The organism is Thioprofundum lithotrophicum (assembly GCF_055387065.1).
Genome location: NZ_AP042379.1, coordinates 2,881,247 through 2,938,917 on the forward strand (window position 1 = coordinate 2,881,247; position 57,671 = coordinate 2,938,917).

The following is a 57,671-nucleotide window of genomic DNA, read 5'->3' on the forward strand; positions in this document are numbered from 1 at the left end:
ATGATGGCAATGCTCGCCTCGCTGGTGCGTGGCAGCTTGGCCATGATGCGGCCCAGTCCAAAGCGCCGCTTGGCCTGTCCAAATTTCCCCTCAATCGGGATGCGGGCCACTTCGTCCGCATGCCGTTGCCGGGCCTGTTCGCGCAATTCGGCTTCATTGGCCTCCGACGGTTTGGGTCGTCGACCCAGCGGTGGCCCGCTCAGACGGATACCCCGCTCCTTGCAATACGCCCGGTTGGCCCGGGTACGATACAGCTTGTCAACGTGCACCGATTCCGGGTAATGACCAAAGCGCCTGCTGTAGGCTTCCACCTGCGCAATCAGGTCGCCCGATTCATTGTAGGCGTTCCAGTCCAGGCGGTCGAGAAAGGCGAATCCGTCCACCTGACTCACCGACAGCTTGCTTCCGAATTCGGTCGGCGAGGCCGCCTTGCCGCGCACGATCGGCCGAATGTGCGGCTGGCTGATACTGACGATGCGGTCGGCAATCCGCCGGCTGCCATGGTCGTACATCCATTGCTGCTGACGATACAGCTCCCGTATCACCAGCAGGTTTCGATACTGATGGGGGCTCAGCAGCGTCAGCGATGCCTCTTCGCTCAGCGCGTCAATAATCGACAGATTCCGGTTCAGATAGCCCAGTTGACGCCGCAGCGCCTTGCGCCGTGCGCGTCCATTGCGGCGCCCCGATTTGATGAAGGCCACATACGCACGACGCGCTTGGCGACGGTAGGTCCGCGGCTTGCGACGGGTGCCCCTCAGGGGCTCGAACAGCGTATCAATGATTGCTTCGGTCTTCTTCCGCGCTTCGTTGAGCAGGTCAATGTCGGTCGGATAACGAATGTCCGCCGGGGCGCAGGTGGCATCCAGCAGCAGCTTGCCGCGGTTGCCCGGGTGGGATGACGAAGACCTGCCTTGCGAACCGTCTTCGCCTGACGAACCCCCTGTGTCGTCGTCTCCACCCTCATCATCCGCAGCGGTTTCCTCCAGGCTCAGGCCGCCGCTCGCGATGATTTCGTTGAGCCGGTTCAAGTCTTCCAGGGAAAAGCGTCTGCGAAAGTACACGAACATGGAGGGGTCGAACGGCGGCTCGTCGCGGAAACCGTGAAAACCCAGAAAGTATTGCAGGTACGGGTTCTCCCGGATCTGCTCCACCGTCTCTTCGTCGCCAAGTCCCAGTCGCTCCTTGATCAGCAAGGCCCCAAAGGCCATGCGGGCCGGCTTGGCCGGTGCGCCCGCCTTTTCCGAAAACTGTTTCGCGTAAACGGCCTCGACCTCTTCCCACGGCACCAGCTCCGCCAGGCGGACCCACCGGTTTTCTCCGTTCAGCTTGCCGCCAAACGGCAGGTCAAAGTTTTCTAACGTGAGCTGATTGGCAGGGGGCTTGCGGTACATGGCGCTTCTTCCAGGTGCAAGGGTTTTGGCAGGATTCGGTGGGTTTCCTTGCACATTTTAGCGGAAAATTCGTGGTTTCTCTATTCAGATCAATCGGTTAGGTTTTTTCAGGAAGCCCTAACTATGGATTGTTCTTCATGCCTTCCCGGCGCCACTGCACATATTTAAAGCTCCACCGGTAGTTTTGATTGAAAATCTTGCTGCTCCAGCCAATGGCTGCCAGTTTCACCCCACCAACCCAGATACGATCGGCGATATCCCGATACTTTACATCATGATAGTGTTTGTATAGCCAGGCATACATTGGCGCAATCAACAGATTCAAATCCGGTGCCGGCATGGCACCCTTGATATCCTCGTATCGAAACGCGCCAACACCCCGGCCACCAAAATCGTTCCAGTTGCCAGGGGAACCACCGAGATCGCTTACCCATAGCCGTTTTCCCTTGTTGACACCATTTCTTACAGTTGCCTTGTACCACAGATGATCCGCGATTTTTTTAATGGCAAGGGGTATTCTTGGGTCTGGATTTCGCTGATTTTCAAGATCCCATTCATAAAGATCAATCAATGCTTCTGCTGTAAGACCGACCATGAAAGGGGAAAGACGGTTCTCTCCGGTGTTTGGATTGGCATACTGCCCTGTCACCCATTCATCGATATGCCGGAGTGACATATCGAGATATTTCAGTACCTTGTCGGAATTTCTTGGATATCCAGCGCGTTCGGCGGATGTTTGCGATTGAAGGGCATAGGCGATTTCTCGTGAATATTTTTGCCAATACCACATCGTGTTGGCATATTGGTACGTTAGAGGATTCGAGAATGCCGGCCGATCACGGATTAACGCCAGGTATCGATAATACTTTCTGTCCCGAGTTTTTATGTAATCGTTGAGTATGCCCGTTGAGAATCGCCAATACCCGGGTATGCGAAAATCGTTACTATTGCAGTAATTATCCTGGTAGGTAATGGACGCGATCCTAGCATACTGCAACCATGGTTCAGATTGACCAAGATATTCCGAAATTTGATGGAAGACTCTTGTGGAATCATAATACGTTGCTGCCAGGCGTTCTTCTTCGGAATGCTTGTTGCTTGCGAGATACTCACCCCATTTTTGGCCATATTGGATCATGTGCCGTTCCCATAAATTCAACAATGGAATTCCGCTTGGATCATTCCGGGCAGCGGCGTATTGATTCATCACTAGCAACACAGCAAACAGCGCGAACTTGCATTTCAATTTTTTATCCATTTTTGTGGCACCGGTATATTTCATGAATCATCCAGTTCGCTCGCACACCCCAGCTATGCTGGTTCATGGTTGATGATATCTCTTTCTTGACACTGTCTCTGTCAACCCCGAAGAGATTTTGGATTTTCGTTTCAAATTCGCTTGGTGTTGTGGCGAATTCAATACGCCCGGGGACTTCTTCAACCTCATCATGCGGTGTCATAACCACCATTCTCCCTGCAGCGAGGTACTCTTTCAATTTTGTAGGATTCGCGTATTTATTGCGCTTGTTGACCAAATACGGGTTGATGCATACATCGAAGAAAGCAAGATATTCCGGCAAAACGTTTCGTTTTCTGGCCCCCAGGTAAAATACATTCTCTCGCTTCGGTAGCGGCACACCCGATTCATAATTTCCGATCAAAACGATCGCACAATCATCAAATTTTCTGGCCAGGTGCTCGATTACGGAATAATCGATGTGTTCACCGAGCAGTCCGACAAAACCAATAATCTTTCTATAATCATCTGGCAGATCTGCCGGCCTGGAAACGTTCCGGGTCAACGCTCGTGAAAAGAGTTCCACATCGACCCCGTGGGGCAAATATTTCACGACAGGGTGATACGCCGACTTGCTTTTCACCAGCGCCCTGGATACAGCAAAGACCATGTCGACGCAGGACAGTAATTGCTTCTCCAGACGGACCACCAAATCGGGATCCAGGCCTGAAATTAACGAGTACTCATCCGCGCAGTAGTAGACAAGGCAATTATCACTGATATCCTTGATGACCTGTGATGACGCAACGCAAGTCGTAATTACAAGAGGATTGACAATCCCATGGCGTGCATATTGTTTTTTGATAAAGCGCTTCAGGTAAAAGCGATTCCACCATCGAACAACGGCAAATCGCCAAAAAGGAATTGTCAACGGCGTAGCCGGGTAGATATTGGTCTGACGCTTGGTCAGCATTCTCTCGTTGCTACCTCGGGTTAGGACAGCGTTTTTGAGCTTTCTCAATATCCGAAGAATGTCATGAGAATTGACTTCAGGTTCCCTCAGACCCAGAGAATCAATCCAGAGTATCTTGAACCGATGTTGCATCTCCAGCGCCAAAAATTGACCTGTGCTTGGGTGCTCGCCCCAGTCTTCGCCAAAAAAGACGATCCAGTCAACGCGTGATTTCTCGGAAGGATTTTTTGGCATGTTTTCTGGTTCACTAACCGTGGGCGAGCAAATCGTGATATATTGTCAGTATGGTTTGTGCGCGCGCATCGGGACAGAACTTTGGCATCAGGCTGGGTTTTGTGTTTTTCTTTACGCGTTCAAAAGCGCTCCTGTCATCCAACAATCGTCGCAGAGCCCGCTCCAGCTCTGTGACCGATCCCGCTTCAACCAACCACCCGTTCACGTCATGCTCAATGATTTCCGAGACTCCGCCAACCTTTGTTGCGAGCACCGGCTTACCCAGCACCATCGCCTCTAAAACCACGTTTGGCAAGCCTTCACTCAACGAAGGCAGAACCACCAGATCGACAGACGCGTAATAATCACCGACAAGTTGCTGATAACCGCAAAATATGATGTGATTTTCAAGGCCTTTGTCCAGAACAATATTATGCAATCTCTCGCGCTCCTGACCTTCCCCAACCAGCAGCAATCGGATCCCCGGATATTGTTCAGTCAACCTTGACAAGGCATATAGTATGTTTTCGTGGCCCTTCTCTGGACTGAAACGCCCAAATACTCCAATCACAAAATCATCATTCGAAAGGCGGTATCGTTCACGAACGTCATGCCTAACCGATGAGAATGGAATCTCTTTTTCGTCAACAGCATTGAGAACCAGCTGCAGTTTCCTGTTCTTGCTTCGTTGACTTTCGAGCGTGGAATAAAGTGACGGTGAAACAGCGACCGCATAATCCGGAAACTTGAGCAACCACCGCTCAAGGAGATTGTATGCGCGGATCTTCAGGTTTTCCCTGGTCCACCCATGTGCCATGGCAAGCCATTTGCACCCGGTAAGGCGGGAAATGAACAAGGCGATGACATGGCCTTTGTAGCCGTGACTTTGAATGATGTTGTACCCTCCTTCACGGAACATTCTCAATGCCCTTGCGAGCGTAAGGGGGTTGAACCGATGCCTTTCCTCGATCAACTCGACTCTGTGGCCGCGATTGCGAGCAATCTCGACAAATTCAAACCGATCACTATCGCCCTGCGTGAAATTGACGATCACATAATCGATGTCTCCACGAACCCTTTCGAGATATTGCAGCAAACCCTTGCCTGGCCCACCAAGCTTGACCGAGTCGATAACAATAAAAACGCGCGGCTTGCGACTGCTCATATACCAGACCGAATGATTTTCGCCGGATTTCCGGCGACAACACAATTTTCTGGGACAGAGCTTGTAACGATGGAGCCAGCCGCCACGACCGAATTTCTGCCGATGGTTACACCCTTCAATATTGTGCAGTTGACACCGATCCAGACATTGTCTTCAATAACTATGGAATCATTTCCTGTTTTTTCGGGCGGCATGCCTAGCAAACGGGCTTGAGGATCGACCGGGTGCCCGTCATATGAAAGTATATTGACAAGATTGGAAATGAGAACATTATCTCCAATGATGACCTTTTCACCAATGCTGATCGTTACCTGATACCCCAAATGTGTATTATTTCCAACCTTGAATACAGGCTTCTCGTACAAGCACCCGGCCACAATTGTCAATGCCGCATGCAAGGTAACGTTATCCCCGATCTCCATCTCCACAAGACTATCAACCTGCGGCATTCCACCGTAAATCTTGAGATTGTTTCCGCACCGAGAACAGTACGTCTTGAAAACAGGTACATAATATAAAAACTCGAGCACCCCCCCCCAAAGCGCATGCCTGGCCATTCGCTCATGCCGTAACATGGCATGCATAGGCCTTATGACGGGGGAGTTCAATCTTTGCAACTTTTTCAGAAATTGGTAAGTTAATTGCCAAAGATACGTCTCCCTTTGCCTCAATTTTTTTTTGATATGTTGCAACATGGTTATTCCCGCTACCTCTTTGTTGGCTCCCATGTAACGACGGATTTTCCCGCAAGGCTATTGTAAAGAGCATGAAGCGCAGCAACGTTTGCAAGAACAAAGTAATATAGAGAGTTGAGGTAACGGTTGTTTATTTTTGACCAACCAAGGTACTTCGATATTGAAAGGACAAGAAATAACACCTCAATTACGAAAACACCTTTAAACAGCCAATTGTTTTCTTCGAATCCCAAAATCGCGGTAGTTACAACAATACCGATGAGAAAAACCCCACCCAACCACCGTAACAGTTTGTGGCTAACCAGGGCAAAAGCAAAAAGGCCATACTTGAGCGGATTCATTAATCCCTTCATCTCCCACAACGTATCATATCCTCCGATTATGGTTCTGACTTTTCGGACATATTCATTTGCTGGATTGGGCTGTGTCTTGACATAGCAGATCGAGTCTGCATCAGACAGAGAAAGCAGCCCTCTCTGTCTGGCGAACAACGGTGTAAACATGTCCCTTGTCAACTGTGCGGGAATATTCTTGGCCAACTCCCGCTTGCACGCATAACCACTTCCGCTGGCACCGACCAAAATACCAAGATCTGACTCCAGTTTCCTGAGCAGCATCTCATAACGAACATAGAGCCCCTCCTGCCCCGTCAACGTTGGATCATCCCCGTAGATCTTGTCTACTGTACTTACACAACCCACATACGGGTGAGCCAGGCACCTCCTCAAATTGTTCAAGACATTTTTTTCAAAAATTGTCGACGCATCGGTAAACAACACGATATCGGTTTCAATCCGGTCAAGAGCCATGTTTTCAGCTCGAGTTTTCCCAACCCTGCCACCGGTTTTGATCAAGTAAACTTGATCGTGATGATAGCGCTCGACGATTTCTTCTGTCTCATCGGTTGACCCATCGGACACGACATAAATGGAGCAGTCTTGATCGAATCCATTTTGAGACAACAAGTTATCAAGTTTTTTTCCAATATAATCTTCGCCGTTGTATACGCTAATCACGACTGCCACTGAAGGCAAACGATCTGCATCTGAAGAATCGGCTTCGACTGATTTTGATCGACTTAAATGCCACAAAACAACAGGATATACAGTATATGGGTAAATCAAACACAAGCATAACACAAACAAGATCAACATCAGGTCTTAATCCTTTTGGATGCATGAACGTAACATTCTGAGGCCAGAGAAAGATATCGACTTCCATTGTGCGATTTCATCGGGATAAAAAAATCTCATCTTGAATATCAATAAAAAATACAATACAACGACCATCACCTTGGCAAAAAGATCAACCGCAATGCTTCCACTGTCAATTTGTCTACCAAACGCCATAATAACCAGCAACACGAGAAACAGCTTTGCAAGCGGGTATATATCCCAGCGCATCCCGGTCAGTCGGTGACTCCAATACCCACCCAACACGGCAAGCATTGCGAATGCAATCACAGTACCAATCGCTGCGCCATAAATACCTACTATCATCGAAAGTGGTATGGTGACAACAACAGAAAAAACAGCACTGACAAGAACCATCAGCCCAACTATTCGGGTTCTTTTTTCAGCATACAAAGGCGTATACAAGACCCGAGAGGCACCATTAAACACGTACGCCAGAAGTATTATCGGAACGACATTTGCTGCCAAATGATATGCTGGCGGCGTCAAGATGGAAATCACCTCATAGACAAATACCCCAATAAACATGGCCATTGTTGCAACAAAAAAAGAAAACCATCTAAGTGTGTTATTCAGAATCTCGGCCCGATTTTCCTGGCGGTATGCCTCAAACATCTTGGCCCCCCACACCAGGTTAAATGGATATATCATTAGTGTGTTCAGAAGTATTCCAAATTTATATGCCAGAGAATATATTCCGACCTGAGCGACACTGGTTGTCTCCTTCAAAATATACCGATCGGCATTGTGCATTATGAACATGCCCAAAAGCGCCGGAACCAACGGTAAACTGTACCTGAACATGTCTTTGGCGATTGGTACGTGGAAATAAATCCCCGTGGCCGAAAGAGTCGAAATGGTGACATAGACGAATACCGCCCCACTCGCAATTGCTCCAGCAAGAATTACACCCAAGACTGACATTTCAGCAAAAGCAACAAAATACACAGTCAAAGAAACCTGAACCACGAGCTGGATCAGCGTTATAGAGACATATCGCATGCTCCTGTCTTTTATACGAAGATAAACCAGCCCTATCTCATTAATGATTGAAAACATTGCTGATAGGAACATATATTGGAACAACAACGCATAGCTGCCGTTCTGAAAAATGATTTGCGAGACCGCCCCTCCCTGAAATGACAACCCTCCCATGATGGCGGAAGCCATCACGATAGAGATAATCAATGCTGTGCTGACTACACCATTCTTCTCCCTCTCATCACTCTTCTCGTCATAGAATTTCGCAACAGCACTAACTAACTGAAAACCGACAAGTAGCGATGCAACATCCACAGACAAGCTAACAAGCTCAAGAACCCCATATTCCACAGGTTTCAAATAGTGCGAATAGAATGGGATCATGGCAAATCCGATAATCTTCGATAATATGATCCCAACCCAGTATATGACCGACTGGGTAAATATTCGCTTTAATGAAAATTCGCCACCACCCATTATTCAACAAACCCAGTACAGGCGATGGAAATAGATCTTTTTTGAAGCATCTTGATAAAGTCATCGAGAGTGCGCGATGTAATACGACTGGTATCGTGAAAGAGAAATATATCACCGCCATCAACACTCACATTATTCATCTTTTTCAACTGAATCTCGTCACTATCTGATTTATAATCCTTGATATCTTTGCTCCACATGACTACCTTGTATCCCTTGAGCCACAAAATCATCAACTTCAACAACGAAATCCGTCCATAGGGTGGCCGGTAAATCTTCACCATTTCGCCGCAAAGATCTCTGAATATAAGCTCTGACATGTTCAGATCATTGACAAATTCTCGAATCGTCATGCTGGTCATATCTTTGTGATGGTATCCATGCATGCCAATCATATGCCCACGCATCAGAATACTTTCTGCGAGGGAAAACTCTTTCTTGATGTTCTTTCCGACAAGAAAAAATATGGCCTTAACATTATTGGAATCAAGAACATTGAGTATTCTTTCGGTATACCTGGATGGACCATCGTCAAACGTCAAACAGATTTCACTGTCATCAGCATTGACGTTTTTCCATATGATATATCTGCGGCTCAATAGCCGGTTTAGAATAAAAATCAATTTTTGTTTAATTAGATGCATTCTTCTCGTTCCGATACCGGTATGAAATTATGTAAAAACCATTTATCAAAGCCAATAGCGCGTAGAGCACTGGCGAATAAGATTGAGAAAGAAAAAAGCTGGACAGAAAAAAACCCACCAGAGAAGCTTTGAACGACAGAGAAAAGTAGGTAATGCGATTCATAAGCGTAACATCACGGGTTCTGGTCATATCACGCAAATCTGTTAGATATCCGAACGCGAACTTGAACAGCAAAAGGTACAGAATCAAACCCAATAGGCCCAACTCTGCACCAATCAAAAGCAGGGAGTTGTGTACCGTTTGATAGAACCCCCCCATCAACATGCCTTGTGCTGCCGGATAGGCACCAATACCAACACCATAAGGCCTGCTCACAATGATTTCGAGCCCTTGTTTCCACAATGTAATTCTCCCTCGCGGGGACGATACATTGTAATCCTGCTCCGGGTTAAAAATTGACTCAACTCTCTCCCAGTAATTTGGCGGCGAAAACATCAGAACCAGCACAGAGACGACAAGAATGACAAACACTTTTGACAACCGAAAGCGAACCTGCAATTGGCCTTCCTTGTCAGGCATCCTGGAAAACAGTACATATGCAACAACTCCCACCATTCCAATAAACCCGCCTCTTGAACCCGTCAAAACGATGGCAAATATCATCAACAGGCTAATCCCGACGAAAAATGCTCTCTTTATTCCTTTAACCGACAGAGCCTTGACCATTGCCAGCGGCAAAATAGTCGTAATTACAAGCGCAAGATCATTTGGATCATACATGTTACTTACGGATACCCGGTCCTCTCCCTTGACCTGGAGCGCAGATATGGATAACAAAACAGCGATAGCCACCAGCACATTGATAAAGTAGCTCACATCTTCAAGTCGCCGGCAACAAACGTAAATAAAATACACTATAAAAAAAAGCGTCAGCACGGTTCCTTTGATTTCATGAATGCTCTGGGTTTTCCACACAGAGACAAAAACACTTGCCAACGCCAATAGCAATAGCATCCACAACAAACTGATAATCCCACTCTTTGGCGCAACGTATTTACTATCCCTCCCGCCAACCAGAACGCCCGCCAGGGCCAACAACAAGCTTATCTTACCAAAAGGAAGGCTCTGGAATTGTGATATCAGCTCATGGACACGCCCCACCGTAACAAACAGATAAAATGCGACAAGATGATTCCTTATCGGAATACTCATCTTCAAATCAGATACGGTGACACGAGCCGGATAACAGAATCCTGGACATGTTTCGTCACGTATTCGTGTACAGGCAATGTATAGAGATGCCTTGCAATCCACTCGCTGTTAGAAAAACCGTCCCGGATATTCACACAGCACCCTCGCACTTCATCCAGATTTGAAATGTCTTTCGGATACATCCTTGCAACACCATATTGTTTCAGGCTCTGTTCTGTGGCTTCATCGATTTTTCCTCCATCAAGGTAAATCGGGTATCGCGCCGGGAAAAATCGTTTTGGCACAACCAGTTGTGTTTTTCCTTTAAAATGGTTGTTATAGACGGATGCGCGTTTCTGCCTGTGTTTTTTTATCTCAAACAATTTTTCCTCCATGAGATATAAAAGATTTTTCTGAGATCGCGACATTTTTTCCAAAGTGATTTCTTTCGGAAATATGCTAACCCCCAACTTTAACATCTTGATATGCGCCGGGATCCAGTACAGACGCGGATATAGAAATAGATCGTTCAAAACCGCTTTGATCGCCAGTTTTACAGACGGAATTTTTCCAACAAGAGGCAGATTGCTATATTTAGCATGAATAATATTTTTTATTCTTGAATCGGAAACCCCGAGAACACCTCCCCCCTCGGCGTTTAATGGTTTTCCTCGACCTAGACTGAACACATAGGAATCCGCCTTGTATTTGTCCTCGTCACAAAAATATGATTGCGCTGAATCAACGATTATATAAGATCGCCCAGACTTATTACTTGCAACCAGATCAATTAAACACCTTTGTATCGGTAATGCAAAAAAACTTGTAAAAACAACGGCAAGTGTTTTTCTTCCCATGGCCATGTGCAATTTCTCGGGAAGATAATTCAAGTTGGATATATCGATATCAACCAACCGTATTTTCAGACCTGCTGCTTTTACTGCAGCCGCAACGGAATAACATGTGTATGCAGGAATTATCACCTCATCCTTGTGTTTACAGGTCTCATGCATGGCACTCAAAGACAACAGAAGCGCACTTTTCCCTGAGCCAAGCAAAAAGTGTTCGATCTCATTCCTACTGAAAACGGGGACGTCCTTCTCCTCTATAACAAACAGGGATTTGGCAATGTTAAAATATCCATGGCGCATCCCTACTGGCGAATAGGCTGCAGGCATTTTAAGGTCAGGAATTCCAGAACCACTATGGCAAGTGTTTGACAATATGCGGCCCAATAATGTTGGCCAAGGGCAATGGCAATTTTTTCCAGGCATCAATCAATAATCTGTATTTTTTGTTATTAGGGTTCAACATGGGAATATCTCCGCCATCCTGTAACCAATAGTGCCAATAGAGTTGTTTTTCTTCCGCACCCCACTGCTTTTTGAAGCGATAGGTCCCGCTATCTTTCGATGAACGTCCAAAATCGAATCTGGAACAATCGCGTTCAATCGCAAACTCAAGAACTGAAGAATACATGAACATATTGACTCCATAGCGATTAAATTCTTTAACCGTTGACGCCCAGGGGATTTCCATCGTTTTGCGGAATTGAACAAGGAAACCGGCGGCCACGGGCGTGTTGCGAATGTATACATTGACCAAAAATGAATTATCAGGGAATTTGTTCAGTATCTCTGAAAAGAACGTAATAGGATAGACTGGCGTACCCAAGTCACGCATGTTTCTTGAAAATACCTTATAGAAATCGGACAGCAAATCTATTCCGCCGATCTCACAATACGCCCCTTCTCGGACGGGTCTCTTGATTTGTGCGCGAATTTTGGTACCAAATCCTTTTCTCAGCTGTGATACCGAGTCGGGCAAATCCAACAACATCGCAACTTTGTCTGTTCTGACAGGCATAGTGCTTGACCTGATCCTGGTATCTCGAAATTCTATGTGAGTTGACGAGTTCGTATTCTCAATATCATTTATTGCCTGTCCGATCAGCAACTGTTCAATTTCCGCACTATCGGCAACCGCACTTCCATAATTGAAATACGGCATCGAGACACAGTAGTCGCCAAACAGGCGACTTTTCATGTGAATCAAAGGCAGCACCCCGCATATGTCTCCCTTTTTGTTCATGGCGAGATAATAAAAATAATTCTTACCAAACACATTCTTGGCAATATCACACCAGTCGGGGAGATGATATATTGAGGCAGCAGGTAAATTCTGAATGTATCTTCGAATTTGACAAGAAATTCCGTTCGAAATTTCGGTCAACTTTTTGACCTCAATATCCCTGTTCATCGTCATGTCTGCCTCGCGAGATCGTCCATAGAGATATCCTGCAGACTGGCACAACGTGTCAGGACCTTTTCCATTGTTGTAAATTCGATTTTGTCTAAAAGCTTTTCAAATCGCGACAAGCAAACGCTCAGATTATTGTAGTGTCGAAATCGTGAGAGAAAATCTGCATTGACTCGCGGTTGATCAGGATCGAGTTCCCAAGGGTGAATATAAAATACATAAGCATGATTTTGTTTGATCTGCTTGCATATTAATTTCTCAGTGAGAAAGTATGGGTACAACCTGAAATAACCTCCACCGGAGATAGGCAGCGTCATCCCCAAAATCCTTGTGGTCGAAAGCGGGAATTCTTTAAGAAATTGTCCATCCTGTATTTTGATTTGGTAAGGTTGCCTGGGACTGTGAGAAATCCCGTATCTATCATGAATTACAGGAAATATACTCGAATCATATTCAAACCCCAATTCATGCAATATTTCCAGCGCCCACAGCGATCGCCGCGTGATCGAATAACTTGCCGCGCGATAGCCTTTAACCGGTTTCCCGATTAGATCTTCAAGCAATTCTTTTGCATATTTTGTCTCTTCATAAAACTCATTTTTGCTTTGATTATATATAAGCTGATGACTATACCCATGACTGGCGATCTCATGCCCCTGCAAATCTATCTCTTTAACAAGGCCAGGATGTTTTTCCGCAACCCATCCCAATACAAAGAATGTTCCCTTTACGCCCTTTTCTGAAAGCAGAGCCAATATTTTATGTGTATTATTCTCCACACGTGATTCGAATGTTTCCCAGTCGACTCGACTGATGGTTTTGCTGAAAGCAGAAACATGAAAAAAGTCTTCCACATCTATAGTCAAGGCGTTTGTATGCATTTTACTTTTTATTTTCCGGATTCGCTAAATCGATATCGAGAGGCAACTCATCAATCATGGTCGGAATTGTCTGATTCCTTGAAGTGCGTTTTTTTCGCGACATCGAGAAATCGCGAACTTTTGCTTTTCTTCTCTTGAAGGTTACCCACTGCAATTCCCGAATCGCTTCCCTCAGTATATCCATGGTGACGGATTGTTCGTTTTCGGCATATGCAATAACAAGCGCGGTATCGCACAATATATTTATAAGCCTGGGAATGCCGCCGGTATAGCGATAAATCAATGGCATCAATTCTGAAGGGATAATCTTCTGATTCGGAAGACCGGCAATCTCTAGACGTGCGCCTATATAATCTGCAGTTTCCTGTTCAGACAATGCACGAAGGTGAAACCGTAATCGAATTCGTTGTGCTAATTGCTCAAGCTCAGCCGAGTCTAAAAGTTTTTTTAGTTCAGGCTGCCCAACAAGGATGATATTCAACAATCGTTCATAATTTTCTTCAAGTTCTGACAATAGCCGGATCTCTTCCAATGCCTTTACGCCGAGATTTTGCGCTTCATCTATAACCAGGATCACCTTTCTCCTATGTCGATGATATTCCAAAAGCACAGTGGTCAATGACTTGAGAAGGTGGACCTTGTCAGCACCCGGATCACTGACATGCAACTCGCTCAATACAGTTTTGATAAGTTGACTTTCTGTCAGAAGTGTTTGATGAATCTTGCAAACGACGATATTTTCATCCAGGTCCTTAAGAACCGAATTCAGTATAGTGGTCTTTCCAGAACCAATCTCGCCAGTAATAACAACAAAACCATCTCGATTCCAAATGGCAAAATCAAGATATGTCTTTGCCTTTGCGTGCTTGTTACTCAGATATAAAAAGCCAGGATCAGGGACCAGCCTGAACGGCTCCATTCTCAAACCAAAATGTCTCTGATACATGGTTGTTAGCCGTCTCGAAAGAATTTAATATCTGAGTAGTCAGCACGAAGATGTTGCAAGAGAAACCGGGAACTCACAAACCGCAATACTCGAAACATGCCAGGATTAGCCTGCAAAGAGTCCTGACGCAACAAAACAGGAAACAGCAATTTTAAAGCCATCGACCTTTGAAGCACTGATAATCAATGCCTCAGATATGCTAAATTCAGATAAACAACATTTTCTTCATAACCGTCTCTTTGGTTTTCAACATTCCTTGAATTATTGGAATAATTGAGATTTAAAAAGATATTACGCCTTATTCGATAACCAAGGCCGAGCGTAATATATCTGTCAGTGTTTATGATATCCTGGTTAAAATAATTTGCTCTGACGAAATGCCCCCGGAGAGTCATATTGACTCGTCGTGTTAGATCTTTTGTTGCGCTTGCATAGACAGCACCAAGTTTCCTGTCCAGATAATCGTCTCTCCCCATGTAATCTTGTAGCCCACCAGACATTTCCAACTCATACCTCAAATAATCTCCATTCCATCGGTATCTCAGGTAGCTATAATCTTCTCGAAATACGTAGCCACTGATGGCCGACGAGAAACGCCGAATACCTTCATTATAAGCGCGACTTTCCAGAAAATTTCTGCTTGTATCAGTAAACCATGAATGAATCTCGAACTCGACATCAGAGTGACGATTTATCTCATATGACAACCTAAGCAACCCCATATAATCCTGGAAATCTGTCTGCTGCTGTGGAGATATGCGAGTAAACCCTAACTGTATTACAGATGACGCTCGCCCCCCTCTTCTATTGTATATGTAATAAACATCATCTCTTTTGTAGTTTTCGTTAACAAAAGTATTCTCATAACGAATCGCTGCGGCATCAATACTTATGCCGTGTGAAGTAACAGGTCCAGTATTATTTTCGAGCCTAATTCGCATACCAATACGGTCATTGTCCGTATCGGTGTTCGAATAGTAAAAATTCGCATAGCGAACTGAGACAGTTATTGTTTTTGCATGCCCGAGATTGAGACGCATATCGGGACCAGTAAAAAAGACATTTGTATCCTGAAGACCGAAAGGTGTTGGAACCGCCAGTTGATCCACTAAAGTCTGAGTTAGAAAATTCTCGAAACTCCAATCGAACGTTCCCGGTCTAACCCTGAACAAAAGCGAACCGTCGAGCATGGTAAAAGTCTGATCAGTAAATCGATCACCTTGATAATCGCGGAAGATGATACTTGGCCGCAGATTGAGTGAGTATCTTCTTGCCTGGTGATTAAGCGTTCCGGATATATCATATACGGTGGTAACCTGTTGAATATTATTTTCTTCTACTCGTGTAATGTTGTCACTCCATTCGACCCCGACCCTCGCGTCAAATGAGATATTTAACGCCACACCCTGCCCAAGACACATACACCACAACAGAATCCCATAACTGATTTTTTTACCAATGTCATTTTTCATATTGGCAAATCCGGGATATTGTTTATCGTGATTCCCAGCAATTTGTTCCCATCAATAATCTGACACGCATCCGCAATCTCATCGACAGAACATCCACCATATGGGACAACCAGGATTGCCGCATCAACATTATTCGCAATTTGTTTCAAATCAGCGACATTTTCGGCTGATGGCCCGTCAATAATAACGATCCGATCATCATATCTCGATTGAATCTCTGAAAAGAAATGATGCAATCTGTTTGATGTAAAATAATCGGTGAACGATGTATCTGGCAATCCAGACGGAATGATGCGCAACCACCGAATTCCACTTCGATAGATAATTTCATCTATCGGCGCACTGCCAGTGAGAAACTCGACCAAACCTTTTTTTTTCTCACTTTCTATCAACGTTTCATAAGCTGGAGGATGATATATATCGCAACTCACTATTAAAGCAGTCTTGTCATATTCGAGCGATATTGAAGAAGCCAGATTAATCGCTGTATAGCTCGCACCACCACCCTGACGGAGAGAAAACACAAGGAGAGAAACATTCGTTTTCTGCAGTTTTTGCAAAACAGTCGTCCGTAGTGCACGAAATTCATTTAATATAATGCTCTTTTCAGTATCTCCGTGTATTATCTTCAACTCATGCAGAATTTCCGCTGGGACTGTAGTCTCTTCCTTATATAAAGACAAACCACCCGTATGCCCCTGACTATCAGGAAACATCCGTGAAGAAAGTTCGTGAGCCGCAACCAACGGCCTTTTCCTTGCTTTCTCCAGTGCTTTTTCCAACTTGCTCTTCATTTACTTTTGTTATCCATTCTGAATCCGATTAAATGAGACAACCGCTATTGCGATGAATACACCTGTCATGATCATGACCAGGAAAATATTGGCAATCATGTTACGGCGTTTTTCCTGATAAGTTGTGAAGTGGACAAATTCACCCATCACTTCGACGTCGGTAAGACCCTTCAAATCTGCCGGTGACAGCACTTTTGGCATTATTTGTTGTAATCCGAAGAGAATTCCAATCGGGATTGCAAGCCCGAGAAACACTCCACCCACAACAAAATGAAGATATCGTGGACCAGTCGGAGTATGTGGATAAAATGCCGGCTCACTAATACTGATCGACATACCCTCATGTTGAAGATCAAGATTCATGGAAACCCGAGCGTTTTCTCTTCTTCTCAATAAATCCTGATATACTTCCTGATTGACATTGTAATCACGAGTCAATGCACTTAATGTTGCTTCGGCCTCTGCAATACGTTTTGCCCGCTCTATCTCTTTCTGCAACAAACGTTGTGTTTCATTCATCCTGACCTTCAGCATTGCAATCTGTGTTTTTGTATCATACAAATCGCCCTGCAATTGTTGATAAATCGGATTCGCTCTTATACTTTCATCGATATAAGTATGGCCACTTTTCTCTGCCGCACTCTTTTCCAAAATTCGTCTTTGCTTCTCTTTTTGGAGCAATTCCCGGAGCTCCGCGATTTGCGTTTTTAATTGAATAATATCCGGGTATGTCTCATGGTAACTCAACAATAGAGTGTCCAGACGTGACTGTAGCTGCCCAATTCTTGCCCGAATTTGTTCGACACGTGAGATACCTGCTGCCGTTTCGGTTTCACCAGACAGTTGTGATTCAAGAGTTGATCTTCTGATCTCTGCCTCAAGAAGCTGTTGTTTTAACTCTTCCAAGCGTGTCCTGTATTGTGAGATATTGCGGTTGACATCTTGCACTGCGCCTTCCTGAAAATCAGTGTTGTTCCTGCGGAAGTTCTTTAGTGCCTCTTCCGAGGTCTTCAATTTTGCTTCGTAGATTTTCACTTGTTTGTCGATAAAGTCAAAAGCGCCTTTGCTTTCTTTTGATTTTTCGACCAACGTCCCCTTGATAAACAAGTCTGCATATCCTTTTGTAAGGATATACGCTCTTTGTGGATCCGAATCCTGATAACTGATTCGGATTAAATTTTGGCCGACTGTTGTTATCGTTGTTCGTTTCTTGATCTCATCCATCAGCCTTTCTTGCTCTGACGGAGAAAGATCAAGCTTATCCCATCCACCAATCTTCAGGATTTGCATCAGGATCTGCCTTCCATACAACAACTCACGCGCGATCCTGCCTCGGTCAACAACATCAGTTTGAACGGCCGTTCCCTGCATCAGCGGCCCTAGAATGTTCTCTTCTTCAATATAAATCGTTGTGTATGAAGAAAATTTCTTAGGCCAGTTGTAGCCTGCATATAACGCAACAGCATTGACACTCACAAACATAATTACGACAAACAGTTTATGTGTTAATGTAATTTGAAGTATCTGCCTAATAATGATTGAAAGATTTCCCTGCATGGCGATTAAAATAACCTTTCTGGAACTGTTATAATGTCACCCGGTTGCAAATCATAATTTGTATTCAGTTTTCCATCCTCAAGAATCGCGTCGAGGTCAATTTTCAAGACATGCGTTTTTCCGTTGCGTTTACGGTAAAGTTTCGCTAAAGAAGTTGCTGCATATTCATTCACGCCACCAGCAGCCAGGATGGCGTCTATAACCGTCATTCCTTGGCGATAAGGTAAAGATACCGGTGAATTAACAGCGCCAGTGACCCTAATCCGGGACAAATATTCGTGACTTCGTAACTCTGTCAGAATAACGGTGACATTCGGATTCCGAATGTACCCAGACAAACGGACACGAATATCATCAGCAACTTGTTTTGGCGTTCGTCCTCCGGCTTGGACATCACCGATCAACGGCATAGAGATTTTCCCATCGGGCCGCACAGGCATTTCTACACTAAGCTCTTCGTTGCCCCATACGTTAATTTGAACCAGGTCATCGACACCAAGATGATAGTCAGATATTGGTGCTGGCTCGAAAATGTCGATATCCTCTGAGCGGTCAACCGGGGTTTCCGATGTGGCACAGGCCGACAGAATGAGCGAAAGGGCAAGGTAGTGGATTGGTATCAGTAATCTTTTCATGGCAGTTGGGCGCTCTCGAACACGTGGCTTGGACAGGGTCATACCGTAAATACCTATTTGGTTATAGGACGGTGTTTTACCTGTTCGTTGAGTCGATTATATGCTTCTCATCCCAAGGTAAATATATGATTTAAGTTTATCTTTTTCCGTATTATTTTTGTGTCTTTGAGGTTGACTTTTGAGATGCAGATCAAGGTCGGGTCGGATCTGGCACGATACGAAACCGATTTGATGATAGAGAGGTGAAATACCTATGGATTATCTATCGCTATGGTAATACCCGAATATTTATTGCTTGCCGCTTCTGCTCTATTTTGGTTATCGAATATCAGACGGAGCGCCTGGCTCAGAAGCCCTCGATACGTGCTTGCAATGCTCGTAACGTAAACTGCGAATCAATACCGATACGCTTGACATTGTACTGATCGATATTTTTGTTTACTCCTCCATAGGCAGACAGACACCCAACGAACCCACATTCCTTTACAAAATGCCTGATATCCTCAGTGATATCCTCTTTTTTTCCAAATGGGTAGGCAAAAATCACTTTGTCGACAGCAAGTTCTCTCTTTATTGTATTCAGAGATTCTCTGATTTCTTCTTTGACTTTCCGCTTGTTATCTTTTGCACAATTGATATGTGTTACAGTATGCGCCCCGATAACAAACCCATGTTTTTTCATTTCAACAAGGTGTTCCCATGTCATGTTTTTTAGAAAATAGCCTAATTTTTTCTTGTCATGCTTAAAACCTTTTTCTGAACCAATCAATCCGGTTGTCACAAAAAATGCTGCCGGAATACGGTGTTTCAGCAAAATAGGTACTGCATTTTCATAATTATCGAGATAACCATCATCAAATGTTATAGCAACGATTGGCCTAGGAGCAGAAAGGTTAACATTCCCCGAAATAACATCTTCGATTGAAACTGTTGTATAGCGTTCCTTTATCATCTCCATTTGTTTATCAAACTGTTCTATCCCCACCGTCAAAGAATCTCGCATGTCGTCATTAACTCGGTGATACAATAATACTGAAATGTGCTGACTGTTAGTGAGAGAAGCCCATTTACAACGTAATGCTTTGTATGGGAATAGGTACAATTGGAAAAACAACTCTTTTCCATAATGACGTAGAAGAGAGTAATTTTTTTTGTGTCCTATCCGTTTATAAAGCAAACTCAGTTGCTTTAGAGTAGGCCTTGTATAGGTTTTACCTTCACCTTCCTGGGATCGATTACTTACGCGCCCTGTCATGATCAATCTGATGGCATCGACGGTCATTTGCACACCGATCTCGTCGAGCCGAACAACCATGCCACCAGGAGTTGAAAAACGGGACACAGGAACTGTTGTCGAGAGAACAATCTCTCCTTGGTCAAGCTTTTCATTTACCATATGAATGGTACAACCTACTTCCTTTTCACCATTCCACAACTCCCAGAATGCCGGAGGCATACCTCGGTATTGTGGCAATTTGCCTTTATGCAGGTTAATCGTTCCCTGTTTTGGAATCTGGAATAAATGAGAACGCAATATCGGAGCCGCCAAAGAAACCCCGAGATCCGGTTCAAATTCCTTGACACTTTCGATTGTTGCAGGTGAATGAATATCACAAACTTTTGAATATCTGATATTGGGCCGCGAGAAAATACTCTCAAATGTATAACGATTTCCTGGCAGATTATTCGAATCACTTGATGCTCGTTTTTTCTTTCTATTCCATCGACTTGGAAGTTTCCCAACCTGATAACCAATCCACCACAGCCGGTTTTTTTGCAAGTGCTTGTATTGCACTTGCAATTTTCTTGCAAACCCCACATGTTTTTCTTCGTGCACCACCATTATCTCTATCCCTGGAAAACAGTCCGAGATCTCGGAAATCCCCTTACGGACAGAATAGGTCAATTCTCCTGTAAATATGACTGTTCTCCACACGACAATCTTGATCCTTTTAGTTGTTAACGCGCACCTTTCCCGAACAAGACGACCTCGACAGTTTGCAACAGGATCATGAAATCTAGCGACAAGCTGTAGTTTTTAACATAGAACAAATCATATTGAAGCTTTTCAAAAGCGTCCTTCTCGGAGGAACCATACGGGTAGCTAATTTGAGCCCAACCCGTTATGCCGGGCTTGACTCGATGCCTTTCTGAATAATATGGAAGCTTTTCACCAAGCGATACCACAAATTCTGGCCGTTCTGGTCTAGGACCAACAAAGCTCATATCACCCCTGAACACATTAAATATCTGAGGAAGTTCATCTATTCGCAATTTTCGGATAATTTTTCCGATACGCGTAACCCTAGCATCCCCTTCTTTTGCCCATTGCGGCCGTCCTCCTTTTTCCGCATCCACGCGCATGCTGCGAAATTTAAGCACATAAAAGGGTTTTCCGTTCTGCCCAATCCTTATTTGCCGGTATAACAGTGGCGCTTTCAACCCTTCTTCTGCTTTGATGGCTATCACAGTCATCAACATAATTGGCCATGTAATCAACAACATTATTCCACTGACAACAACATCAAAGCCTCGTTTCAAATAGCTTTGCAAATTACTTTTACGAAATCCATCGTTTTGCAAAAACCAACCCGGACACACCTCGTCAAGAACGATTTTTCTGCTTTCACGTTCAAAAAATGACACCGTATCAATGATATTGACGCCATTCATCTTGCAGTCGAGTAACTCGTGAACAGGATACTCCTTTCTGCGATCATTAATCGCAACAACGATCTCATCAATATGATTGTTTTTCACATAATCAATAAGCGGCTTATTAAGCTTTATAATAAGTTTTTTGTCGATCTCGTCTTTCTCGCCACGCATATGCACAAACCCAACCAACTTAAAACCAACCTGATCGCTGCGACGTCGCATGCGTGTAAGCGGTATTGCTCTTTTTCCCGCCCCCAGCACAAGCGTTCTACGTTTAAAAATGTCCGGGTTGATTCGATAAATAATGAAACGTAATAAGGAGATCGTTGCAAACGATATCCCCATACTGATGAGCAAAACACCTCGCCCCAAAAACGCTATGGGAAATATGTAAAAAATGAATGACAAAAACAGCATACCCATGAGATACGCGACAACGATGCGGTAAAATATCCCTTGCACCCCTTCGCGCAACTGCACCTGGTAAAGCCCCATGGAAAACATGCTAAGCACAATCACCACGGAATAAACCACTGCGTTGGGCCAGACTGCACCAAACCCTGTTTGTAACGCCTCGATATTTCCTTCAAATCGAATTGCCGCCGCCAGATAGACAGATGCAATCAGTATCGTCATCTCAACCCCAAGGAGAATGAGATATGGCGTTTTTATTGATTTGGCAATCATTTTTACGATGGGCTTGTTTCAAGTTAAAAATGCAACAATGATCAAAAACGGACCACAAAACGTCCAAGAGCACGATTCAGGCATGACGAAAACGGTCACGTGATTGACAGGAGGCCGACCACGATTGAACACCCCACTCCGAGCGGCGACTTGAACGACCTAAACCCGGTGTGCAATATCGAGCCAACACGACAATCCAAGTAATTCAATTTACCATCGAGACAGGCACTGACGAATAGCGATTTCGGCATACCCGTCCAGATACACCACAAGAAATATTCTCTGTCTTAGAGTTGTCAGGCGCGAGTTTCATGTGGAAGCAGAGTGAGCTGCACAAACGCCTTCCATCGCGGCTTGCGCCGCTCCTACACCCGCAGGCGAAAACCTGTAAGTTGTATTCCGGCCACAGGCTAATAATAAAGTATGAATCTTCTGACAACGAATCCACTTGCCACCCAGGCTCTATAACCATTTATCTAGCCCAAATATGCAGTACTTGACAGAGAATCCATGTCTTATACTGCGCCTTCAAAACAAAGACACAGACCTGACAACATATGCTAGATATCAACGACGCCAAATTGGCGATCATCGGCCTTGGTTACGTGGGATTACCCCTGGCCGTCGAATTTGGAAAATACTATCCAACCGTTGGATTCGACATCAGCAAACAGCGCATCAATGAGCTTGTCGACGGCCAGGATGTCACTCTTGAAGTCAGCACCCAAGAGCTTCAGGAGTCTGTTCATTTATCCTACACAGACAATGTTGAGGACATTAGGGATGCGAACGTGTATATCGTCACCGTCCCCACACCGATTGATCGATACAAAAGACCCGAACTCTCACCTTTAAAACGAGCCAGCGAGATTGTGGGGAAAGTCATCGACAAGGGAAACGTCGTGATTTTTGAATCCACTGTTTTTCCTGGTGCTACGGAAGAAGTCTGCGCACCCATCATTGAGTCAATCTCCGGGCTTAAATATAATCAGGATTTTTACCTTGGATATAGTCCAGAGCGAATAAATCCAGGAGATAAAACCCACCGAGTTACCAGCATCAAAAAAGTTACAGCAGGGTCAACACCGGAAATTGCCAAATATGTTGACGATCTTTATCGATCAATCATCACTGCCGGCACGCACCTTGCCAGCAGCATCAAGGTCGCTGAAGCCGCCAAGGTCATCGAAAACACACAGCGAGATCTCAATATTGCCCTGGTCAATGAACTTGCCCTGATCTTTGACAAGCTGGGTATTGATACACTCGAAGTACTGGAAGCTGCCGGAACAAAGTGGAATTTCCTGCCCTTCCGCCCTGGGCTGGTCGGGGGTCACTGTATCGGTGTCGATCCCTACTATCTGACACACAAGGCACAGGAAATCGGATACCATCCCGAGGTGATACTGGCCGGACGACGGATCAATGACAACATGGGTGCGTTTGTTGCCGATTCGGTTATCAAACTCATGACGCGCAAGCGTATACCGGTCGTTGATGCCAATATTCTTGTCATGGGATTGACTTTCAAGGAAAACTGCCCGGATCTACGCAACTCCCGCGTAATCGATATCATCCGAGAATTTGAGACATATCATGCCAATGTGGATGTATATGATCCTTGGGTGAATCCGTCAGATGCCCAAAGTGAATATGGAATCGACATCCTTGATACGCCTGAATCCGGGACGTATGACGCGATCATTTTGGCCGTCGCGCACAAGGAATTTGTCGATATGGGGGATGAGAAAATCCGCGCTTTTGGCAAGGACAAATGTGTTATCTACGATGTAAAATATGTGCTACCCAAGGATCGCGTCGATGGTCGGCTGTAAGCACCGAAACCATACCATCAATTAAAAAGGGGTTTTTGGCGCACTGCTTCCCGCTTAGGTTGAGGAATCAAATCATGTCAGCATATTCAGAACGGCTCGAACACCTTCAGACACACCGCTATCGCTGGCTCGTGACCGGTGTCGCAGGCTTTATCGGCTCCAACCTTCTGGAAACGCTTCTTGGCCACGGGCAAGAAGTCGTGGGCCTGGACAATTTTGAAACTGGACACAGACACAACCTCGACGAGGTCAAGCGCAACGTTCCCGAAGCCTGGCAGGACGCATTCACCTTCATTGAAGGGGATATTCGTGATTTGGATACTTGCCGAAAAGCCTGCAAGGACATCGATTTTGTCCTGCATCAGGCGGCTATCGGCTCCGTGCCCCGGTCCATCGAAGATCCCATTACCACAAATCAGGCGAACATCGATGGCTTTCTGAACATGCTTGTCGCCGCAAGGGATGCGGGCGTGCGCCGTTTTGTCTACGCCGCATCCAGTTCCACCTACGGCGACTCCCCCGGCTTGCCAAAGGTTGAGGACAAAATCGGTAACCCACTCAGCCCCTATGCGGTTACAAAGTATGTTAACGAACTGTATGCAAATGTCTTTTCCCGGGCTTATGGGTTTGACAGCATAGGATTACGTTATTTCAACATTTTCGGTAAACGCCAGGACCCGGAGGGCGCCTATGCCGCGGTCATTCCGAAATGGGTTGCGAGCATTCTCGAGGGGAAAGAAGTCCATATCTACGGCGATGGTGAAACCAGCCGAGACTTCTGTTTCATCGATAATGCCGTTCAAGCCAATATTCTGTCTGCCATGACCGAGAATCCGGATTCCCTCAATCAGGTTTACAATGTCGCTGTAAATGCGCAGACATCATTGAATGAACTCTTCGACATGATTCAGTCCCGGATCCGGAGCAGAAATCCCGGAATCCCCGAGCGTCGCCCGAAGTACTTGGATTTTCGGGCGGGCGACGTCCGGCATTCCCGAGCCGATATCGGCAAGGCAAAGCGTCTTCTCGGTTACGAACCCACTCACACCATTGACCAGGGGCTGGACGAAGCCATTGATTGGTATATTGAGAACCTCCGCTCCACCCAAGCTCTGTCACCGGTTGCCTGACTCCCCAATAACCGGCTGTTAAATTTCTGGTTTGAGAACAAGGCCTCTCAATACGACTATTTCAAATCGGCAGACGCCGTGGCGATTCGGAAAATTGCATCTTCAGAAACGCCATCTGATCGCCCAGGATGCGGCGATTCTTCAGTAGCAGGTATTCGGCCAGGTTGGGGATGTAGGGTACGGCCAGCAGGGGCATTCCGGCTTCGTCGGGGGTGCGGTTGCCCTTGCGGGCGTTGCAGCGGCGGCAGGCGGTGACCACGTTGCTCCAGCAGTCGATACCGCCCCGGGACAGGGGCACGACGTGATCCCGGGTCAGTTCCTTTGCCCGGTGGGGTTTTCCGCAATACAGACACAGGAGCTGATCCCGCAGGAACAGTTCGGTGTTGTTGAGCGGTGGCACCAGGGACAACTGGCGGCGGAACTCGCCGCGGACGGCGATGATCGAGTTGATTTCCAGGCGGCTGCGTTCCCCATCGCGCCGGCGGATGCCGCCGGTGAGGGAAAAGCTGTGCTCCCCTGCCGTCCAGGCCACCCGTTCCCGGGCATAGAGGCAGGCCGCTTCCTGCCAGTCGATCCACTTGACCGGTTGGCCGGTGATATCGAGGCGCAGGATGAGCGGAATGGACATGGGGCTTCCTCAGGCGGTTCTCATGATCCGGTCGCCTCCAGTATCCGCCGAACCGGTCCGAAACTGCGCCGGTGCACGGGACTGACGCCGTGTTCGGCCAGGGCTTGGAGGTGCGCCCGGGTGGGATAGCCCTTGTGCCGGGCAAACTGGTACTGGGGGTAACGGGCATCGAGTGTGAGCATCTCCTGATCCCGGGTCACCTTGGCCAGGATGGAGGCGGCGCTGATGGCCGGCACCCGGGCATCCCCCTTGACGATGGCTTCGGCGGGGCATTCCAGCTCGGGACAGCGATTGCCGTCGATGAGGGCCAGCGCGGGTCGCTCCGTGAGGCCGTCCACCGCCCTGCGCATGGCCAGCAGGGAAGCCTGGAGAATGTTGAGCCGATCGATTTCGTCTACCTCGGCACGGCCGATGGCCCAGGCGATGGCCACCCGCCGGATTTCCGCGGCGAGCGCTTCGCGCCGCGATTCGCTCAGCTGTTTGGAATCGGCCAGGCCGTCGAGCCCGTGCCCTTCGGGGAGGATGACGGCGGCGGCGATCACCGGCCCGGCCAGGGGCCCTCTCCCTGCCTCGTCCACGCCTGCCGTACCGTTTCCGCCGACCACCCTGCCTCCCGTTGGTATCCGTTTGATTGTAAGGCGGTTAAATGAGACTATTATGACCGCCAGTTTCCTATATTCAGGGCACGGCCACAAGCCACGAAACGTGGACTGTGCGCATTTTTTGACCAACTTCTCATACGGATCCCGCCAGATGTCCAGACTCCGAACGGCCGTGGTCGGCGTGGGCTACCTCGGCCGCTTCCACGCGCAGAAGTATGCCGCCCTCGACAGCGCGGAACTGATTGCCGTCTGCGATACCAGCGACGAGGCCGCCCGCCGCGTCGCCGAGGAACTCGACACTCGCGCCATCGACGACTATCGCGATCTGCCCGAACAGGTCGATGCCGTGAGCATCGTGGTCCCCACCCAGAAGCACTACGAGGTGGCCCGGCACTTCCTCGATGCCGGGGTGCACGTGCTGCTGGAAAAACCCATCACCTCGACCCTCGAACAGGGCCGCGAGCTGGTGGACCTGGCTAGGGAGCGGGGCGTGGTGTTCCAGATCGGGCATCTGGAGCGATTCAATCCCGCGGTGGTGGCTCTCGCCGACGTGCTCGAGCAGCCGAAGTTCATCGAATCCCACCGCATTGCCCCGTTCAATCCCCGCGGCGCCGATGTCAACGTGGTGCTGGATCTGATGATCCACGACATCGACATCATTCTCGATTTCGTGCGCTCGCCGGTGACCGAAATCCGCGCCAACGGCGTGCCGGTACTCTCCCGTGACACCGACGTGGCCAATGCGCGCCTGCAGTTCGAGAACGGGTGCGTGGCCAATGTCACCGCCAGCCGGGTGAGCCTCAAGAGCGAGCGCAAGATGCGCATCTTCCAGGACGACGCCTACCTGACCATCGACTTCCAGAACAAGACCCTCGGCGTGCACCGGCGCGGCGAGGGTGAAATGTTCCCGGGCATTCCCGAAATCGACAGTCAGGAAATGGAATTCGAACAGGGCGACGCCCTGCTGGCCGAAATCCGCGCCTTTCTCGACAGCATCCGGCAGGGCACGCCGCCGGTGGTCAGCGGCGAGGACGGCCTGCGGGCCCTCGAGACGGCCTTCACCATCACCGACATTCTCGGCCGGACCTGAAACGGCCGCCCAGCGAGCAGGAGTCGAAACGATGATTCCCATGGTGGATCTCAAGAACCAGTACCAGCGCCTGAAGGCGGAAATCGACGCCGAACTGGCAGGCGTGCTGGAGAGCGCCCATTTCATCCTCGGGCCCAACGTGCAGGCCTTCGAACGGGAAGCGGCCGAGTATCTCGGCGTGAAACACGCCATCGGCTGCGCCTCGGGCACCGATGCGCTGCATCTGGCGCTGCTGGCTGCCGGCATCGGCCCCGGCGACGAGGTCATCACGCCCGCCTTCACCTTCATCGCCACCGCCGAAGCCATCCGCTACGTGGGCGCCACGCCGGTGTTCGTGGACATCCGTCCCGACACCTTCAACCTCGACGTGGATCAGGTGGCCGCCGCCATCAGCGAGCGGACCCGCGCCCTCCTCCCGGTCCACCTGTTCGGCCAGCCGGCCGACATGCCGGCGCTCATGGCGCTGGCCGAGAAGCACGATCTGAAAGTCATCGAGGATTGCGCCCAGTCCTTCGGCGCCGACATCGACGGCCGCATGACCGGCGGCATCGGCCTGGCCGGCTGTCACAGCTTCTTCCCCAGCAAGAACCTCGGCGCCTATGGCGATGGCGGCATGATCACCACCAACGACGACGCCCTGGCGGAACACCTGCGCAGTCTGCGCAACCACGGCAGCAAGGTGCGTTACCATCACGACGAGATCGGCTACAACTCGCGGCTGGACGAGATGCAGGCCGCCATCCTGCGGGTCAAGCTGCGCCACATCGACGAGTTCAACCAGGGCCGGCGGCGGGCCGCCCACGCCTACAGCGAGGCCCTGAAGGACGTGGTCACGCCACCGGCGGAAGACGGCCTCGGTACCCATGTCTATCACCAGTACACCCTGCTCTCGGAGCGGCGTGACGACATCCAGAAGGCCCTGCAGGCGGCGGACATCGCCTGCGCCATCTACTATCCCATCCCCCTGCATCAGCAGAAGGTCTTTGCCGACGAATGCGCGGGTCTCTCGCTGCCGGTCACCGAAGACGTGAGCCGCCGCTGCCTGTCTCTGCCCATCTTCCCGGAGCTGAGCGACGCGCAGATCGAGACGATCGTTGCGACCATCCGGCAGGTCTTCGCCTAAGACCGCGATGCCGGAGATCCTGATCGTCGCCGGCGAGGCCTCGGGCGACCTGCACGCCGCCCATATCGTGCGCGGCGTGCGCGAGTACCGGCCCGACGTGCGCTTCTACGGTATCGGCGGGAAGGACATGCGCGCGGCCGGCGCCGAAATCCTGATCGACTCGGCCGAGCTGGCGGTCGTCGGCCTCTGGGAAGTGCTGGCCCATCGCAAGACCATCTTCGGTGCCCTTGAACGGATGCAGCGCCTGCTGCGGGAACGGCGTCCCGATCTGCTCCTGCTCACCGACTATCCCGATTTCAACCTGCGCCTGGCCAAAACGGCGAAGGCACTGGGGATCCCCGTGCTCTATTACATCAGCCCGCAGGTCTGGGCCTGGCGGGAAGGCCGGGTCAGAACCATCCGCGAGCGGGTCGACATGATGGCTGTGGTGTTTCCCTTCGAGGCCGATTTCTATCGCCGCCACGGGGTGCCGGTACGCTACGTGGGGCACCCCCTGATCACCGAAGAACGGCCCCTCGAGCAGGCTCGATCCGCCATTCGCGAAAGCTTCGGCCTGGGTGACGGCGATCGGGTACTGGGCCTCTATCCCGGCAGCCGCCGCAGCGAGATCCGCCGGCTCCTGCCGGTGATTCTGCAAACCGCCCGGCGGGTCCGCGAGCGGCTGCCACAGGTACGGTTTCTCCTGCCGCTGGCCTCGACCCTGAACGAGACCGATCTCGAACCCTGGCAGTCGGCGATTCGGGATCTGGACATCCCGGTGATCCGGGGTCGCACCCGGGAAGTCACAGCGGCCTGCGATGCCATCGTCACCGTCTCCGGAACCGTGACCCTGGAAATCGCCCTGGCCGAAACCCCGATGGTCATCATCAACAAGCTGGCCTGGCTTACCTGGCAGATCGTCCGCCACATGGTGAAGCTCGAACACGTGGGCCTGTGCAACATCGTCGCCGGCGAGCGGCTGGTACCGGAACGGCTGCAACACGAAGCCACTGCGGAACACATCACAGCCGATCTGCTACCCATGCTGGAGGACGAAAACGTGAACCGAAAGTACCGGCAACGACTGGCCCGTGTCCGAGACATCCTCAGCACCCCGCCGGAAGACGGCGACATCGTGGCGCTGACCCTGGCGATGCTGGAAAGGGAAAACACATCCGCGTAGGAGCGGCGCGAGCCGCGAAACGAAAACTCAGCGCACGATGCCCCGTTCGGCGCGGGAGAGGAAGTCGGCCAGTTGCATGGCGTTTTCGTCGTCGGCGAGGGTTTCGCGGATCTGCTGAACGGCCTCGCGAACGGTCAGCCCCGAGCGGTAAATCAGCTTGTAGGCGCGGCGCAGGTTCTGCAGCGTTTCGCGGTCGAATCCCCTCCGCTTGAGGCCTTCGAGGTTGAGGCCGCGGGCGTGGGCCGGGTTGCCGTCGGCCATGACGAAGGGCGGCACGTCCTTGCTGATGGCGCTGCCCATGCCGCAGAAGGCATGAGCGCCGATCTGGCAGAACTGGTGAACCAGGGTGAAGCCGCCGAGGATGGCATGGTCCTCGACCACCACGTGACCGGCCAGGGACGCACCGTTGGCGAAGATGGTGTGATCGCCGATCCGGCAGTCGTGAGCGATGTGGATGTAGGCCATCAGCCAGTTGTCGTGGCCGATCCGGGTGACGCCACCGCCATCCTCGGTGCCCCGGTTGATGGTCACGAATTCCCGAATGGTATTGCCATCGCCGATTTCGAGGCGCGAGGCTTCCCCGTGATACTTCTTGTCCTGGGGGATCTCGCCGAGGGAGGCGAACTGGAAGATCCGGTTGTTGGCGCCGATGGTGGTCGGGCCCCGGATCACCACGTGTGGGCCGATGACGGTGCCCGGACCGATCTCCACCTCGGGACCAATGATGCTGAACGGGCCGACCTGGACGTCTTCGGCCAGCCGTGCTGCCGGATCGACGAGCGCCCGGGCGTCGACGCTCATTCCACGTCCCGCTCCGCGCACATGAGCACGGCACTGCAGACGACGTTGTCGTCCACCCTTGCCTCGCCATCGAATTTCCAGATGCCGCGCTTTTCCTTCACGAAGTCCACCTGGATGATGAGCTGATCACCGGGAATCACCGGCTGCTTGAACCGTGCATTGTCGATGCCCACGAAATAGTAGAGAGAACTGCCGTCGGGCACGTGGCCGGCGGTCTTGAAGGCCAGGATGCCGGTGGCCTGGGCCATGGCTTCCAGGATCAGCACGCCGGGCATGATCGGCCGGCCGGGGAAGTGGCCCTGGAAGAAGGGTTCGTTGTTGGTGACGTTCTTCAGCGCGGTGAGGGTCTTGCCGACTTCGTAATCCAGGATCCGGTCCAGCAGTTGGAAAGGGTACCGGTGCGGCAGATGTTGCATGATGTCGTGGATGTCGAGCGTGTTCAAGTTCCTACCCCTTTCCTTCGAGTTCTGCGAGTCGTTTTTCGAGTTGCTTCAGCCGGCGGGCCATGGCGTCGAGCTGGCGGAACCGCGCCTGATTGCGGTGCCATTCCCGCAGCGGCTCCAGCGGCGTGCCCGAAGCGTAGACACCGGGTTCCGTGATGCTCTGGCGCACATCGGCCCGGCCGGTGAGCACCACGTTGTCGGCAATCGTGATGTGCCCCACCACGCCCACTTCGCCACCGAGCATGCAATGCCGGCCCAGCGTGGTACTGCCGGCGATGCCGCTCAGGGCGGCGATCACCGTATCGGCGCCGATCCGCACATTGTGGGCGATGTGCACCAGATTATCCAGCTTGACGCCATCCTCGATCACGGTATCGGCAATGGCCCCGCGATCGATGCAGACATTGGCGCCGATCTCCACATCGTCACCGACCAGGACGCGACCCACCTGGGGAATCTTCCGCCAGCGGCCCCCGTCGTCGGCCTGGCCGAAACCGTCACTGCCGATCACCGCCCCGGGATGGATAAGCACCCGCTTGCCGATCCGGCAACCGGCCTGGATCGTGACATTGGCCAGCAGGCGACCGTCTTCGCCGATCGAAACGTCCTGCTCGATCACGCAGCCGGGCCCGATCACGCAGCCGGCGGCCAGGTGAACCCCATCGCCGATGCTGCAGTGGGGGCCGATGAAGACATCGGCGGCGATCCGGCAGTCTGCGCCAACCACGGCAGAGGGATGGATGCCGGGGGCCGGCCGTTCGACCGGATAGAGCAGCGCGGCGGCCCGGGCGAAGGCGGCATGGGGATTGTCCACCAGCAGGGCGTTGACCGGGCAATGATCCGCTTCCTCTGCCGAGAGGATCACGGCCGTGGCCGCCGTGCGGCGCAGGGCCTCACGATACTTGCCCTGGGTGAGGAAGGAGAGATCGCCCTCTCCGGCCGCTTCGAGGGTATTGACGGCCTGAATGGTGGCCTCGCCGTCGCCCCGCAGTTCGGCGTCGATCGCCGAGGCCAGTTCCGCGAGCGTGAGCGCCATCAGCGGGCGTTCAGTCCGGGATCCTTGCCCGCCGGCGTGGCGCTGCCCTGCTTGCGCAACCGATCGAGCACCTTGTCGGTGATGTCCACCCGCTCGCTGGCATAGAGGACAGTATCGCCCAGCACGATGTCGTAACCCGATTCGCGGGCCACGCTGACGATGGCGTCGGAGATGAGCTTCTGCAACTTGCCCAGTTCCTCGTTGCGGCGCAGGTTGAGATCCTCCAGGAACTCGTCCCGCGCCCGCTTGATGTCGCGCTTGAGACTGGTGATCTTGCGCTCACGGGCGATGCGCACGCTGTCGCTGAGGATCTGGGCGTTGCGGGCCAGATCCTCTTCCAGTTTCTTCAGTTCCTTCTGCATCGCCACGATCTTCTGATCCCGGGGGGCGAATTCGTTCTTCAGGAGTTCCCGGGCCGCCTGGGCCTGGGGGGCCTTGTCCATCACCCGCTGGGTGTTGACGAAGGCCAGGCGGGCCTCCTGGGCCCAGGCCGCCGGCGCCAGGCCCATGAACAGCCCGGACAGCAGCAGCATGACGAGACGGGTCTTGATCATTTTCATCGCTAGAATGCCGATCCCATGGTGAACTGGAAAGCCTGTAGTCTATCACCATCCTGGGTATTGAACGGTACCGCGTAACTGAATCGCAAGGCGCCCACCGGGCTCAGCCACAGCAGCGCCACGCCGGTCGAGAAACGCAGCGAATCGGTGGTGACCGACTCGGCGGCACCGTACACGTTGCCCATGTCGATGAAGGCGGCCAGTCGTGTCGAGCCCTCGGTCTCGGAGAAGGGGTTGGGCAGAATCAGCTCCAGGTTGCCGATCAGCTTCCGGTTGCCCCCGGTGCGTACCCCCGTGACCGGATCGACCGGGCCGAGGCTGTTGGCCTCGTAGCCGCGCACGGTCCGGCTGCCACCAGCGTAGTATTTCTTCCACGGCGGCAGGCGGGTGGTATTGCCGAAGGCGTCACCATAACCAAGGTTGATCTTGGCGAGCAGGGTGATCCGCTTGCTCACGGGGAAATACTGCAGGTGCTGCAGGTTGACCTTATAATACTCCAAATCCCCGCCCGGCACTGCGACCTCGGTCGAGAAACGGGTCGTGCCGCCCCGGGTTGCCAGGATCCGGCGATCCCGCGAATCCCGCGTCCAGGAATACACGATCGGGAAATAACCGTACTGGTCACCATTTTCCGCAACGAAATCAACCACATCCTGTGAAACCAGCGAAGTGCCGAGAACGATGTTCGAATTCTCGTAACCCACGCTGATGCGTGAGGAATCGATTTCGCTCAGGGGAAAGCCGTAACTCAGAGTGGCACCGTAGCTGTCCGTGGTGTAATTGGAAATCTGCGCCTGGGCCGCATCGATGGCACGGTAGTAGACGCTGAAACCGCGGTTGATCCCGTCCAGGGTGTAATAGGGATTGTTGTAGTTGATGCTGTAGTTCTTGGTAACCTGGCTGTTGTCCACGTTGATGCTGACCCGCTTGCCGGTGCCCAGGAAGTTCTCCTGGCTGATGGCGAAGTTGAACAGGGCTCCCTGGGTATCGGAATAGCCCAGGCCGGCAGAGAGGTTGCCGGTCGGCCGCTCGGCCACGTTGAAGTTCACGTCCACCAGGTCCGGCGTGCCGGGCACCGAGGGCGTCTCCACGCCCACGGTCGAGAAGAAGCCGGTGCGATCGAGGCGGGTCTTGGACAGGGAAATCTTGCGGGTGGACATCCAGTCCCCTTCCATCTGGCGCAGTTCTCGGCGAATCACTTCGTCCCTGGTCTTGGTGTTGCCGCTGATGTTGATCCGCCGCACGTAGACCTTCTGCCCCGGGTCCACGAACAGGGTCACGCCCACCGTTCGCGCCTTTTCGTCGATGTCGGGAATGATGTTGACGTTGGCGAAGGCATAGCCGATTTCCGCCAGCCGATCACTGATCCGCTTGGTGCTGTCCACGGCCTCCTTGCGCGAGAACACCTCGCCGGGATGCAGGGTGATGAGGGAACGGGCCACCGCCTCGGGAATGATCAGCTTGCCGGCGAGTTTCACCTCGCGCACGCGGTACTGTTGTCCCTCGGTGATGTTGATGGTGATGTAGACATCCTGCCGATCGGGCGTGAGGGAAACCTGCGTGGACTCGATGTTGAAATGGAGGTAACCCCGGTCCAGGTACCAGGACTTGAGGGTTTCCAGATCCGCCGCCAGCAGTTGCCGGGAATACTGGGCCCCACCGGAGAAGAAGCTGCGCTCGTTCAGTTTCATGCGCGCCAGCAGTTGCCGATCGGAAAACGCCTTGTTGCCGACGATGTTGATGGCATAGACACTGGCCTCGGCCCCTTCGGCAATCTCGATGCGCACGTCCACCCGGTTTCGCGCCAGGGGCTTGGTCGTGATCTTGATCTGGGCACCGTATTTGCCGAGGCTGTAGTACTGACGTTCCAGCTCGAGCTGGATCTTGTCGAGCAGGGCCCGGTTGAGCACCTTGCCCTTGCTCAGGCCGATCTGCTTGAGCGCCTCCTGCATCTGTTCGGTGGGAATGGCATCGTTGCCGGTGATGGTAATCTCGGCAATGGACGGCCGCTCGGCCACGAACACCACCAGGGTATCGCCATCCCGCTCGAGCCGCACGTCCTTGAAGAAACCGCTCTTGTAGAGCGCGTGGATAATGCGGGCACTGAGATGCGCGTCCACCCGGTCGCCGATGCGCACCGGCAACTGATTGAGCACGGCCCCGGCCGAGATCCGTTGCAGACCCTCGAAACGGATGTCCTTGACCGTGAACGGCTCGAAGGCCAGTGCCGGCAAGGCCAGCAACAGAAAGGCGAGTACAGGGATGAAACGTGGCATCGTGTCAGTAATTCTTCTTCTAGGGTTGCAGAAGTCGGGCGATATCGTTGTAGAACACGAACAGCATCAGGGCCAGCAGGATGGCCAGACCGATCCGGGTCGCCATTTCCTGCACCGCCTCGGAGACCGGGCGGCGGGTGACCATCTCCACCAGATAGAACATCAGGTGCCCGCCATCGAGCACCGGGATTGGGAAGAGGTTGATGATCCCGAGCCCCAGGCTGACGATGGCCAGGAACTCCATGAAACGGGAGAATCCGGCGCTGGCCGAGACCCCGGCATACACGGCAATGTTGATGGGACCGCTGAGGTTGCGCACCGAGGCTTCGCCGGTGAGGATCTTGCCGAACATCTTCAGGGTCAGCACCGTGTCGCGCCAGGTCTTGTCGAGCGAACGGGCCACGGCCGCAAGGGGACCGTAACGGTATTCCACCCGCATGGTCTCCGGCAGCGATACCGAGGCCGGCCCGATTCCCATCCAGCCGATCGTCTTGCCGTCCTGCTCCCGGCTGGCGGTGTGCAGGGTCAGCGCGATCGGCCGCCCGTTCCGCTCCACCCGCAAGACGATGGCCTGATCCGGGCGGGCCCGCACGTACTCGACCAGATCCCGCCAGTCATCGATCGGCTGGCCGTCGGCCGTCAGGATCCGGTCGCCTGTCTCGAGGCCGGCGCGGGCGGCCGGCGAGTCGGGCACCACCTGCCCCACCTTCGGCACGATGGGTGGAGACCAGGGACGAAAGCCCACCCGCGCGAACAGTTCACCCGGCTCGAGCTTGCCGTCCACCTTGCCAAGGTCGAGCGTCACCTCGGCCGTGGTGCCCTCCGGGGTGCGCACGGTGACCGGCAGACGACGGGCATCGACGATCCCGCTGACCAGTTCCTGGATCACCACGTCCCAGACCGGGGTCGGTCGTCCCGCCACGGCCACGATCTCCTCCTCGGGCTGCAGACCGGCCAGTGCCGCCGGGCTGCCCGGCGTCACTTCGCCAATGACCGGTTTCACCCCGCTGACCCCGACCACGAACATCAGCCAGTAGGCCAGGATGGCGAACAGGAAATTGAAGGCCGGCCCGGCGAAGACGATGGCGAAGCGGCGCCACAGGGCCTGCCGGTTGAAGGCCCGGTGCTGTTCCTCGGGCGGCACCGGCCCTTCCCGCTCGTCGAGCATCTTCACATACCCGCCCAGCGGCAGCGCGGCGATGACGAATTCGGTACCGTCGCGGCGCAGGGTGCGGCGCCACAGCGGCTTGCCGAAGCCGATGGAATAGCGCAGGACCTTCACGCCGAGCCGGCGCGCCACCCAGAAGTGGCCGAACTCGTGCACGGCGATGAGGATGCTGATGGCGACGAGAAAGGCCAGCAGGCTGACGAGAATGCTCATGACGGTGCTTCGTCCTGTTGCGCGAGCCGGTGACGGGCCGCTTCGCGGGCCTGCCGATCGACCTGCAGAATGGTCTCGAGATCGGTGGCGGTAACCGGCTCGACGGTGTTCATTACGGCTTCGACCAGTTCGGCGATCCGGGTGAAGGGGATCCGCGCCTCGAGGAAGGCTTCCACGGCCACCTCGTTGGCGGCGTTGAGAATCGTGGGCGCCGTGCCTCCCTGCCGGGCCGCCGCCTCGGCCAGCCGCAGGGCCGGGAAGCGCTGCGGGTCCGGCGCCTCGAAGTCCAGACTTCCGACCTGCCAGAAGTCCAGAGGTTCCACCCCGGCCGTCATCCGCTCCGGCCAGGCCAGGGCGTGGGCGATGGGCGTGCGCATGTCGGGCTGGCCGAGCTGGGCCAGGACCGAACCGTCCACGTACTGCACCATGGAATGGATCAGGCTCTGGGGATGGACCACGATCCGCACCCGGTCCGGCGTGGTGCGGAACAGCAGACAGGCCTCGATGAGTTCCAGGCCCTTGTTCATCATGGTCGCGGAATCCACGGAGATCTTGCGGCCCATGCTCCAGTTGGGATGGGCGCAGGCCTGGTCCGGGGTCACATGCGCCAGTTGCGCCAGGGGCAGGGTCCGAAACGGACCGCCGGAACCGGTGAGCAGGATCTGGTGCACGCCCACCTGCGCCAGCCCCTTTTCGAAGTGTGCCGGCAGGCACTGGAAGATGGCGTTGTGCTCGCTGTCGATGGGCAGCAAGCGGGCGCCGCTGCGCTGCACGGCGTCGAGCAGCAGATTGCCGGACATCACCAGCGCTTCCTTGTTGGCCAGCAGGATGCGCTTGCCGGCCTCGGCGGCCGCCAGCGTCGGCAGCAGGCCGGCAGCACCGACGATGGCGGCCATGACCTGATCCACCGCCTCGTGGCAAGCCACCTCGCTGAGCGCCGCGGCACCGGCGCGCACTTCGGTGGGCAGGCCGGCCTGGCGAACCCGGTCGGCGAGCCGGCTCGCGGCTGCCGGCTCGACCATCACGGCCACCTCGGGGCGAAACGCACGGATTTGTTCGAACAGCCGCTCCACCTGGCTGTGGGCGGTCAGGGCCACCACGCGGTAGCGATCCGCGTGGCGCCGCAGGACGTCGAGGGTGCTCAGGCCAATGGAGCCGGTCGAGCCGAGGACGGCGATGCCCTGACGCTTCATGGAGTGCGCACCAGCAGATTGAGGCCCATGAGGAAGATCGGGGCGGCCGCCGTGAGACTGTCGAGCCGATCCAGAATCCCGCCGTGGCCCGGCAGCAGATGGCTGCTGTCCTTCATGCCGGCGCGCCGCTTGAAATAGCTTTCGTTCAGATCCCCGACCACCGAGAAGATGACCGTGACCAGGGACACGGCGAGGAACACCGGCCAGCGTTCCGGCGGCAGGTCGAACCACAAGGCGCCGACGGCGGCGATCACGAGACTGGCAAACAGCGCGCCGATGACCCCTTCCCAGGTCTTGCCGGGCGAGACGCTGGGCAGCAGCTTGTGGCGGCCGAATGCCCGGCCGGCGAAATAGGCCGCCGTATCGGCGCCCCAGACCAGCAGCATGAGCAGAATGATGTAGGGATAGCCCAGCCCCGGGCTGTGGCGCAGCAACACAATCGCGAAATAGACGCCGAGCAGCACGGGAATGCCGCTGGCCAGGGCCGAGAACGGGTGAACGCCGTGGGGCACCGGACGATGACGAAAGCCGCCCAGCCGGAACAGCAGACCCAGCCACCACAGGCCCGCCAGGAGCAGGACCGCCGCCTGCCAGCGGGAGGCGGCCGGTGCCACGAACAGGCCGGCGATGAGCGCGGCGATGCCGAGGGCATAGAGCACGGCCACGCGCCCCGACAGGCCCCCCAGGCGTCCCCATTCCCAGGCAGCCAGGGCCACGATCGCCCCCCAGATCAGATCGAAGGCCGTCTCGGGCAGCGCAACGATCCCCCACAGGGCCAGCGGCGCGAGCACCAGCGCGGTGAGCACACGCTGTTTAAGCATTCCGTTGACGCTCCACCTGTTCGCCGGTCTGGCCGAAACGGCGCTGGCGATGGGAGAAGGAGAGGATCGCCTTCTCGAACTCCTCGCGATCGAAGTCGGGCCACAGCACCGGCGTGAAATAGAGTTCCGTATAGGCCAGCTGCCAGATCAGGAAATTGGAGATGCGTTGCTCGCCACCGGTGCGGATGAACAGGTCCGGTTCGGGCAGATCGTGCAGGCAGAGCCGTTCGGCCAGGCGTTCGGGCGTGATCTCGTCCGGCGTCAGGGTACCGGCCTGAACGTCTTCGGCCAGCTGCCGGGCGGCCTCGGTGATGTCCCAGCGCCCGCCGTAGTTGGCGGCGATATTGAGCTTGAGGCCGGTGTTGTTGCGGGTCAGGAACTCCGATTCCTCGATGCGCTGCTGGATCTTCTCGGGAAAGGCGCTGCGTTCGCCGATGATGCGCAGCTGAACGTTGTGCCGGTGCAGCTTGCGCACCTCCCGTTCCAGGGCCATGAGGAACAGCTCCATGAGAAAACCCACTTCCCTGGCCGGACGGCGCCAGTTCTCGCTGGAGAAGGCGAACAGGGTGAGCACCTCGATGCCCAGCTCGCCGCAGGTCTGCACGAGCTGGCGCACCACCTCCACGCCGGCGCGGTGGCCGGCCACCCGCGGCTTGTGCTGCCGCTGGGCCCAGCGGCCGTTGCCGTCCATGATGATGGCCACGTGGCGCGGCAGCCCTTCGGGACCAAGCTGTTCCAGGCAACGACGGGCTGCATCGGTCAGGTTCGAATCGCTCAAGTTCTCACTCCGTCATCGCCGGCAGGGCCACAGACCGGGTCATTCAGATTTCCATCAGATCCTTTTCTTTCGCCTCCACCAGTTTGTCCACCTCGGCCACGTACTTGTCGGTGATCTTCTGGATCTCGCCCTCGGCGCGGCGTTCGTCGTCCTCGGTGATTTCCTTTTCCTTGAGCAGCTGCTTGATGTCGCCGAGCACGTCGCGCCGGATGTTGCGGATGGCCACCTTGGCATTCTCCCCTTCCTGGCGCACGATGCGGATCATGTCCTTGCGCCGATCTTCGGTCAGCGGCGGCAGGGGTACCCGGATCACCTCGCCGGCGGTGGCCGGATTGAGGCCCATGTCCGAATCGCGGATGGCCTTCTCCACCACCGACACCATGGGCTTCTCCCAGGGCGTGACCGTGAGGGTTCTCGCATCGGAGACGTTGATGTTGGCCACCTGGGACAGGGGCACCTTGGAGCCATAATACTCCACGGTGATGTGATCCAGCAGGCTGGTGTGGGCCCGCCCGGTACGCAGCTTGGCCAGTTCGTGCTTGAGCGCTTCGACGCTCTTGCCCATGCGGGTTTCGGCGTCCTTCTTCAGTTCGTCGATCATGCGTCTTCCCCTTTCCTCATTCCACCAGGGTGCCTTCGTTCTCGCCCTGCACCACGCGCAGCAAGGCCCCCGGCTTGTTCATGTTGTAGACCACGACCGGCATGCCGTTGTCCCGGCACAGCACGATGGCGGTGGTGTCCATCACGGCGAGCTTGTTTTCGATCACCTCGTCGTAGGCCAGGCGCTCATAGCGCGTGGCGGACGGATCCTTGACCGGATCGGCCGAATAGACCCCATCGACCTTGGTCCCCTTGATCACCACGTCGGCGTTGCTCTCGATGCCGCGCAGGCTGGCGGCCGTATCGGTGGTGAAAAACGGATTGCCGGTACCGGCCGCGTAGATCACGATGCGCCCGGCTTCCAGGTGATGGATGGCCCGGCGGCGAACGTAATCCTCGCAGACGCCGTGGATGGGGATGGCCGACATCACCCGCACCTCGAGGCCGGCACTCTCCAGGCCATCCTGCAGGCCCAGGGCGTTGATCACCGTGGCCAGCATGCCCATGTGATCGCCAGTGACCCGATCGGTGCCGCCGGCCGAGAGGCTGATGCCGCGGAAGATGTTGCCCCCGCCAATGACCATGGCGATCTGCACGCCGAGCGCGTGCAGATCGCGGATCTCGCCGGCCAGCCGCTGCACCACCTGCGGATCGATGCCGAAATCCTGCCCGCCCAGCAGCGCCTCGCCGCTGAGCTTGAGCAGGATCCGGCGGTATTTCAGGGACGCCATGGCGCCGCCTCAGCCCTTGACCTGGGCCATCACCTCGTCGGCGAAGTTCTCCTGCTTCTTCTCGATACCCTCGCCCACCTCGAAACGGGTGAAGGCCGCGACCGAGGCACCGGCGTCCTTGAGCAACTGCTCCACGGTCTGATCCGGGTTCTTGACGAAGGGCTGACCGAGCAGGGTGACTTCCTTGAGGAACTTCTTGATGCGCCCGCCGATCATCTTCTCGATGATCTCCGGCGGCTTGCCGCTCTCGGCCGCCTGGGCAGCGAAGATTTCCTTCTCCTTCTCGATCACCTCGGCGGGCACGTCGGCCTCGGCGACGGTCATCGGGCGGCTGGCGGCGATGTGCATGGCGATGTCCTTGCCCAGGCTCGCATCGCCCCCCTGCAGATCCACCACCACGCCGATGCGGTTGCCATGCATGTAGGTGTGGAGCTGGCCGCTGGCCTCGATGATGGCGAAACGGCGGATCGCCATGTTCTCGCCGATCTTGGCGATCAGGGCCTTGAGGGCCTCGCCGATGGTCTGGCCTTCCTCGCCGGGCATGGGCAGTGCCAGCAGGGCATCCAGGTCGGCCGGGTTGCTGGCCAGGACCTGATCGGCCACGGCATCGACGAAGTGGCGGAAGTTCTCGTCCTTGGCCACGAAATCGGTTTCGCAGTTGACCTCGACGATGGCGGCACGCTTGCCGTCGTCGGAGAGCTTGATCGCCACCAGGCCTTCGGCGGCGGTGCGGCCGGCCTTCTTGTCGGCCTTGGCCATGCCCGTCTTGCGCAGGTGTTCGATGGCGGCGTCGATGTCCCCGTCGGTTTCGACCAGGGCCTTCTTGCATTCCATCATGCCGGCGCCGGTGCGCTCACGCAGTTCCTTGACCATTGCTGCGGTGATTGCCATGTGCGTATCCTCTTGCGTAAAGATGTTCAGAAGTGTTCGGTGAAGATGCGGATTCGAAAAAGGGGGGCACGCCCCCCTTTCTGCCAGCGCGGTCGTGCCGGTTATTCGCCGGCCGGGGCCTCGGCGGGCGCGGCTTCGCTCTCGGCGGCCGGCGCTTCCTCGGCGGGTTTGGCGGCCGCCTTCTTGGTCGCGGCCTTCTTGCGGGCCGGCTTGCTGCCTTCCTCCGCCGGCTTGTCGGCGGCGCGGCCGGTGGCGGCCGAGGCGCGGCCTTCCAGAATGGCCTTGGCGGCACTCTGGGCGTAGAGGGTGATGGCGCGGATGGCGTCGTCGTTGCCCGGAATCACGTAGTCGATGGGGTCCGGGTCGTTGTTGGTGTCCACCACGCCGACCACCGGAATGCCCAGCTTCTTCGCTTCCTGCACGGCGATCTTCTCGTGGCCGGTGTCGATCACGAACAGGGCGTCGGGCAGGCCGTTCATGTCCTTGATGCCGCCGAGGCTGCGTTCCAGCTTGGCCCGCTCGCGGGTCAGCTGCAGCACTTCCTTCTTGTTCAGCCCTTCGAAACCGCCTTCGGCTTCCATGGCTTCCAGATCCTTCAGCCGCTTGATGGACTTCTTGACGGTCTGGTAGTTGGTGAGCATGCCGCCCAGCCAGCGGTGGTTTACATAGGGCATGCCGCAGCGCTCGGCCTCTTCCTGGACGATATCCTGGGCGGCACGCTTGGTGCCCACGAACAGGATGGTGCCCTTCTTCGCCGCCAGGGCGCCGAGGAAGTTCATGGCGTCCTCGAACAGCGGGAGGGTCTTCTCCAGGTTGATGATGTGGATCTTGTTGCGCTCCCCGAAGATGTAGGGAGCCATTTTGGGATTCCAGAAGCGGGTCTGGTGGCCAAAGTGCACGCCAGCCTCGAGCATCTGGCGCATGGTAACGTCAGTCATTGAGAGTCTCTCCTGTACGGGTTGGACCTCCATGCACCCCATCTGCCAACCCCTTCCGGGGCACCCGGACAGACGTGACGGTGCATGTGTGAATTTCGCCGCCGCTCGCAGGCCTGGCCCGCGACGGGCGACGGTTTTGGATTTGCGTAAAACGCGCGCGCTTTATACCATAAACGGCTTTGAACGACAACGGACCCCGCCTGCCCACACCGCCTGCCGGGAACCCGTACCCCCTGCCGCACTCCAATGGCCGACAGGCCAGTTCACCCACACAAGACCACAAATTATATGAGCGTAAATATCAAGACGCCCGAAGACATCGAGAAGATGCGCGTCGCCGGCCGCCTGGCCGCCGAGGTCCTGGAGATGATCGAACCCCACGTACAGCCCGGCATCACCACCGCCGAGCTGGATCGGATCTGCCACGACTACATCGTCAACGAACAACGGGCCATTCCCGCGCCGCTGGACTATCACGGCTTTCCGAAATCCATCTGCACTTCGGTCAACAACGTGATCTGCCACGGCATCCCCAACGAGAAGCGTCTGAAGAAGGGCGATATCGTCAACGTCGACATTACCGTGATCAAGGACGGCTTCCATGGCGACACCAGCAAGATGTTCTTCGTTGGCGAGCCCTCGAACGAAGCCCGGCGCCTGTGCCGGGTGGCCTATGAATGCCTGCGCATCGGCATCGACCAGGTCAGGCCGGGCGCCCGCCTCGGCGACATCGGCCACGCCATCCAGCAGCACGCCGAGACGCACGGCTACTCGGTGGTGCGCGAATACTGCGGTCACGGCATCGGCCGCAAGTTCCACGAGGACCCCCAGGTTCTGCACTACGGCACTCCCGGCACCGGCCTGGTGCTGGAACCGGGCATGACCTTCACCATCGAGCCGATGATCAACGCCGGCAAGCGGCAGGTGAAACTGCTCAAGGACGGCTGGACGGTGGTCACCCGGGATCGCTCCCTCTCGGCCCAGTGGGAGCACACCATCCTGGTCACCGAGACCGGTCACGAGGTGCTGACGAAGCGGACCGAGGAAGAGGACTTCTGATGCCCGCCCCGCTCGACGCGGAGCTGTTCGATGCCGAACGCTTCGATGCCGCGCTGGCCGCGGGCGAGGCGCCCCTGCCCCTGTTCCGGGACACGCTCAAGGCTGCCAACGCGGTGCTGGTGGAGCGCTTCCATGCCGGACGCGCGGCCACCGAGCTGGTGCCGGCGCGCGCCGCGCTGGTGGACGCCCTGCTCGCGCGGGCCTGGCGACTGTACCTGCCCGACGACTCGCCCGACATCGCCCTGGTGGCGGTGGGCGGCTACGGCCGGGGCGAACTGCATCCGGCCTCCGACATCGATCTGCTGATCCTCATCCGGGACGAGGACGAACCCTGGCACGAGGGGATCTCGGCCTTTCTCACCTTCCTCTGGGACATCGGCCTCGAAGTGGGCCAGAGCGTGCGCAACGTGGCCGAGTGCGTGCGTGAGGCCACCCGCGACATCACCGTGGCCACCAACATCCAGGAATCGCGCCTGCTGCTGGGCGCGCGGGCTCTCTATCTGGAACAGAAACGGCTGTGCAGCCCTGAGCACATCTGGCCCGGCCCGGCCTTCTTCACCGCCAAGTGGGAGGAGCAGATCGCCCGCCACGCCCGCTACCAGGACACCGGCTACAACCTCGAGCCCAACATCAAGGAAAGCCCGGGCGGCCTGCGCGACATCCAGATGATCGGCTGGGTGGCCAAGCGCCACTTCGGCGCCGACACCCTGGCCGAGCTGGTGGATCACGGCTTCCTCACCGCCGACGAATACCGTCTGCTGCACGAGGGCCAGGCCTTCCTCTGGCAGGTGCGCTTCGGCCTGCACGTGCTGGCCAAGCGGCGCGAGGATCGCCTGCTGTTCGACTACCAGCGCGAGCTGGCCCGCCAGTTCGGCTACCGCGACACCCCGCAGAAACTGGCGGTGGAACAGTTCATGAAGCAGTACTACCGCACGGTGATGGAACTGTCGCGGCTCAACGAGATGCTGCTGCAACTGTTCCAGGAAGAGATCCTGCAGCCGGACGAAGACGCCGCGCCGCAGCCCATCAACCGCCGTTTCCAGGCCCGCAAGGGCTTTCTGGAAGTGACCCACGACAAGGTCTTCCGCCGCTATCCCTTCGCCCTGCTGGAGGTCTTCCTGCTGCTGGAACAGCACCCGGAACTGAAGGGCGTGCGCGCCAACACCATCCGCCTGATCCGCCGCGACCGGGATCTGATCGATCCCGACTACCGGGCCGATCTGCGCAACCGCAGCCTGTTCATGGAGATCATGCGCCAGACCGAAGGCGTGACCCACGAACTGCGGCGCATGAACCGCTACGGCATCCTCGCCGCCTACCTGCCCGAATTCGGCCAGATCGTCGGCCAGATGCAGCACGACCTGTTCCACGTCTACACCGTGGACGAACACACCCTGATGGTGATCCGCAACCTGCGCCGCCTCACGGTGCCCGAGTTCCGCCACGAGTTTCCCTTCTGCAGCGAGCTGATCCAGACCATCCCCAAGCAGGAGCTGCTGCTCATCGCCGCCCTCTATCACGACATCGCCAAGGGCCGCGGCGGCGACCACGCCGAACTGGGCGCCGTGGACGCCGAGGCCTTCTGCCGGCGCCACGGCCTCTCCGACTACGACACGGCTCTGGTCACCTGGCTGGTGCGCAATCACCTGCTGATGTCCAGCGTGGCCCAGCGCCAGGACATCGCCGATCCCGACACCGTGCACGCCTTCGCCGAGAAGGTGGGGGAGAAGAACCGCCTCGACTATCTCTACCTGCTGACCGTGGCCGACATTCGCGGCACCTCCGACAAGGTCTGGAACGACTGGAAGGGCGCCCTGCTCAAGCAGCTCTACGACGCCACCCGCGACACCTTCCGCCGCGGCCTGGAAAACCCGGTGCTGCAATCGGAACGGATCCGCGAAACCCGTCGCGTGGCCGGCGAACGCCTGGCCACCGAGGGCCTGGACCCGGCCGCCGCCGAGCGGCTCTGGCAACAGCTCGGCGAGGAATACCTGCTGCGCTTCCAGCCCGAGGAAGTGGCCTGGCACACCGCCGCCATCCTCGGCCGCCCCGACCGGGAAGCGCCGCTGGTGCTGGTGCGCGACCGCGACCGCGGCGGCTCCGACGTGTTCCTCTACACCCGCACCCGGCCCGATCTGTTCCTGCTCGCCACCCGGGTACTGGAGCGGGCCGGCGCCTCGATCATGGATGCACGGATCTTCGACACCGAGGACGGTCATGCCCTCGACGCCTTCCGGGTGGTGGACACCGACGGCCGTGGCCTGGGCCCGGCGCGCGGCGCCGATCTGCAACGGCGCCTGCAGCAGGCCCTGGCCGATCCAGCCGCCCGCCTCCCCGCCCCCTCGGCCAGCCTGCCCCGCCAGATCCGCCACTTCGACTTTCCGCCGGAGATCCGTTTCGAGGACGACGCGGCCCGCCAGCTGACCCGCATGCTGGTGCGCGCCGTGGATCGGCCCGGCCTGCTCTCGCGCATCGCCCAGGCCCTGCACGACTGCCACGTGCAACTGCGCAACGCCCGCGTGGCCACCTTCGGCGAAAAGGCCGAGGACTTCTTCTACCTGGTGGACGCCCGGGGCCGCCCTCTCGACGAGGCCACGCGCCGGTGCCTGCGCCAGCAGATCGGCAAGGCCCTCGAAGCCGCCTGAATCGCGGCGAGGGCCCCGCGCCTGCTTTTCCTCTATCAGGCTGTTGAAAACGCCCCTCCGTGGGCTTTTTCAACAGCCTGCCATGCCAATGAACTCCAGCGCGTTGCCGTCGGGGTCGCGGCAGAAGATCGCCGGCCGGCCCGAGCGGCTGCGGGTATAGGGCACCCCTGCGGCGTCGAGGGCCCGCACGAGGCCGTCGAAATCGCCCACGGCCAGCGCCACATGCCGGTCGCGGCCGCCGTGTTCGGGGCGGCCGGTGACCGGATCGGGATTGGGCAGTTCCAGCAGATGGATGCTGGCCTCCCCCACCTTCAGCCAGGCCCCGGGAAAACCCAGATCCGGCCGCCCGGCATCCACTTCCAGGCCCAGCACGTCCCGGTAGAAGGCCAGCGCCCGATCCGTATCGGCCACCAGCAGGCTGACATGCAGAATGTGTTCGATTTGGAACATCCCACTCTCCTCAAACGATCCCATCCTAACCTTAATTTCTTCCGGTCCGGCACCAGACATGGCATGCCACTGAAAATCACCATTCCAGACTCTCAAACCGTGCTCAATTCCTGGCAAAACATCTGACACGCCCTCGCGGCCGGTGAGACGTTTCGTGACACGCCGTAAATACATCCCTGTAGGCTCGACGGCCGCATCCCTGCGGCCGACGGTCACGAAACGTCTCACCGGCCGCGAGGGCTCTGTGCTTCTATCAAGCGTATTTCCGGAATCCGGAACAGTGATTCAGTGCACCCGCCTGGCCGACAGCCAGGCCGCCAGAATCACCAGCGCGCCGCCGAACCATTCGGCCGGGCTCATCAGCTCGTCGGTGAGCCACATGGACGACACCGCCCCGGCGACGATCTCGAACAGCAGGATCACCGCCGAGCGCTGCACCGGCATGTGGGTCACGCCATACACCACCGACAGGGTCATCAGCACCAGGAAGGTGGCCCCCAGCCCGAGGGCGGCCCCCACCACCGGCACACCGGCAGCCAGCGCCTCCTGCCCGGCCAGCAGCAGAATCCCGGCCATCACCACCACCCCCAGCCAGCCGGCCACGGTCTTCACCTGCACCGAAATCCCCTGCAGATGGCGCAGCACCGTGTTGAGCGCGGCGAAGGCAAAGCCCGAAGACAACGCCAGCCAGTCGGCACGGCTGGCCGGCCAGGGCAGGCCCAGCGCCGGGTTCCAGAGCATGATCACCGCGCCGGCCACCGCCACGGCGAGGATCCCGAGGGTCGCCCCGTCGATCCGCTCGTGCAGGAACAGCCAGCCCAGCACCGTGGCCCACAGGGGCGAGAGGTAGAACAGCAGCAACACCCGCATCACCTCGCCTTCGAGCATCGCCAGCACGAAGGCGATGTTGGTCCAGCCGCTGCCCAGGGCCACCAGCAGCAGCCACAGCGGCGCACGCCGCCACTCGCCCATTCGCCCGCGCAGCAGGAACGGCCAGGCCGCGGCCGTCCCGGCATAGAGGAACAGGGAACTCCACAACCCCGACAGGCCCTGCGCCTCGAGCAGGCGCAGCGGATACCAGAACACGCCCCAGAGGGTCGCGGCGATGAGCAGCCCCAGCACGGGCAAGAGGCGGGAAGACGGCATGGCGGGTCGGACTCCTCGGAACGTGCCGGCATTGTACCGGGAACGGCGGCGGTGGTCGTCCCGGCGCCGGGACGCGTATAATCCACCGCTTTGCCGCGCCGCAATCGAAACCATGAACCCGGATCTCGACAAACTGCACCCCTACCCCTTCGAAAAACTGCAGGCTCTCAAGGCCGGCGTCACGCCGCCCGCCAACCGGCCCCCTATCGCCCTGTCCATCGGCGAGCCGCGTCAGCCGGCGCCGGCCTTCGTGCTCGAGGCGCTGCGCGAGGCCCTCGACGGCGCCGCCCGCTATCCGTTGACCAAGGGGGAAACGGCCCTGCGCGAGGCCATCGCCGGCTGGCTGGAGCGGCGCTTCCGGCTGCCGGCGGGCGGCGTGGACCCGCAAACCCAGGTGCTGCCGGTCAACGGCACCCGCGAGGCGCTGTTCGCCTTCGCCCAGGCCGTGGTGGACCGCGGCCGCGACGCCGCCGTGCTGCTGCCCAACCCCTTCTACCAGATCTACGAAGGGGCGGCCCTGCTGGCCGGCGCCGAACCGGTGTACCTCGACACCACGGCCGAAAACGGTTTCGTGCCCGACTTCGATGCCGTCCCCGACGCCGTCTGGGACCGCTGCCAGCTCCTCTACCTCTGCTCGCCCGGCAATCCCACCGGGGCCGTGCTGGATCTCGACACCCTGCGCAAGGGGCTTGAGCTGGCCGAGCGGCACGATTTCATCATCGCCGCCGATGAATGCTACTCGGAGATCCATTTCGACGAGGCCCACCCCCCGGTGGGGCTGCTGCAGGCGGCGGTGGCCGCCGGCAATCCCGAATTCCGCCGCTGCGTGGTGTTCCACAGCCTCTCCAAGCGCTCCAATCTGCCGGGCCTGCGCTCCGGCTTCGTGGCCGGCGACGCCGAGGTGCTGTCCCGCTTCCTGCGCTACCGCACCTATCACGGCTGCGCCCTGCCGCCCCACCATCAGGCCGCCAGCATCGCTGCCTGGGGCGACGAGGCCCACGTGGCCGACAACCGCCGCCACTACCGGGAACGTTTCGACGCCGTGCTGGAGATCCTCGCCCCGGTGCTCGACGTGCAGCGCCCCGAGGCCGGCTTCTACCTGTGGACGCCGACGCCAATCCCCGACACCGAGTTCGCCCGCGGCCTCTATGCCGCCGAAAACGTCACCGTGCTGCCTGGCAGCTTCCTCTCGCGGGAGACCGCTGGCGGCAACCCCGGCGCCGGACGGGTGCGCATGGCCCTGGTGGCCGAACTGGACGAATGCATCGAGGCGGCAAGGCGGATCCGCCGCTATACCGAAAGTCTTTGACGAAAATCCAACCGAGCGTCCCGGATTCCAGACCGTGATTCAAGGCCTGCACACAGCCCTCCGGGAGGCCCCCGAATTCAGCCACCACAATTTCAATTCAGCAGAACGCGGCCGGAAGACGCCGTATAATGGCCCCGTTTCCGCCGCCCAACCGGAGATTCCATCCATGAGCGACATTCAGAACATCATCGAAACCGCCTTCGAGAACCGCGCCGAGATCACGCCGCGCAACGTCGATACCATCGTCCGCGAGGCGGTCACCGAGGCCCTGGAGAAACTCGACAAGGGCGAGGCCCGCGTGGCCGAGAAGCAAGACGGCGAGTGGGTCGTCAACGAATGGCTGAAGAAGGCGGTGCTGCTGTCCTTCCGCATCAACGACAACAGCTTCATGAAGGGCGGCTTCACCAACTACTTCGACAAGGTGCCCGCCAAGTACGCCGACTACAACTCCCGCGACTTCCGCAACGACGGCGTGCGGGTGGTACCGCCGGCCAGCGTGCGCCAGGGCGCCTACATCGCCCCCGGCGTGATCCTCATGCCCTCCTACGTCAACATCGGCGCCTACGTGGATTCGGGCACGATGGTAGACACCTGGGCCACCGTCGGCTCCTGTGCCCAGATCGGCAAGAACGTGCACCTCTCCGGCGGCGTGGGCATCGGCGGCGTACTCGAACCCCTGCAGGCCGCGCCCACCATCATCGAGGACAACTGCTTCATCGGCGCCCGCTCCGAGATCGTCGAAGGCGTGATCGTGGAGGAAGGCTCGGTGATCTCCATGGGCGTCTACATCGGCCAGAGCACCAAGATCTACGATCGCGAAACCGGCGAGATCCACTACGGCCGCGTGCCGGCCGGCTCGGTGGTGGTCTCCGGCAACCTGCCCTCGAAGGACGGCAGCTATTCCCTCTACTGCGCGGTGATCGTCAAGAAGGTGGACGAGAAGACCCGCGGCAAGGTGGGCATCAACGAGCTGCTGCGGGACATCTGAGTGCTCACCCTCCACGGCATCCCCAACTGCGACACCGTGCGCAAGGCCCGCAAGTGGCTGACGGAACGCGGCGTCGAATACCGCTTCCATGATTTTCGCAAGGACGGGCTCGACCCGGCGGCCCTGCGCCGCTGGGCCGAGGCGGCGGGCTGGGAGACTCTGCTCAACCGCCGCGGCCAGACCTGGCGCAGGCTGGACCCGGCGGTGCGCGAAACGCTGGACGAAGCCAGCGCGCGCGAATGGATGCAGAAGGAACCGACCCTGATCAAGCGCCCGGTGGTCGAGTGGCCCGACGGCAGCGTGACCGTGGGCTTCGCTCCCGCCGAGTGGGAGGCCCGCCTTTCATGACCGACACCCTCGATCTGGCCCGCGAACTCATCGCCGCCCGTTCGGTGACCCCCGAGGACGCCGGCTGCCAGCTCACCCTGAGCAACCGCCTGGCCCCGCTGGGCTTCGAGCTGCACCCGCTGCGCTTCGGCGAGGTGAGCAACCTCTGGGCCCGCCGTGGCACGAGTGGCCCGCTGTTCGTCTTCGCCGGCCACACCGACGTGGTGCCAAGCGGCCCCGAGGAGGCCTGGACCCACCCGCCCTTCTCCCCCACCGTGGCCGACGGCATGCTCTGGGGCCGCGGCGCGGCCGACATGAAGGGGTCGCTGGCGGCCATGATCACCGCCACCGAGCGCTTCCTGGCCGCCCATCCCGAACCGAAGGGATCCATCGGCTTCCTGATCACTTCCGACGAGGAAGGCCCGGCCGTAGACGGCACGGTGAAGGTGGTGGAATGGCTCGAGAACCGCGGCGAGAAGATCGACTGGTGCCTGGTGGGCGAACCCACCAGCAGCGACAGGCTCGGCGATACCATCAAGAACGGCCGGCGCGGCTCCCTCGGCGCCACCCTCGTCGTCCACGGCCGGCAGGGCCACGTGGCCTATCCGCACCTGGCCGACAACCCCATCCACGCCTTCGCCCCGGCCCTGGCCGAACTGGTGGCGACCGAATGGGATCGGGGCAACGAACACTTCCCGCCCACCACCTTCCAGGTGAGCAACATCAACGCCGGCACCGGCGCCAGCAACGTCATTCCCGGCGAGCTGACGGTGCAATTCAACTTCCGCTTCTCCACCGAAGTGACCGACGCCCAACTGCGCGAGACGGTGGAAGCCCTGCTCCGGCGCCACGGCCTCGACTACACCCTCGACTGGCAGCTCTCCGGCCAGCCCTTCCTCACCCCCGAAGGCGAACTGGTCGACGCCGCCCGCGCCGCGGTACGCGAGGTGTGCGGCTACGACACCGCCCTCTCCACTTCCGGCGGCACCTCCGACGGCCGTTTCATCGCCCCCACGGGTGCACAGGTGATCGAACTGGGCCCGCTCAACGCCACCATCCACCAGGTGGACGAACGGGTGGCCGTGGGGGATCTGGAACTGCTGTCGCGGGTGTATGAAGCGGTGCTGGTGAAGTTGTTGGTTTGAAGGCAGAGGCAGGAGACAAGAGGAAAGAGACAAGGAAGGTATCGCGGCGAGGGCGCCGCTCCTACGGGGATGGCACCATAGTAGAACGGCGCCATCGCCGCACCCTCGACAACCGCCAAGACCATCGCGGCTTGCGCCGCTCCAACAGCGGTAACGCCTCCTTTCACCTGCAGGAGCGGCGCCCCCGCCGCGACCAACTCGGGCAACCGCCAAGCCGCGACAAACCCAATCTGCCAGCCGGGGAAACCCTGCCTACCGGCTCAACGCCTCCTCGATCACCCGCACGATGTCCTGTTCCAGTTCCGTGGCCACGGCCTTCGCCGGGCTGTGGGCGGCGACCTGGGAGGGGCGGACGAATAGCACCGAGGTGATGCCTTCCTTGTGAATCAGCGTGAGGTGCAACGGGCAGAGGGCCAGCAGGTCCGGATCCCGGTTGCCGATCTCGTTGGCGTACCAGCCGTTGCAGAAGACGATGCTGCGAAACTGCTCCAGCCGGTTGCGGTTGTAGTTCTCGCCCCAGCGCTGGGCGAAGTGGGCGAGATTCCTGCCCATGTTGGGCTCGAGGATCACGAAATAGCCGTTGTTCTCGAGGCCGTTGAACACCCGCTGGTAGGCGCGGGCGAAATCCATCTTCACGCGCTTGACGTAGATTCGCGGTTCCGTGGGGGCAGGAGGGGCGGAAGCCGCCGCCGACTCGGCGGCGCCGGCCGCCAGGGGCAGGTTCAGGGCCAGCAGGAACAAAAGGGGGAACAGGAGTTTCATGGCGGCACCTGCGTGGAATGGGGGATGGATGCCAATCCCGAATGGCTGTTCCGAATTCCGGAACATCAGGTTTGTTTCAGGTACAGAGCCCTTGAGGCCGGGGAGACGTTTCGTGACACGCCGTGAATACGTCCCTGTAGGCTCGACGGCCGCCTCCCTGCGGCCGACGGTCACGAAACGTCTCCCCGGCCTCAAGGGCGTGCCGGATACCGGGCCAACGGCCGCGGGCATTCGGAAATCCGGAACAGCTATATGTGACTTGTCCAACGCTGTCAATGACTGCCGGCACAAAGTGCTCAGGCGGGCCGCTGCACCACCTGGTCACGCAGGTACACGGGCAGGGCCTGCTCGGCAGGCACCGCCGCCGCCACAGGAAGCGCCGCGGCCAGGCGCGCCACGTCGGCGGCATGGGGCAGAGCCGGTTCGTCGGGCCGATCGGCCATCCGCAGATCGGGGTACAGGGTCAGGAACCGTTCCCGAAAGGCGTGCAGGCCGGTGCCGAGGGCGGCGAGCGGGCCTTCGTCGGGAAAGCGTACCGCCTGCGGCGGGGTGACGTGTTCCTTGCCGACCGGTTCGACCGTCTCGCCCCGGCGCCGGTACACGCCCCAGTACACCTCGTCCATGCGCGCGTCGATCATCGGCAGCGCCAGTCCCGGCGCCGCCACCTGCATGGCCAGCGCCGCCAGGCTGGAGACGGGATGCACCGGCAGATCCCGCGCCAGCGCCAGCCCCTGGGCCACGCCCACCCCGACCCGCACGCCGGTGAAGGAACCGGGACCGCGATCCACTGCCAGGGCATCGAGATCGCCAAGTTCGATCCCGGCCTCGGCCAGCAGCGCCCCCACCATGGGCAGGATCAGCTCGGTATGGCGGCGCGGTTCCACCGCGAAGCGTTCGCGCACCTCGCCGTCGATCCACAGGGCGGCGGAACAGGCTTCGGTGACCGTGTCGATGGCCAGGATCCTCATCCCCCCGCCTCCCTCGCCGGCGGCAGGCTCCCTTCGTCCATCAGGCGGAAGAAGCGCTGCACCACTTCGAGCTTGCGGGTGCGGGTCATGGGTGGCAGGGAATCGAGGAACAGGCTGCCATAGGGTTTTTCCACCAGGCGCGGATCGCCCACCATCAGCACGCCGCGATCCGAGCGGTCGCGGATCAGCCGGCCTGCGCCCTGCTTGAGGGCGATCACGGCGCGCGGGAGCTGGTAGTCCATGAAGGCGTTGACGCCCTCCTCCCGCATCCGGTCGATGCGCGCCCGGAGCACCGGATCGCCCGGCGAGGCGAAGGGCAGGCGGTCGATGATCACGCAGGAGAGAGCCTCGCCGCGCACGTCCACCCCTTCCCAGAAGGAACTGGTGCCGAGCAGCAGGGCCCGCTCGCTGCGCCGGAAGCGGCTGACCAGCTCGCCCCGGGGGGCCTCCCCCTGCACGAACAGGGTGTAGTCGGTCTCGAGTTCCAGGCGGTCGGCCGCCTCGCGCAGGGCGCGGTGGCTGGTGAACAGCAGAAAGGCGCGCCCGCGGCTGGCCTCGAGCACCGGCAGGGCGGCGTCGAGCAGGGCGTCGGTATAGCCGGGATCGTTGGGCTGGGGCAGGCCTTCCGGCACGTAGAGCACCGACTGGTGGCGGTAGTCGAAGGGGCTGTCCCACTTGGCGGTGCGCACCTCTTCGAGGCCGAGCTGCTCGGTGAAGTGATCGAAGCGCTCGCCCACCGCCAGGGTCGCCGAGGTGAAGATCCAGGCCGCCTCCAGCGCCTGCATCTGCTCGCGGAAGGCCGGCGCCACGTTCATGGGCGTCAGATGCAGGGTGAAGGAACGCTTGTGCACCTCCAGCCAGTGGATGTGGCCCTCGGGCGTGGGGCCGGTGAGCCGCGCGAAGCGCTCGCCCAGCTCGGCGCTGCGCTTGTGCACGTTGTCGAGCCCCTTGCCCCGCTCGGCCAGCGGCGCCAGCGCCGCCTGCAGTTCGTCCAGGGCCGCGCGCACCGCAGCGATGCCCTTCTCCACCGCCTCGCGCCCGGCGAAGGCCGACCACTCGCGGCGCTCGCCCGCTTCGCCCAGGGCCAGGCGCAGATCCCGCGCGGCCTTCTCCAGGGCGTCGGCCGCCGGCAAGGGCCCTTCGCCCTCGTTGACGGCCTTGATGTACTCCTCGCGCACGTCGCGGGCCAGCTCCAGGAGCTGATTGGCGGAGACGGCCTCGCCGAAGAAGCCGGTGGCGGTCTCCGGCAACTGATGGGCCTCGTCGATGACGAAGGCATCGGCCGCCGGCAGCAGCTCGCCCACGCCTTCCTCGCGCAGCGCCATGTCGGCGAACAGCAGATGATGGTTGACCACCACGATGTCGGCCGCCTGGGCAGCGCGCCGGGCCTGCATCAGGTGGCAGTCGTCGTAGTCCGGGCAGTCCTGCCCCAGGCAGTTGTCGCGGTTGGAGGTGACCTGTGGCCAGACGGGATCGTTCTCGTCGATGTCGGCGCACTCGGCGATGTCGCCGCTGCGGGTGCGCAGGGACCAGTCACGGATCCGCCGGATGAGACGGGCCTGGGTGCGGCTGGCGAAGGTGCTCTCCTCGGCCAGTTCCAGGCGGTGCAGGCACAGGTAGTTGGCCCGCCCCTTGAGCAGGGCCACCGAGACCGGCACCGCCAGCGCCTCGCGCACCACCGGCACGTCGCGGTGGAAGAGCTGATCCTGGAGGTTGCGGGTGCCGGTGGAGATGATGATCTTGCGCCCCGAGAGCATGGCCGGCACCAGGTAGGCGAAGGTCTTGCCGGTGCCGGTGCCCGCCTCGGCCACCAGCACCGCCTTGTCGGCGATGGCCTCGGCCACCGCCTCGGCCATCGCCTGCTGCTCGGGCCGCGGGGCGAAGCCGTCCACGCGGGCGGCCAGCGGCCCGTTGGCGGCGAGGATGTCGGCGGGGGAATCCAAGATCGATCAGGCGCGGTTGTCGAGGATCTCGTCGGTGATCCGGCCTTCCTGCGGCGTCCACACCAGGCGGCCGATGCGCCGGAAGCGGGCTACCGACATGGCCCCCCGGCGGCTGCGGGGCTTGCCGTCGCTGTCCTGCAAAGCCTCGATCACCGCCGCGCGATCCGCTTCCAGGATCTCGGTGGTTTCGAAGGATTCGTCCATCAGCACCAGCATCACCACGTCCCAGTCCTGATCCAGCTTGAGCTGGCCGATCCGCTGGCCGGACTTGCTCTCGTCGAAGATGGCCCGACCCTTGATCTGCACCCGCCGCGGCGGGGCGAAGGCCGGATCCAGGGCATCGTAGCCTCCCACCCCGTCCACCGGCTCCAGCGCCAGCAGCCGGCAGGCATCGTGCCGCGCGATCTCTGCGCTCACCGCCAGCGACTTGCCCGTGGCCCGCCGGTACTCGGCCGCCAGCCGCCGGGTTTCGCTGATCAGCCGATCCACCGAATAGACATCGGCGGCCTCCGGCGCAGCAGGCTTGCGGGGCTTGGGTTCGGACATGCCGTGAGTATACGACGGCCCGCGGGGGTGGTGCCATTTTTCGGGAGATCCTGGAAAGGAACACGGAGGGCACGGAGATTCTTGTTCGAAGCAAAGGCGGGTCCGCTTCGCTTGACCCGCCCTATGGATTGCCCATCACCAAAAACACCCTCCGTGTTCTCCGTGCCTCCGTGCCCTCCGTGTTCCTTCCACCGAACCCGACTCAGCGCCCCGCTTCGAGCCGCTCCGCCTCGGCTTCGGCCCGGCGGGCGCCTGCGGGGTCGCCGAGGCGGTCGCGGGCTTCGGCGATGAGGCGCCAGTTGGCGGCCTGCAGGCGGCGGTCGTCGCCGGCGAGGCTGTTGGCGCGGGCGGCCAGGCCCGCGGCCCGCCGGGGCTGGTTGCGGACCAGGCGCAGGCGGGCCATGTAGTGCCACAGCACGGGGTTGCGGGGCTCGATGCGCAGGGCCCGTTCCAGGCGGGCGGCGGCGGTGAGGGCGTCGCCCGCCTCAATGGCGTCCCGGGCCTGGGCGATCAGCGTGAGCACGGCGCGGCTGGTGCCGGGCGGGGGCGGCACGGCAGCGGCAGCATCGGCGGGGCCGGCGCGAAAGCCTTTCTCGCCCGGCGGCGCGAGGGTGCAGGCAGCGAAGAACAGCAACGTCAGCGCAAGCAGCAGGATTCTCACCGGAAGAGCCTCTTCAGCCAGTCGAAGGGGCCCCCGCCGTCGCCGGCGGGGGCGCGGCCGGCGGCACAATCGGCGCGCTCGGCAGGCGCGGTGCCGCGCACGTAGGCCAGCTCCACCGCGCCGGGGCAGCCGGCATCGGCGAGCAGGCCGGTTTCGGCATCCACCCAATGATACTCGACGGCGTCAGTGGCCGGGGGCAGGAGGCCGGTGGTGGGCAGGGCGGCGAAGAGATCGCCCCAGACCCGCAAGGCGCCGCGGCTGCCGCTGAGGCGGATGGATCCGTTATCGTCGCGGCCCAGCCAGACCACGGCCAGGCGATCGCCGCTGAAGCCGGCGAACCAGCTGTCGCGCAGATCGTCGGTGGTGCCGGTCTTGCCGGCCACGTCCAGCCCCGGCAGGCGTTCCCGCAGCCAGCGGGCGGTGCCGCTGCGGGTGACTTCGCGCAAGGCGCTGACCAGCGCCGCCACCGGCGCGGCCTCCAGGGTCTGCTCCACCTCGAGCGGATAGCGGCCGAGCGGCTCGCCGTCGGCGGTGGTCACTGCGCGGATGGCCCGCAGCGGCGTGCGGAAGCCGCCGGCGGCCAGGGTCTGGTACATGGCGGCCATCTCGTAGGGCGTGAAGCCCACCGCGCCGAGCAGCATGGAGGGATAGGCCGGTACCTTGCGGGTGGCACCGAGCCGCTCCAGGGTGTCGGCGATGGCCTCGAAACCCAGGGTCATGCCCAGGCGCACGGTGGCCTGGTTGTAGGAGTGGATCAGGGCCTGGAACAGGGGCACGGTGCCGTGGGCGCGGCCGTCGTAGTTGCGGGGCGACCAGACACTGCCATCGGGCCCCTGGATGCGGATGGGGCCGTCGTCGAGGGCGGTAGACAGGCTGTAGTCGGCGCGCCGCAGGGCGGTGAGATAGATCGCCGGCTTGATCAGGGAGCCGATGGGCCGCACCGCATCCAGCGCACGGTTGAAGCCGGGAAAACGTGGATCCCGGTCGCCCACCACCGCCAGCACCTCGCCGGTGCGGGTGTCGGTGACCACCACGGCGCCCTGCAGCTTTCCGCCCAGGCCACGGGCCCGGTCCAGCGCCCGCAGCCGCGCGCTCAGGGCCCGCTCCGCAGCCGCCTGCACCAGCGGATCGAAGGCGGTGAAGATGCGCAGGCCTTCCGAGGTGAGGTCCGCCTGGCGGTAGTCGCGCCGCAACTGCCGGCGCACCAGATCGAGGTAGGCGGGCCAGCGGCCGCCGGCCAGGCGGCCGCGCCGGATGCCGAGCCCCGTGCGCGCCGCGGCCCGGGCGCGGGCGGGCGCCACCACGCCCTGTTCGGCCAGGATCCGCAGCACCAGGTTGCGCCGTTCGAGCAGCCGGTCGGGATGACGGCGGGGGTCGTACCAGGACGGCCCGCGCACCAGGGCGATGAGGGTGGCGATCTGGGGCAGCGTCAGCTCCCCCACCTCCCGGTCGAAGTAGAAACGGCTGGCCAGGCCGAAACCGTGAATCGCCCGGTCGCCATCCTGGCCCAGGTAGATCTCGTTGAGGTAGGCCTCAAGGATATCGTCCTTGCCGTAATGCCATTCGAGCAGGATGGCCATCAGCGCCTCGTTGGCCTTGCGCCAGAGGCTGCGCCGGTTGCTGAGGAAGAAGTTCTTCACCAGTTGCTGG

General features: G+C 57.5%; 53 protein-coding genes (2 of these 53 running past the window's edge). 11 read left to right on the forward strand and 42 right to left on the reverse strand.

Going from position 1 to position 57,671, the window contains the following annotated elements; genetic code table 11:
• The 19 genes from ACZ5BH_RS13775 to ACZ5BH_RS13865 form a co-directional block, all read right to left on the reverse strand.
• A protein-coding gene (locus ACZ5BH_RS13775; RefSeq protein WP_464889836.1) for an IS5 family transposase crosses the window boundary here: on the reverse strand, nucleotides 1-1,394 show its 5' portion. Its footprint begins 127 nt before the window's first position; 1,394 of the gene's 1,521 nt are visible here — the first part of the coding sequence; it begins with the start codon at nucleotides 1,392-1,394; the stop codon falls past the left edge of the window.
• A gap of 121 nt (nucleotides 1,395-1,515) precedes the next feature.
• Nucleotides 1,516-2,676, reverse strand: a complete 1,161-nt coding sequence (locus tag ACZ5BH_RS13780) for a hypothetical protein (protein WP_464889837.1) — start codon at nucleotides 2,674-2,676, stop codon at nucleotides 1,516-1,518.
• Nucleotides 2,645-3,838, reverse strand: coding sequence for a glycosyltransferase (locus ACZ5BH_RS13785; protein WP_464889838.1), 1,194 nt, complete (start codon nucleotides 3,836-3,838; stop codon nucleotides 2,645-2,647). Before ACZ5BH_RS13785 ends, ACZ5BH_RS13780 begins: the two co-directional genes overlap by 32 nt.
• 13 nt (nucleotides 3,839-3,851) lie before the next feature.
• On the reverse strand, nucleotides 3,852-4,982 hold the full coding sequence (locus ACZ5BH_RS13790) for a glycosyltransferase (RefSeq protein WP_464889839.1): 1,131 nt from the start codon (nucleotides 4,980-4,982) through the stop codon (nucleotides 3,852-3,854).
• Entirely contained in the window at nucleotides 4,979-5,677 is a 699-nt protein-coding gene (locus ACZ5BH_RS13795; RefSeq protein WP_464889840.1) for an acyltransferase, read from the reverse strand. The genes ACZ5BH_RS13790 and ACZ5BH_RS13795 overlap by 4 nt, the downstream gene beginning before the upstream one ends.
• An 11-nt stretch (nucleotides 5,678-5,688) precedes the next feature.
• Nucleotides 5,689-6,831, reverse strand: coding sequence for a glycosyltransferase (locus ACZ5BH_RS13800; protein WP_464889841.1), 1,143 nt, complete (start codon nucleotides 6,829-6,831; stop codon nucleotides 5,689-5,691).
• 6 nt (nucleotides 6,832-6,837) lie between these two features.
• Nucleotides 6,838-8,235 (reverse strand): lipopolysaccharide biosynthesis protein, encoded by a 1,398-nt coding sequence (locus tag ACZ5BH_RS13805; protein ID WP_464889842.1) that lies wholly within the window; start codon nucleotides 8,233-8,235, stop codon nucleotides 6,838-6,840.
• Nucleotides 8,236-8,327: 92 nt separating this feature from the next.
• A complete protein-coding gene (locus ACZ5BH_RS13810) occupies nucleotides 8,328-8,972 on the reverse strand; it encodes a polysaccharide deacetylase family protein (protein WP_464889843.1) in 645 nt (214 codons plus the stop codon).
• On the reverse strand, nucleotides 8,959-10,185 hold the full coding sequence (locus ACZ5BH_RS13815) for an O-antigen ligase family protein (RefSeq protein ID WP_464889844.1): 1,227 nt from the start codon (nucleotides 10,183-10,185) through the stop codon (nucleotides 8,959-8,961). The genes ACZ5BH_RS13810 and ACZ5BH_RS13815 overlap by 14 nt, the downstream gene beginning before the upstream one ends.
• A gap of 2 nt (nucleotides 10,186-10,187) precedes the next feature.
• Nucleotides 10,188-11,342 (reverse strand): DegT/DnrJ/EryC1/StrS family aminotransferase, encoded by a 1,155-nt coding sequence (locus tag ACZ5BH_RS13820; RefSeq protein ID WP_464889845.1) that lies wholly within the window; start codon nucleotides 11,340-11,342, stop codon nucleotides 10,188-10,190.
• 25 nt (nucleotides 11,343-11,367) lie between these two features.
• Entirely contained in the window at nucleotides 11,368-12,429 is a 1,062-nt protein-coding gene (locus ACZ5BH_RS13825; protein WP_464889846.1) for a FemAB family XrtA/PEP-CTERM system-associated protein, read from the reverse strand.
• Complete coding sequence (locus ACZ5BH_RS13830; RefSeq protein WP_464889847.1) at nucleotides 12,426-13,304, reverse strand: XrtA system polysaccharide deacetylase; 879 nt, start codon at nucleotides 13,302-13,304, stop codon at nucleotides 12,426-12,428. The genes ACZ5BH_RS13825 and ACZ5BH_RS13830 overlap by 4 nt, the downstream gene beginning before the upstream one ends.
• A 1-nt stretch (nucleotide 13,305) precedes the next feature.
• Nucleotides 13,306-14,250, reverse strand: a complete 945-nt coding sequence (locus ACZ5BH_RS13835; protein ID WP_464889848.1) for an ExeA family protein — start codon at nucleotides 14,248-14,250, stop codon at nucleotides 13,306-13,308.
• Between the two features lie 182 nt (nucleotides 14,251-14,432).
• The gene (locus tag ACZ5BH_RS13840) at nucleotides 14,433-15,722 is read right to left on the reverse strand and encodes a hypothetical protein (protein ID WP_464889849.1); all 1,290 of its coding nucleotides are present in this window, start codon (nucleotides 15,720-15,722) and stop codon (nucleotides 14,433-14,435) included.
• A complete protein-coding gene (locus ACZ5BH_RS13845; RefSeq protein ID WP_464889850.1) occupies nucleotides 15,719-16,516 on the reverse strand; it encodes a tyrosine-protein kinase family protein in 798 nt (265 codons plus the stop codon). Before ACZ5BH_RS13845 ends, ACZ5BH_RS13840 begins: the two co-directional genes overlap by 4 nt.
• A 9-nt stretch (nucleotides 16,517-16,525) precedes the next feature.
• Entirely contained in the window at nucleotides 16,526-18,073 is a 1,548-nt protein-coding gene (locus ACZ5BH_RS13850; RefSeq protein WP_464889851.1) for an XrtA system polysaccharide chain length determinant, read from the reverse strand.
• A gap of 5 nt (nucleotides 18,074-18,078) precedes the next feature.
• Nucleotides 18,079-18,750, reverse strand: a complete 672-nt coding sequence (locus tag ACZ5BH_RS13855; protein WP_464889852.1) for an XrtA/PEP-CTERM system exopolysaccharide export protein — start codon at nucleotides 18,748-18,750, stop codon at nucleotides 18,079-18,081.
• 304 nt (nucleotides 18,751-19,054) lie between these two features.
• Nucleotides 19,055-20,644 (reverse strand): polysaccharide deacetylase family protein, encoded by a 1,590-nt coding sequence (locus ACZ5BH_RS13860; RefSeq protein WP_464889853.1) that lies wholly within the window; start codon nucleotides 20,642-20,644, stop codon nucleotides 19,055-19,057.
• A 23-nt stretch (nucleotides 20,645-20,667) separates the two neighbouring features.
• Entirely contained in the window at nucleotides 20,668-22,002 is a 1,335-nt protein-coding gene (locus ACZ5BH_RS13865) for a TIGR03013 family XrtA/PEP-CTERM system glycosyltransferase (RefSeq protein WP_464889854.1), read from the reverse strand.
• Nucleotides 22,003-22,610: 608 nt separating this feature from the next.
• On the opposite strand from ACZ5BH_RS13865, the gene tviB reads away from it, so the two are divergent.
• Nucleotides 22,611-23,888 (forward strand): Vi polysaccharide biosynthesis UDP-N-acetylglucosamine C-6 dehydrogenase TviB, encoded by a 1,278-nt coding sequence (gene tviB, locus ACZ5BH_RS13870; RefSeq protein WP_464889855.1) that lies wholly within the window; start codon nucleotides 22,611-22,613, stop codon nucleotides 23,886-23,888.
• A 74-nt stretch (nucleotides 23,889-23,962) separates the two neighbouring features.
• The gene (locus tag ACZ5BH_RS13875) at nucleotides 23,963-25,018 is read left to right on the forward strand and encodes an SDR family oxidoreductase (protein WP_464889856.1); all 1,056 of its coding nucleotides are present in this window, start codon (nucleotides 23,963-23,965) and stop codon (nucleotides 25,016-25,018) included.
• 61 nt (nucleotides 25,019-25,079) lie between these two features.
• Here the strand turns inward: ACZ5BH_RS13875 and ACZ5BH_RS13880 are convergent, their stop codons facing one another.
• Together ACZ5BH_RS13880 and rnhB are read right to left on the reverse strand one after the other, a co-directional pair.
• Nucleotides 25,080-25,646 (reverse strand): HNH endonuclease, encoded by a 567-nt coding sequence (locus ACZ5BH_RS13880; RefSeq protein ID WP_464889857.1) that lies wholly within the window; start codon nucleotides 25,644-25,646, stop codon nucleotides 25,080-25,082.
• A gap of 20 nt (nucleotides 25,647-25,666) precedes the next feature.
• Nucleotides 25,667-26,224, reverse strand: a complete 558-nt coding sequence (gene rnhB / locus ACZ5BH_RS13885) for a ribonuclease HII (protein WP_464889858.1) — start codon at nucleotides 26,222-26,224, stop codon at nucleotides 25,667-25,669.
• Nucleotides 26,225-26,399: 175 nt separating this feature from the next.
• Here rnhB and ACZ5BH_RS13890 point away from each other — a divergent pair, with 175 nt between their 5' ends.
• The 3 genes from ACZ5BH_RS13890 to lpxB are packed head-to-tail and all read left to right on the forward strand — an operon-like array spanning nucleotide 26,400 to nucleotide 29,623.
• Nucleotides 26,400-27,338 carry a Gfo/Idh/MocA family protein gene (locus ACZ5BH_RS13890; protein WP_464889859.1) on the forward strand — a complete coding sequence of 313 codons (939 nt, stop codon included), beginning with the start codon at nucleotides 26,400-26,402 and terminating at the stop codon, nucleotides 27,336-27,338.
• Nucleotides 27,339-27,369: 31 nt separating this feature from the next.
• Nucleotides 27,370-28,461, forward strand: coding sequence for a DegT/DnrJ/EryC1/StrS family aminotransferase (locus ACZ5BH_RS13895; RefSeq protein ID WP_464889860.1), 1,092 nt, complete (start codon nucleotides 27,370-27,372; stop codon nucleotides 28,459-28,461).
• Between the two features lie 7 nt (nucleotides 28,462-28,468).
• Nucleotides 28,469-29,623 carry a lipid-A-disaccharide synthase gene (gene lpxB / locus ACZ5BH_RS13900; RefSeq protein WP_464889861.1) on the forward strand — a complete coding sequence of 385 codons (1,155 nt, stop codon included), beginning with the start codon at nucleotides 28,469-28,471 and terminating at the stop codon, nucleotides 29,621-29,623.
• Nucleotides 29,624-29,650: 27 nt separating this feature from the next.
• Here the strand turns inward: lpxB and lpxA are convergent, their stop codons facing one another.
• From lpxA to rpsB, 13 genes are all read right to left on the reverse strand, one after another.
• The gene (gene lpxA, locus ACZ5BH_RS13905; protein WP_464889862.1) at nucleotides 29,651-30,424 is read right to left on the reverse strand and encodes an acyl-ACP--UDP-N-acetylglucosamine O-acyltransferase; all 774 of its coding nucleotides are present in this window, start codon (nucleotides 30,422-30,424) and stop codon (nucleotides 29,651-29,653) included.
• The gene (gene fabZ, locus ACZ5BH_RS13910; protein ID WP_464889863.1) at nucleotides 30,421-30,867 is read right to left on the reverse strand and encodes a 3-hydroxyacyl-ACP dehydratase FabZ; all 447 of its coding nucleotides are present in this window, start codon (nucleotides 30,865-30,867) and stop codon (nucleotides 30,421-30,423) included. The genes lpxA and fabZ overlap by 4 nt, the downstream gene beginning before the upstream one ends.
• Before the next feature lie 4 nt (nucleotides 30,868-30,871).
• Nucleotides 30,872-31,903, reverse strand: a complete 1,032-nt coding sequence (gene lpxD, locus ACZ5BH_RS13915) for a UDP-3-O-(3-hydroxymyristoyl)glucosamine N-acyltransferase (RefSeq protein WP_464889864.1) — start codon at nucleotides 31,901-31,903, stop codon at nucleotides 30,872-30,874.
• Nucleotides 31,903-32,463 carry an OmpH/Skp family outer membrane protein gene (locus ACZ5BH_RS13920; RefSeq protein WP_464889865.1) on the reverse strand — a complete coding sequence of 187 codons (561 nt, stop codon included), beginning with the start codon at nucleotides 32,461-32,463 and terminating at the stop codon, nucleotides 31,903-31,905. The genes lpxD and ACZ5BH_RS13920 overlap by 1 nt, the downstream gene beginning before the upstream one ends.
• A gap of 2 nt (nucleotides 32,464-32,465) precedes the next feature.
• Nucleotides 32,466-34,739: an outer membrane protein assembly factor BamA gene (bamA, locus tag ACZ5BH_RS13925; protein ID WP_464889866.1), complete on the reverse strand. Its 2,274-nt coding sequence runs from the start codon at nucleotides 34,737-34,739 to the stop codon at nucleotides 32,466-32,468.
• Between the two features lie 19 nt (nucleotides 34,740-34,758).
• Complete coding sequence (rseP, locus tag ACZ5BH_RS13930; protein WP_464889867.1) at nucleotides 34,759-36,120, reverse strand: sigma E protease regulator RseP; 1,362 nt, start codon at nucleotides 36,118-36,120, stop codon at nucleotides 34,759-34,761.
• Nucleotides 36,117-37,313 (reverse strand): 1-deoxy-D-xylulose-5-phosphate reductoisomerase, encoded by a 1,197-nt coding sequence (gene ispC, locus ACZ5BH_RS13935; protein WP_464889868.1) that lies wholly within the window; start codon nucleotides 37,311-37,313, stop codon nucleotides 36,117-36,119. The genes rseP and ispC overlap by 4 nt, the downstream gene beginning before the upstream one ends.
• The gene (locus ACZ5BH_RS13940; RefSeq protein ID WP_464889869.1) at nucleotides 37,310-38,134 is read right to left on the reverse strand and encodes a phosphatidate cytidylyltransferase; all 825 of its coding nucleotides are present in this window, start codon (nucleotides 38,132-38,134) and stop codon (nucleotides 37,310-37,312) included. Before ACZ5BH_RS13940 ends, ispC begins: the two co-directional genes overlap by 4 nt.
• On the reverse strand, nucleotides 38,127-38,825 hold the full coding sequence (locus ACZ5BH_RS13945; RefSeq protein ID WP_464891224.1) for an isoprenyl transferase: 699 nt from the start codon (nucleotides 38,823-38,825) through the stop codon (nucleotides 38,127-38,129). Before ACZ5BH_RS13945 ends, ACZ5BH_RS13940 begins: the two co-directional genes overlap by 8 nt.
• Nucleotides 38,826-38,955: 130 nt before the next feature.
• On the reverse strand, nucleotides 38,956-39,513 hold the full coding sequence (frr, locus tag ACZ5BH_RS13950; RefSeq protein WP_464889870.1) for a ribosome recycling factor: 558 nt from the start codon (nucleotides 39,511-39,513) through the stop codon (nucleotides 38,956-38,958).
• Between the two features lie 16 nt (nucleotides 39,514-39,529).
• A complete protein-coding gene (gene pyrH / locus ACZ5BH_RS13955; protein WP_464889871.1) occupies nucleotides 39,530-40,243 on the reverse strand; it encodes a UMP kinase in 714 nt (237 codons plus the stop codon).
• Nucleotides 40,244-40,252: 9 nt separating this feature from the next.
• Complete coding sequence (gene tsf / locus ACZ5BH_RS13960) at nucleotides 40,253-41,134, reverse strand: translation elongation factor Ts (RefSeq protein WP_464889872.1); 882 nt, start codon at nucleotides 41,132-41,134, stop codon at nucleotides 40,253-40,255.
• Between the two features lie 101 nt (nucleotides 41,135-41,235).
• The gene (gene rpsB / locus ACZ5BH_RS13965) at nucleotides 41,236-42,072 is read right to left on the reverse strand and encodes a 30S ribosomal protein S2 (protein WP_464889873.1); all 837 of its coding nucleotides are present in this window, start codon (nucleotides 42,070-42,072) and stop codon (nucleotides 41,236-41,238) included.
• Nucleotides 42,073-42,360: 288 nt separating this feature from the next.
• Here rpsB and map point away from each other — a divergent pair, with 288 nt between their 5' ends.
• Nucleotides 42,361-43,131: a type I methionyl aminopeptidase gene (gene map, locus ACZ5BH_RS13970; RefSeq protein WP_464889874.1), complete on the forward strand. Its 771-nt coding sequence runs from the start codon at nucleotides 42,361-42,363 to the stop codon at nucleotides 43,129-43,131.
• On the forward strand, nucleotides 43,131-45,776 hold the full coding sequence (gene glnD, locus ACZ5BH_RS13975) for a [protein-PII] uridylyltransferase (protein ID WP_464889875.1): 2,646 nt from the start codon (nucleotides 43,131-43,133) through the stop codon (nucleotides 45,774-45,776). The genes map and glnD overlap by 1 nt, the downstream gene beginning before the upstream one ends.
• 69 nt (nucleotides 45,777-45,845) lie before the next feature.
• On the opposite strand, the gene ACZ5BH_RS13980 is transcribed toward glnD, so the two are convergent.
• Nucleotides 45,846-46,226, reverse strand: a complete 381-nt coding sequence (locus ACZ5BH_RS13980) for a VOC family protein (protein WP_464889876.1) — start codon at nucleotides 46,224-46,226, stop codon at nucleotides 45,846-45,848.
• Nucleotides 46,227-46,511: 285 nt separating this feature from the next.
• Entirely contained in the window at nucleotides 46,512-47,372 is an 861-nt protein-coding gene (locus ACZ5BH_RS13985; protein WP_464889877.1) for a DMT family transporter, read from the reverse strand.
• 112 nt (nucleotides 47,373-47,484) lie between these two features.
• Between ACZ5BH_RS13985 and dapC the strand changes: the two genes are divergently transcribed.
• The 4 genes from dapC to dapE all read left to right on the forward strand — a co-directional run bounded on the left by dapC (nucleotide 47,485) and on the right by dapE (nucleotide 51,141).
• Nucleotides 47,485-48,681, forward strand: coding sequence for a succinyldiaminopimelate transaminase (gene dapC / locus ACZ5BH_RS13990; protein WP_464889878.1), 1,197 nt, complete (start codon nucleotides 47,485-47,487; stop codon nucleotides 48,679-48,681).
• A 166-nt stretch (nucleotides 48,682-48,847) separates the two neighbouring features.
• Nucleotides 48,848-49,669: a 2,3,4,5-tetrahydropyridine-2,6-dicarboxylate N-succinyltransferase gene (gene dapD, locus ACZ5BH_RS13995; protein WP_464889879.1), complete on the forward strand. Its 822-nt coding sequence runs from the start codon at nucleotides 48,848-48,850 to the stop codon at nucleotides 49,667-49,669.
• The gene (locus ACZ5BH_RS14000; protein ID WP_464889880.1) at nucleotides 49,670-50,017 is read left to right on the forward strand and encodes an ArsC family reductase; all 348 of its coding nucleotides are present in this window, start codon (nucleotides 49,670-49,672) and stop codon (nucleotides 50,015-50,017) included. It abuts the gene before it with no gap.
• Nucleotides 50,014-51,141, forward strand: a complete 1,128-nt coding sequence (gene dapE, locus ACZ5BH_RS14005; protein WP_464889881.1) for a succinyl-diaminopimelate desuccinylase — start codon at nucleotides 50,014-50,016, stop codon at nucleotides 51,139-51,141. The genes ACZ5BH_RS14000 and dapE overlap by 4 nt, the downstream gene beginning before the upstream one ends.
• A 252-nt stretch (nucleotides 51,142-51,393) precedes the next feature.
• Here the strand turns inward: dapE and ACZ5BH_RS14010 are convergent, their stop codons facing one another.
• The 6 genes from ACZ5BH_RS14010 to mrcB form a co-directional block, all read right to left on the reverse strand.
• A complete protein-coding gene (locus ACZ5BH_RS14010; protein WP_464889882.1) occupies nucleotides 51,394-51,903 on the reverse strand; it encodes a DUF302 domain-containing protein in 510 nt (169 codons plus the stop codon).
• Nucleotides 51,904-52,199: 296 nt separating this feature from the next.
• Complete coding sequence (gene tsaB / locus ACZ5BH_RS14015) at nucleotides 52,200-52,871, reverse strand: tRNA (adenosine(37)-N6)-threonylcarbamoyltransferase complex dimerization subunit type 1 TsaB (RefSeq protein ID WP_464889883.1); 672 nt, start codon at nucleotides 52,869-52,871, stop codon at nucleotides 52,200-52,202.
• The gene (locus ACZ5BH_RS14020) at nucleotides 52,868-54,814 is read right to left on the reverse strand and encodes an ATP-dependent DNA helicase (protein ID WP_464889884.1); all 1,947 of its coding nucleotides are present in this window, start codon (nucleotides 54,812-54,814) and stop codon (nucleotides 52,868-52,870) included. Before ACZ5BH_RS14020 ends, tsaB begins: the two co-directional genes overlap by 4 nt.
• A 6-nt stretch (nucleotides 54,815-54,820) precedes the next feature.
• Nucleotides 54,821-55,360: a hypothetical protein gene (locus ACZ5BH_RS14025; RefSeq protein ID WP_464889885.1), complete on the reverse strand. Its 540-nt coding sequence runs from the start codon at nucleotides 55,358-55,360 to the stop codon at nucleotides 54,821-54,823.
• A 202-nt stretch (nucleotides 55,361-55,562) separates the two neighbouring features.
• On the reverse strand, nucleotides 55,563-56,021 hold the full coding sequence (locus ACZ5BH_RS14030) for a tetratricopeptide repeat protein (protein WP_464889886.1): 459 nt from the start codon (nucleotides 56,019-56,021) through the stop codon (nucleotides 55,563-55,565).
• Nucleotides 56,018-57,671, reverse strand: partial view of a penicillin-binding protein 1B gene (gene mrcB / locus ACZ5BH_RS14035; protein WP_464889887.1) — the 3' portion only. 722 nt of this gene lie beyond the right edge of the window; 1,654 of the gene's 2,376 nt are visible here — the last part of the coding sequence; its start codon lies off the right edge, out of view; the stop codon is at nucleotides 56,018-56,020. The genes ACZ5BH_RS14030 and mrcB overlap by 4 nt, the downstream gene beginning before the upstream one ends.

Coding starts and splice junctions, on each gene's coding strand:
- ACZ5BH_RS13800 (WP_464889841.1), bottom strand. CDS start 6,831: ATGTTGATCTTGTTTGTGTTATGCTTGTGTTTGATTTACCCATATACT.
- ACZ5BH_RS13880 (WP_464889857.1), bottom strand. CDS start 25,646: ATGTCCATTCCGCTCATCCTGCGCCTCGATATCACCGGCCAACCGGTC.
- lpxA (WP_464889862.1), bottom strand. CDS start 30,424: ATGAGCGTCGACGCCCGGGCGCTCGTCGATCCGGCAGCACGGCTGGCC.
- ACZ5BH_RS13785 (WP_464889838.1), bottom strand. CDS start 3,838: ATGCCAAAAAATCCTTCCGAGAAATCACGCGTTGACTGGATCGTCTTT.
- ACZ5BH_RS13815 (WP_464889844.1), bottom strand. CDS start 10,185: ATGAGTATTCCGATAAGGAATCATCTTGTCGCATTTTATCTGTTTGTT.
- ACZ5BH_RS13940 (WP_464889869.1), bottom strand. CDS start 38,134: ATGCTTAAACAGCGTGTGCTCACCGCGCTGGTGCTCGCGCCGCTGGCC.
- ACZ5BH_RS13985 (WP_464889877.1), bottom strand. CDS start 47,372: ATGCCGTCTTCCCGCCTCTTGCCCGTGCTGGGGCTGCTCATCGCCGCG.
- ACZ5BH_RS13820 (WP_464889845.1), bottom strand. CDS start 11,342: ATGCCTGCAGCCTATTCGCCAGTAGGGATGCGCCATGGATATTTTAAC.
- ACZ5BH_RS13890 (WP_464889859.1), top strand. CDS start 26,400: ATGTCCAGACTCCGAACGGCCGTGGTCGGCGTGGGCTACCTCGGCCGC.
- tviB (WP_464889855.1), top strand. CDS start 22,611: ATGCTAGATATCAACGACGCCAAATTGGCGATCATCGGCCTTGGTTAC.
- ACZ5BH_RS13980 (WP_464889876.1), bottom strand. CDS start 46,226: ATGTTCCAAATCGAACACATTCTGCATGTCAGCCTGCTGGTGGCCGAT.
- ispC (WP_464889868.1), bottom strand. CDS start 37,313: ATGAAGCGTCAGGGCATCGCCGTCCTCGGCTCGACCGGCTCCATTGGC.
- rpsB (WP_464889873.1), bottom strand. CDS start 42,072: ATGACTGACGTTACCATGCGCCAGATGCTCGAGGCTGGCGTGCACTTT.
- ACZ5BH_RS13875 (WP_464889856.1), top strand. CDS start 23,963: ATGTCAGCATATTCAGAACGGCTCGAACACCTTCAGACACACCGCTAT.
- ACZ5BH_RS13825 (WP_464889846.1), bottom strand. CDS start 12,429: ATGACGATGAACAGGGATATTGAGGTCAAAAAGTTGACCGAAATTTCG.
- ACZ5BH_RS13920 (WP_464889865.1), bottom strand. CDS start 32,463: ATGAAAATGATCAAGACCCGTCTCGTCATGCTGCTGCTGTCCGGGCTG.
- ACZ5BH_RS13805 (WP_464889842.1), bottom strand. CDS start 8,235: ATGATCCCATTCTATTCGCACTATTTGAAACCTGTGGAATATGGGGTT.
- dapC (WP_464889878.1), top strand. CDS start 47,485: ATGAACCCGGATCTCGACAAACTGCACCCCTACCCCTTCGAAAAACTG.
- lpxB (WP_464889861.1), top strand. CDS start 28,469: ATGCCGGAGATCCTGATCGTCGCCGGCGAGGCCTCGGGCGACCTGCAC.
- ACZ5BH_RS13850 (WP_464889851.1), bottom strand. CDS start 18,073: ATGCAGGGAAATCTTTCAATCATTATTAGGCAGATACTTCAAATTACA.
- dapE (WP_464889881.1), top strand. CDS start 50,014: ATGACCGACACCCTCGATCTGGCCCGCGAACTCATCGCCGCCCGTTCG.
- ACZ5BH_RS13835 (WP_464889848.1), bottom strand. CDS start 14,250: ATGTATCAGAGACATTTTGGTTTGAGAATGGAGCCGTTCAGGCTGGTC.
- ACZ5BH_RS14025 (WP_464889885.1), bottom strand. CDS start 55,360: ATGTCCGAACCCAAGCCCCGCAAGCCTGCTGCGCCGGAGGCCGCCGAT.
- ACZ5BH_RS13895 (WP_464889860.1), top strand. CDS start 27,370: ATGATTCCCATGGTGGATCTCAAGAACCAGTACCAGCGCCTGAAGGCG.
- rseP (WP_464889867.1), bottom strand. CDS start 36,120: ATGAGCATTCTCGTCAGCCTGCTGGCCTTTCTCGTCGCCATCAGCATC.
- ACZ5BH_RS13840 (WP_464889849.1), bottom strand. CDS start 15,722: ATGAAAAATGACATTGGTAAAAAAATCAGTTATGGGATTCTGTTGTGG.
- tsf (WP_464889872.1), bottom strand. CDS start 41,134: ATGGCAATCACCGCAGCAATGGTCAAGGAACTGCGTGAGCGCACCGGC.
- ACZ5BH_RS13795 (WP_464889840.1), bottom strand. CDS start 5,677: ATGTTGCAACATATCAAAAAAAAATTGAGGCAAAGGGAGACGTATCTT.
- ACZ5BH_RS14010 (WP_464889882.1), bottom strand. CDS start 51,903: ATGAAACTCCTGTTCCCCCTTTTGTTCCTGCTGGCCCTGAACCTGCCC.
- tsaB (WP_464889883.1), bottom strand. CDS start 52,871: ATGAGGATCCTGGCCATCGACACGGTCACCGAAGCCTGTTCCGCCGCC.
- glnD (WP_464889875.1), top strand. CDS start 43,131: ATGCCCGCCCCGCTCGACGCGGAGCTGTTCGATGCCGAACGCTTCGAT.
- lpxD (WP_464889864.1), bottom strand. CDS start 31,903: ATGGCGCTCACGCTCGCGGAACTGGCCTCGGCGATCGACGCCGAACTG.
- ACZ5BH_RS13945 (WP_464891224.1), bottom strand. CDS start 38,825: ATGGACGGCAACGGCCGCTGGGCCCAGCGGCAGCACAAGCCGCGGGTG.
- ACZ5BH_RS13810 (WP_464889843.1), bottom strand. CDS start 8,972: ATGCATCTAATTAAACAAAAATTGATTTTTATTCTAAACCGGCTATTG.
- ACZ5BH_RS13830 (WP_464889847.1), bottom strand. CDS start 13,304: ATGCATACAAACGCCTTGACTATAGATGTGGAAGACTTTTTTCATGTT.
- bamA (WP_464889866.1), bottom strand. CDS start 34,739: ATGCCACGTTTCATCCCTGTACTCGCCTTTCTGTTGCTGGCCTTGCCG.
- pyrH (WP_464889871.1), bottom strand. CDS start 40,243: ATGGCGTCCCTGAAATACCGCCGGATCCTGCTCAAGCTCAGCGGCGAG.
- map (WP_464889874.1), top strand. CDS start 42,361: ATGAGCGTAAATATCAAGACGCCCGAAGACATCGAGAAGATGCGCGTC.
- ACZ5BH_RS13855 (WP_464889852.1), bottom strand. CDS start 18,750: ATGACCCTGTCCAAGCCACGTGTTCGAGAGCGCCCAACTGCCATGAAA.
- dapD (WP_464889879.1), top strand. CDS start 48,848: ATGAGCGACATTCAGAACATCATCGAAACCGCCTTCGAGAACCGCGCC.
- ACZ5BH_RS13780 (WP_464889837.1), bottom strand. CDS start 2,676: ATGAAATATACCGGTGCCACAAAAATGGATAAAAAATTGAAATGCAAG.
- frr (WP_464889870.1), bottom strand. CDS start 39,513: ATGATCGACGAACTGAAGAAGGACGCCGAAACCCGCATGGGCAAGAGC.
- ACZ5BH_RS13845 (WP_464889850.1), bottom strand. CDS start 16,516: ATGAAGAGCAAGTTGGAAAAAGCACTGGAGAAAGCAAGGAAAAGGCCG.
- ACZ5BH_RS13865 (WP_464889854.1), bottom strand. CDS start 22,002: ATGACGATACTGATTGCATCTGTCTATCTGGCGGCGGCAATTCGATTT.
- ACZ5BH_RS13790 (WP_464889839.1), bottom strand. CDS start 4,982: ATGAGCAGTCGCAAGCCGCGCGTTTTTATTGTTATCGACTCGGTCAAG.